Annotated in this window: 50 protein-coding genes, 2 pseudogenes and 1 riboswitch (1 of these 53 running past the window's edge); of the genes and pseudogenes, 31 read left to right on the top strand and 21 right to left on the bottom strand. The window is 59.0% G+C overall.

The window, feature by feature from the left end:
• Together ACYZT0_RS27880 and ACYZT0_RS27875 are read left to right on the top strand one after the other, a co-directional pair.
• Window positions 1-771: the 3' portion of a gamma-butyrobetaine dioxygenase gene (locus ACYZT0_RS27880; protein WP_462043896.1), read on the top strand. The gene continues 393 nt to the left of window position 1, outside the view; the window shows 771 of its 1164 coding nt (coding positions 394-1164); its start codon lies beyond the left edge, outside the window; it ends in the stop codon at window positions 769-771.
• 258 nt (window positions 772-1029) lie between these two features.
• Entirely contained in the window at window positions 1030-1293 is a 264-nt protein-coding gene (locus ACYZT0_RS27875; RefSeq protein WP_462043895.1) for a hypothetical protein, read from the top strand.
• A 101-nt stretch (window positions 1294-1394) separates the two neighbouring features.
• Here ACYZT0_RS27875 and gbdR read toward each other — a convergent pair whose 3' ends face one another.
• Both gbdR and ACYZT0_RS27865 read right to left on the bottom strand, forming a co-directional pair.
• Entirely contained in the window at window positions 1395-2498 is a 1104-nt protein-coding gene (gene gbdR / locus ACYZT0_RS27870) for a choline metabolism transcriptional regulator GbdR (protein WP_462043894.1), read from the bottom strand.
• Between the two features lie 543 nt (window positions 2499-3041).
• Window positions 3042-4418 (bottom strand): L-serine ammonia-lyase, encoded by a 1377-nt coding sequence (locus ACYZT0_RS27865; RefSeq protein ID WP_462043893.1) that lies wholly within the window; start codon window positions 4416-4418, stop codon window positions 3042-3044.
• 435 nt (window positions 4419-4853) lie between these two features.
• Here ACYZT0_RS27865 and ACYZT0_RS27860 point away from each other — a divergent pair, with 435 nt between their 5' ends.
• The 3 genes from ACYZT0_RS27860 (at window position 4854) to choV (ending at window position 7888) form a co-directional block, all read left to right on the top strand.
• A complete protein-coding gene (locus ACYZT0_RS27860; RefSeq protein WP_462043892.1) occupies window positions 4854-5801 on the top strand; it encodes a choline ABC transporter substrate-binding protein in 948 nt (315 codons plus the stop codon).
• A gap of 66 nt (window positions 5802-5867) precedes the next feature.
• Window positions 5868-6713 (top strand): choline ABC transporter permease subunit, encoded by an 846-nt coding sequence (gene choW, locus ACYZT0_RS27855; RefSeq protein WP_129440472.1) that lies wholly within the window; start codon window positions 5868-5870, stop codon window positions 6711-6713.
• Window positions 6710-7888 carry a choline ABC transporter ATP-binding protein gene (gene choV, locus ACYZT0_RS27850; RefSeq protein WP_462043891.1) on the top strand — a complete coding sequence of 393 codons (1179 nt, stop codon included), beginning with the start codon at window positions 6710-6712 and terminating at the stop codon, window positions 7886-7888. The genes choW and choV overlap by 4 nt, the downstream gene beginning before the upstream one ends.
• A gap of 216 nt (window positions 7889-8104) precedes the next feature.
• Here choV and ACYZT0_RS27845 read toward each other — a convergent pair whose 3' ends face one another.
• Entirely contained in the window at window positions 8105-10054 is a 1950-nt protein-coding gene (locus ACYZT0_RS27845; protein ID WP_462046648.1) for a BCCT family transporter, read from the bottom strand.
• A gap of 379 nt (window positions 10055-10433) precedes the next feature.
• Here ACYZT0_RS27845 and betI point away from each other — a divergent pair, with 379 nt between their 5' ends.
• The 9 genes from betI (at window position 10434) to yccS (ending at window position 24325) form a co-directional block, all read left to right on the top strand.
• Window positions 10434-11027, top strand: a complete 594-nt coding sequence (gene betI / locus ACYZT0_RS27840; protein ID WP_462043890.1) for a transcriptional regulator BetI — start codon at window positions 10434-10436, stop codon at window positions 11025-11027.
• 110 nt (window positions 11028-11137) lie between these two features.
• Entirely contained in the window at window positions 11138-12610 is a 1473-nt protein-coding gene (gene betB, locus ACYZT0_RS27835) for a betaine-aldehyde dehydrogenase (RefSeq protein ID WP_462043889.1), read from the top strand.
• A 234-nt stretch (window positions 12611-12844) separates the two neighbouring features.
• On the top strand, window positions 12845-14548 hold the full coding sequence (betA, locus tag ACYZT0_RS27830; protein WP_462043888.1) for a choline dehydrogenase: 1704 nt from the start codon (window positions 12845-12847) through the stop codon (window positions 14546-14548).
• Between the two features lie 256 nt (window positions 14549-14804).
• Window positions 14805-16247 (top strand): TldD/PmbA family protein, encoded by a 1443-nt coding sequence (locus tag ACYZT0_RS27825; protein ID WP_462043887.1) that lies wholly within the window; start codon window positions 14805-14807, stop codon window positions 16245-16247.
• The gene (locus tag ACYZT0_RS27820; RefSeq protein WP_462043886.1) at window positions 16247-17584 is read left to right on the top strand and encodes a TldD/PmbA family protein; all 1338 of its coding nucleotides are present in this window, start codon (window positions 16247-16249) and stop codon (window positions 17582-17584) included. The genes ACYZT0_RS27825 and ACYZT0_RS27820 overlap by 1 nt, the downstream gene beginning before the upstream one ends.
• A gap of 144 nt (window positions 17585-17728) precedes the next feature.
• Window positions 17729-19156, top strand: a complete 1428-nt coding sequence (gene mdtD / locus ACYZT0_RS27815; RefSeq protein WP_462043885.1) for a multidrug transporter subunit MdtD — start codon at window positions 17729-17731, stop codon at window positions 19154-19156.
• A 105-nt stretch (window positions 19157-19261) separates the two neighbouring features.
• Window positions 19262-20599: an ATP-dependent RNA helicase DbpA gene (gene dbpA, locus ACYZT0_RS27810; RefSeq protein ID WP_462046647.1), complete on the top strand. Its 1338-nt coding sequence runs from the start codon at window positions 19262-19264 to the stop codon at window positions 20597-20599.
• A gap of 132 nt (window positions 20600-20731) precedes the next feature.
• Window positions 20732-21910, top strand: coding sequence for a BaiN/RdsA family NAD(P)/FAD-dependent oxidoreductase (locus tag ACYZT0_RS27805; RefSeq protein WP_462043884.1), 1179 nt, complete (start codon window positions 20732-20734; stop codon window positions 21908-21910).
• A gap of 231 nt (window positions 21911-22141) precedes the next feature.
• On the top strand, window positions 22142-24325 hold the full coding sequence (gene yccS, locus ACYZT0_RS27800; RefSeq protein ID WP_462043883.1) for a YccS family putative transporter: 2184 nt from the start codon (window positions 22142-22144) through the stop codon (window positions 24323-24325).
• A 15-nt stretch (window positions 24326-24340) separates the two neighbouring features.
• Here the strand turns inward: yccS and ACYZT0_RS27795 are convergent, their stop codons facing one another.
• A complete protein-coding gene (locus tag ACYZT0_RS27795; protein ID WP_462043882.1) occupies window positions 24341-25078 on the bottom strand; it encodes a substrate-binding periplasmic protein in 738 nt (245 codons plus the stop codon).
• Window positions 25079-25335: 257 nt separating this feature from the next.
• Between ACYZT0_RS27795 and ACYZT0_RS27790 the strand changes: the two genes are divergently transcribed.
• On the top strand, window positions 25336-25791 hold the full coding sequence (locus ACYZT0_RS27790) for a GNAT family N-acetyltransferase (RefSeq protein ID WP_462043881.1): 456 nt from the start codon (window positions 25336-25338) through the stop codon (window positions 25789-25791).
• A 39-nt stretch (window positions 25792-25830) separates the two neighbouring features.
• On the opposite strand, the gene ACYZT0_RS27785 is transcribed toward ACYZT0_RS27790, so the two are convergent.
• From ACYZT0_RS27785 to ACYZT0_RS27775, 3 genes are read right to left on the bottom strand one after another with little or no spacing between them, the layout of a single operon-like run.
• Window positions 25831-26127, bottom strand: coding sequence for a winged helix-turn-helix domain-containing protein (locus ACYZT0_RS27785; protein ID WP_462043880.1), 297 nt, complete (start codon window positions 26125-26127; stop codon window positions 25831-25833).
• 31 nt (window positions 26128-26158) lie between these two features.
• Window positions 26159-26650 (bottom strand): M48 metallopeptidase family protein, encoded by a 492-nt coding sequence (locus ACYZT0_RS27780; protein ID WP_462043879.1) that lies wholly within the window; start codon window positions 26648-26650, stop codon window positions 26159-26161.
• Between the two features lie 45 nt (window positions 26651-26695).
• Window positions 26696-28819 carry a putative bifunctional diguanylate cyclase/phosphodiesterase gene (locus tag ACYZT0_RS27775; protein WP_462043878.1) on the bottom strand — a complete coding sequence of 708 codons (2124 nt, stop codon included), beginning with the start codon at window positions 28817-28819 and terminating at the stop codon, window positions 26696-26698.
• Between the two features lie 321 nt (window positions 28820-29140).
• Here ACYZT0_RS27775 and ACYZT0_RS27770 point away from each other — a divergent pair, with 321 nt between their 5' ends.
• Complete coding sequence (locus tag ACYZT0_RS27770; protein WP_462043877.1) at window positions 29141-29809, top strand: polysaccharide lyase family 7 protein; 669 nt, start codon at window positions 29141-29143, stop codon at window positions 29807-29809.
• Between the two features lie 656 nt (window positions 29810-30465).
• Window positions 30466-30753 carry a fructose-bisphosphate aldolase gene (locus tag ACYZT0_RS27765; RefSeq protein WP_462043876.1) on the top strand — a complete coding sequence of 96 codons (288 nt, stop codon included), beginning with the start codon at window positions 30466-30468 and terminating at the stop codon, window positions 30751-30753.
• A gap of 231 nt (window positions 30754-30984) precedes the next feature.
• Here the strand turns inward: ACYZT0_RS27765 and ACYZT0_RS27760 are convergent, their stop codons facing one another.
• Together ACYZT0_RS27760 and ACYZT0_RS27755 are read right to left on the bottom strand one after the other, a co-directional pair.
• Window positions 30985-31200, bottom strand: a complete 216-nt coding sequence (locus ACYZT0_RS27760; RefSeq protein ID WP_462043875.1) for a chitin-binding domain-containing protein — start codon at window positions 31198-31200, stop codon at window positions 30985-30987.
• A 336-nt stretch (window positions 31201-31536) separates the two neighbouring features.
• Window positions 31537-31908 (bottom strand): annotated as a pseudogene (locus tag ACYZT0_RS27755) (class II fructose-bisphosphate aldolase); the annotation flags it as partial.
• Window positions 31909-32006: 98 nt separating this feature from the next.
• On the opposite strand from ACYZT0_RS27755, the gene ACYZT0_RS27750 reads away from it, so the two are divergent.
• On the top strand, window positions 32007-32258 hold the full coding sequence (locus ACYZT0_RS27750) for a helix-turn-helix domain-containing protein (RefSeq protein ID WP_449645621.1): 252 nt from the start codon (window positions 32007-32009) through the stop codon (window positions 32256-32258).
• Window positions 32255-33454, top strand: coding sequence for a type II toxin-antitoxin system HipA family toxin (locus ACYZT0_RS27745; RefSeq protein WP_462043874.1), 1200 nt, complete (start codon window positions 32255-32257; stop codon window positions 33452-33454). Before ACYZT0_RS27750 ends, ACYZT0_RS27745 begins: the two co-directional genes overlap by 4 nt.
• 79 nt (window positions 33455-33533) lie before the next feature.
• On the opposite strand, the gene fba is transcribed toward ACYZT0_RS27745, so the two are convergent.
• The 6 genes from fba to tkt all read right to left on the bottom strand — a co-directional run bounded on the left by fba (window position 33534) and on the right by tkt (window position 39916).
• Complete coding sequence (fba, locus tag ACYZT0_RS27740; protein ID WP_046045276.1) at window positions 33534-34598, bottom strand: class II fructose-bisphosphate aldolase; 1065 nt, start codon at window positions 34596-34598, stop codon at window positions 33534-33536.
• Between the two features lie 228 nt (window positions 34599-34826).
• Window positions 34827-35159 (bottom strand): MliC family protein, encoded by a 333-nt coding sequence (locus ACYZT0_RS27735; RefSeq protein WP_462043873.1) that lies wholly within the window; start codon window positions 35157-35159, stop codon window positions 34827-34829.
• A 56-nt stretch (window positions 35160-35215) separates the two neighbouring features.
• Window positions 35216-35437 carry a hypothetical protein gene (locus ACYZT0_RS27730; protein WP_462043872.1) on the bottom strand — a complete coding sequence of 74 codons (222 nt, stop codon included), beginning with the start codon at window positions 35435-35437 and terminating at the stop codon, window positions 35216-35218.
• Between the two features lie 34 nt (window positions 35438-35471).
• Window positions 35472-36635: a phosphoglycerate kinase gene (locus ACYZT0_RS27725; protein ID WP_462043871.1), complete on the bottom strand. Its 1164-nt coding sequence runs from the start codon at window positions 36633-36635 to the stop codon at window positions 35472-35474.
• Window positions 36636-36660: 25 nt separating this feature from the next.
• Window positions 36661-37719, bottom strand: a complete 1059-nt coding sequence (epd, locus tag ACYZT0_RS27720; protein ID WP_462043870.1) for an erythrose-4-phosphate dehydrogenase — start codon at window positions 37717-37719, stop codon at window positions 36661-36663.
• A gap of 199 nt (window positions 37720-37918) precedes the next feature.
• On the bottom strand, window positions 37919-39916 hold the full coding sequence (tkt, locus tag ACYZT0_RS27715) for a transketolase (RefSeq protein WP_462043869.1): 1998 nt from the start codon (window positions 39914-39916) through the stop codon (window positions 37919-37921).
• A 273-nt stretch (window positions 39917-40189) separates the two neighbouring features.
• Here tkt and ACYZT0_RS27710 point away from each other — a divergent pair, with 273 nt between their 5' ends.
• The 4 genes from ACYZT0_RS27710 (at window position 40190) to ACYZT0_RS27695 (ending at window position 44725) form a co-directional block, all read left to right on the top strand.
• The gene (locus ACYZT0_RS27710; RefSeq protein WP_462043868.1) at window positions 40190-41185 is read left to right on the top strand and encodes an ArsR/SmtB family transcription factor; all 996 of its coding nucleotides are present in this window, start codon (window positions 40190-40192) and stop codon (window positions 41183-41185) included.
• Window positions 41186-41203: 18 nt separating this feature from the next.
• Window positions 41204-42394 (top strand): methionine adenosyltransferase, encoded by a 1191-nt coding sequence (metK, locus tag ACYZT0_RS27705; protein ID WP_046045269.1) that lies wholly within the window; start codon window positions 41204-41206, stop codon window positions 42392-42394.
• 159 nt (window positions 42395-42553) lie between these two features.
• Window positions 42554-44233, top strand: coding sequence for an NAD-dependent DNA ligase LigB (gene ligB / locus ACYZT0_RS27700; RefSeq protein ID WP_462043866.1), 1680 nt, complete (start codon window positions 42554-42556; stop codon window positions 44231-44233).
• Between the two features lie 96 nt (window positions 44234-44329).
• The gene (locus ACYZT0_RS27695; RefSeq protein ID WP_282380644.1) at window positions 44330-44725 is read left to right on the top strand and encodes a DUF1090 domain-containing protein; all 396 of its coding nucleotides are present in this window, start codon (window positions 44330-44332) and stop codon (window positions 44723-44725) included.
• A gap of 63 nt (window positions 44726-44788) precedes the next feature.
• Here the strand turns inward: ACYZT0_RS27695 and ACYZT0_RS27690 are convergent, their stop codons facing one another.
• Entirely contained in the window at window positions 44789-45238 is a 450-nt protein-coding gene (locus ACYZT0_RS27690) for a c-type cytochrome (RefSeq protein ID WP_462043865.1), read from the bottom strand.
• A gap of 128 nt (window positions 45239-45366) precedes the next feature.
• Here ACYZT0_RS27690 and mltA point away from each other — a divergent pair, with 128 nt between their 5' ends.
• The gene (mltA, locus tag ACYZT0_RS27685; RefSeq protein ID WP_462043864.1) at window positions 45367-46539 is read left to right on the top strand and encodes a murein transglycosylase A; all 1173 of its coding nucleotides are present in this window, start codon (window positions 45367-45369) and stop codon (window positions 46537-46539) included.
• Window positions 46540-46584: 45 nt separating this feature from the next.
• Here the strand turns inward: mltA and ACYZT0_RS27680 are convergent, their stop codons facing one another.
• Together ACYZT0_RS27680 and ACYZT0_RS27675 are read right to left on the bottom strand one after the other, a co-directional pair.
• Window positions 46585-46968: an MAPEG family protein gene (locus ACYZT0_RS27680; protein ID WP_129440417.1), complete on the bottom strand. Its 384-nt coding sequence runs from the start codon at window positions 46966-46968 to the stop codon at window positions 46585-46587.
• A 51-nt stretch (window positions 46969-47019) separates the two neighbouring features.
• Window positions 47020-47853 carry an EamA family transporter gene (locus ACYZT0_RS27675; protein ID WP_462043863.1) on the bottom strand — a complete coding sequence of 278 codons (834 nt, stop codon included), beginning with the start codon at window positions 47851-47853 and terminating at the stop codon, window positions 47020-47022.
• 286 nt (window positions 47854-48139) lie between these two features.
• Between ACYZT0_RS27675 and ACYZT0_RS27670 the strand changes: the two genes are divergently transcribed.
• Entirely contained in the window at window positions 48140-49309 is a 1170-nt protein-coding gene (locus ACYZT0_RS27670; protein WP_462043862.1) for an MFS transporter, read from the top strand.
• Window positions 49309-49667: pseudogene (locus ACYZT0_RS27665) on the top strand (cation:proton antiporter domain-containing protein); the annotation flags it as partial. The gene ACYZT0_RS27670 and the pseudogene ACYZT0_RS27665, both read left to right, overlap by 1 nt.
• A 7-nt stretch (window positions 49668-49674) precedes the next feature.
• Here the strand turns inward: ACYZT0_RS27665 and ACYZT0_RS27660 are convergent.
• Complete coding sequence (locus tag ACYZT0_RS27660; protein WP_462043861.1) at window positions 49675-50535, bottom strand: LysR family transcriptional regulator; 861 nt, start codon at window positions 50533-50535, stop codon at window positions 49675-49677.
• 91 nt (window positions 50536-50626) lie between these two features.
• Here ACYZT0_RS27660 and ACYZT0_RS27655 point away from each other — a divergent pair, with 91 nt between their 5' ends.
• Window positions 50627-51040 (top strand): VOC family protein, encoded by a 414-nt coding sequence (locus ACYZT0_RS27655; protein WP_462043860.1) that lies wholly within the window; start codon window positions 50627-50629, stop codon window positions 51038-51040.
• A gap of 36 nt (window positions 51041-51076) precedes the next feature.
• Complete coding sequence (locus ACYZT0_RS27650; protein WP_462043859.1) at window positions 51077-52366, top strand: cation:dicarboxylate symporter family transporter; 1290 nt, start codon at window positions 51077-51079, stop codon at window positions 52364-52366.
• 2 nt (window positions 52367-52368) lie between these two features.
• Here the strand turns inward: ACYZT0_RS27650 and ACYZT0_RS27645 are convergent, their stop codons facing one another.
• Both ACYZT0_RS27645 and ACYZT0_RS27640 read right to left on the bottom strand, forming a co-directional pair.
• On the bottom strand, window positions 52369-53250 hold the full coding sequence (locus tag ACYZT0_RS27645) for a formate/nitrite transporter family protein (protein WP_462043858.1): 882 nt from the start codon (window positions 53248-53250) through the stop codon (window positions 52369-52371).
• Window positions 53251-53438: 188 nt separating this feature from the next.
• Window positions 53439-53843, bottom strand: coding sequence for an acyl-CoA thioesterase (locus ACYZT0_RS27640; RefSeq protein ID WP_461975067.1), 405 nt, complete (start codon window positions 53841-53843; stop codon window positions 53439-53441).
• 198 nt (window positions 53844-54041) lie between these two features.
• Window positions 54042-54144, top strand: a riboswitch (S-adenosyl-L-homocysteine riboswitch).
• Window positions 54145-54167: 23 nt separating this feature from the next.
• Here ACYZT0_RS27640 and ACYZT0_RS27635 point away from each other — a divergent pair.
• The 3 genes from ACYZT0_RS27635 to ACYZT0_RS27625 all read left to right on the top strand — a co-directional run bounded on the left by ACYZT0_RS27635 (window position 54168) and on the right by ACYZT0_RS27625 (window position 57601).
• Window positions 54168-55577: an adenosylhomocysteinase gene (locus ACYZT0_RS27635; protein WP_461966856.1), complete on the top strand. Its 1410-nt coding sequence runs from the start codon at window positions 54168-54170 to the stop codon at window positions 55575-55577.
• 191 nt (window positions 55578-55768) lie between these two features.
• Window positions 55769-56614 (top strand): methylenetetrahydrofolate reductase [NAD(P)H], encoded by an 846-nt coding sequence (metF, locus tag ACYZT0_RS27630; RefSeq protein ID WP_462043857.1) that lies wholly within the window; start codon window positions 55769-55771, stop codon window positions 56612-56614.
• 171 nt (window positions 56615-56785) lie between these two features.
• On the top strand, window positions 56786-57601 hold the full coding sequence (locus ACYZT0_RS27625) for a substrate-binding periplasmic protein (protein ID WP_462043856.1): 816 nt from the start codon (window positions 56786-56788) through the stop codon (window positions 57599-57601).
• Window positions 57602-57671 lie beyond the last annotated feature (70 nt).

Genomic DNA, 57671 nt, shown 5'->3' with positions numbered 1-57671 from the left:
AAGCTGCCGGTGTTCGATTACCAGGCGTTGATGAGCGACAACGATGCCCTGTTGCAATGGCTGCTGGCCGTGCGCGATATCGGTCTGACCCAGGTCCGCGATGTGCCCACGGAGCCAGGCTCGTTGAAGCTGATCGCCCAGCGGATTTCCATCATCCGCGAGAGCAATTTTGGCGTGCTGTTCAACGTGCAATCCAAGGTCGATGCCGACAGCAATGCCTACACCGCTTTCAACCTGCCGCTGCATAGCGATTTGCCGACCCGGGAGTTGCAACCGGGACTGCAGTTTCTGCATTGCCTGGTCAATGAAGCCGACGGTGGGGAGAGTATTTTCGTCGACGGTTTTGCCATTGCCGAAGCCTTGCGCCAGGAAGATCCCGAGGCGTTTAAAAGCCTTTGCGAAATCCCTGTGGAGTTCCGTAATAAAGACCGCCACAGCGACTACCGTTGTCTCGCGCCAATCATCGCTCTGGATGCCTTCGGGCAGGTTTCGGAAGTCCGCATGGCGAACTTTCTGCGCGGCCCGTTTGATGCGTCGGTCGAGCAGATGCCCACTCTCTATCATGCTTACCGCCGCTTCATTGCGATGACCCGCGAAACGCGATTCCGGGTGATGACGCGGCTAAATCCCGGTGAAATGTGGTGTTTCGACAACCGTCGCACCCTCCACGCCCGCAACGCCTTCGACCCCACCACCGGCGCCCGGCATTTCCAGGGTTGCTATGTTGACCGGGATGAGTTGTTGTCGCGCATCCTCGTCCTGCAGCGTTAAACCCCACAAAAAAAAGCCCCGATCAAGCCGTGACAGGATCGGGGCAGAGGTGGGTACTGTTGAGGAGCTGTTGCGCGAGGGTGACCAAACCTTCGTGAAGCCAGCTGACCCCAGTGTGCCCACTCCCATCCGCAGCAAGTTAGCCGAAAACGACCTGTTCATAGGTATTGCGGCCATTGCGACAAATCGTCCTTGCCGCCACACCGTGCCCCCATGAGAATCGAGCCACGACACCGTTCCCTGAAGAAGGATTGCGTCATGATGCACGCCGATTTGATAGACCAGGAAGACCTGTTAGGCCAGCTGAAATCGTTGGGTTTTCAAGTACCAAGCGGCGCCACTGCCGAGCAGGCTTGCGAGTGTGCGGTACGAGGCTTGAACGATGAACGGGCAATGACGCTGCGGACCATGGTCAAGCAGATGTACACCAGCAGCGCGACCATCCTGCCGGCCGTGCGCCAGGCCATTGATAAGCAACTGCTGCCGGCATTGGCGCAGTATCAGCAAAGTCGTAGCGCCTGATAGATCCAATCGCGAGCAAGCTCGCTCCCACAGGGATATGCGATCCCATGTGGGAGCGACGGTGCGGCGATCCGACTTGCTTGCGATGAGGGCGCCGCGGTCTAGAGCCTTACACTGGCGAACGTCGACTCATTGCGCGCCTGACTCAACGCCGACAACGGCCCGGACAACGGCGCCAGCACCAACGCTTGTGGCAGCGGCATCATCGCCACTTGTTGCGTGGTGTTGGAACCTACACGTTCGTCACGTGGCGGAATGCCGAAATATTCGCGGTAGCACTTGGAGAAGTGTGGTGTGGAAACGAAACCACACACCGACGCCACTTCAATGATCGACATCGGCGTTTGCTTGAGCAGTTGCCGAGCACGGATCAAGCGCAGTTTCAGGTAATAACGCGACGGCGAGCAGTGCAGGTATTTCTGGAACAGCCGCTCCAGCTGACGACGCGACACGGCGACGTAGACCGCCAGCTCGTCGAGGTCGATCGGCTCTTCCAGGTTGGCCTCCATCAGCGCGACGATTTCCTGCAACTTCGGCTGGTTGGTGCCGAGCATGTGCTTGAGCGGCACACGCTGATGATCCTGCTCGTTGCGGATGCGCTCGTAGACGAACATTTCCGAGATCGCGGCCGACAGTTCTCGACCGTGATCGCGGCTGATCAGGTGCAGCATCATGTCCAGCGGCGCGGTGCCGCCAGAACTGGTGAAACGGTTACGGTCGAGGGTGAACAGACGCGTACTCATGGCCACTCGCGGGAACGCTTCCTGCATCGAGGCCAGGCATTCCCAGTGCACGCTGCAATCGAAACCATCCAGCAGGCCGGCGCACGCCAGGGCCCAGCTGCCGGTGCAGACCGCACCGAGACGGCGCGACTGACGCGCCTGGCTTTGCAGCCACGAAACGTGTTCCCGGGTAACAGTGCGCTGGATGCCGATACCGCCGCAGACAATGATGGTGTCCATGGCAGGTGCTTTGTGCATGGAGCAGTCGGGGGTGATCTGCAGACCGTCACTGGCCCAGACCTGACCACCGTCGACTGTGATCGTGGTCCAGCGATACAGCTCACGACCGGACAATTGGTTGGCCATGCGCAGGGGTTCTACTGCGGAGGCCAGAGAAATAAGCGTGAAATTGTCCAGCAGCAAAAAGCCGATGGATTGAGGCGCACGGTTCTGGGGTTGGGCCCCGGAGTTGAACGTCGTCATCGCGGTATCTCCTCACACAAAGCGGGTGATGGCCTCAGGCGGAGGCTCTTGTTATTGCCATCGTTCTCGCGTGGGAGACGGGCTTTGTAATGACAGAGCAAATGCCATGCCTAAAGTTGAATGGCCGTTCAATAACTCCTGAAAACGACGTCGGGATGTGTCTATATAAGCCGCGCGCTGAAGGGGGGATATAAGTGCCATTATCGGCAGCAGGCGCTCGGCCTCGTTGGGCGTGAGCAAATCGGTAGCACTTGTGGGAACAGGGCTACGGCGACCTGATGGAGAGTGTCACCACAAGCACAGGTGACAGGCGGTAATGGCCAACTTGGATCCTGACCTGGGTGAAGTCGCTTATCTGTAAGCGACGCGCCAAAACGTGGCGCGTTTCGATTCGGGTGTTCACTTAGTGCGCAGTTTTGATTGGTCAGACGCCTTCGCGGGCAAGCCTCGCTCCTACAAGGGCGAGGCTTGCCAATATTTCGTGATCGACTTCAATTCTGTAGGAGCGAGGCTTGCCCGCGAAGCAGGCGCCTCGGTTCTGAATCAACACTCAACCGCGCTAACCGCCAACCCACCGCGCGATGTCTCTTTATATTTGTCATGCATATCAGCGCCGGTATCACGCATCGTGCGGATCACCCGATCCAGCGAGATAAAGTGCTGACCATCGCCACGCAGCGCCATCTGCGCCGCGTTGATCGCTTTCACCGCGGCAATCGCGTTGCGCTCGATGCACGGCACTTGCACCAGCCCGCCCACCGGGTCGCAGGTCAGACCGAGGTTGTGTTCCAGACCAATTTCCGCCGCGTTGCACAGCTGCTCCGGGGTGGCGCCGAGGATCTCCGCCAACCCGGCCGCCGCCATGGCGCAGGCAGAACCGACTTCGCCCTGGCAACCGACTTCGGCACCGGAAATCGAAGCGTTCTTCTTGCACAGAATCCCTACCGCCGCCGCACTGAGGAAATAGTCGACCACGTTGGCGTCGGTCACCACCTCACTGAACTTCATAAAGTAGTGCAACACCGCCGGAATGATCCCCGCCGCGCCATTGGTCGGCGCCGTGACCATGCGCCCTCCAGCGGCGTTTTCTTCGTTGACCGCCAGGGCGAACAGGTTGACCCACTCCATGGCGCTCAACGTTGAGCCGATTACGTTAGGTTTCCCCAGCTCTTGCAGGCTGCGATGCAACTTGGCCGCACGACGACGCACATTAAGTCCGCCGGGCAGGATGCCTTCGTGCTTGAGGCCTTGTTCGACGCAATCCTGCATGGCGCGCCAGAGTGTCATCAGGCCGGCACGGATTTCCTCTTCGCTGCGCCAGACCTTCTCGTTGGCCATCATCAATTCGGCGACGCGCAAGTTGTGTTTCTGGCACAAGCTGAGCAGTTCGACGGCGCTGGAGAAATCGTACGGCAACACCGTGCGATCCAGATCCACTACGCCGCTGGAGGCTTGTGCTTCATCGACGACAAAACCGCCGCCGATTGAATAGTAGGTGTCGCGATGCAGCTCACCGTCATCGCCTTCAGCGATCAGGGTCATGGCGTTGGGATGGAACGGCAGGTTTTCGTCGATCAGGCGCATGTCCCGGGCCCAGATGAACGGGACCGACAAGCGACCGTCGAGCAACAGCGTGTGAGTTTCGCGCAGGGTTTCGATGCGGATGCCGATTTGCGACGGATCGATCGCGTCCGGCCACTCGCCCATCAGGCCCATGATCACCGCGTTGTCGCTGCCGTGACCGATGCCGGTGGCCGACAACGAACCATAAAGCTGAACTTCGACGCGACGCACTTGTTCCAAAAGACCCTGCTCACGCAAACCTTGCACGAACAACGCGGCGGCCCGCATAGGTCCCACGGTGTGCGAACTGGAAGGGCCAATGCCGATTTTGAACAGGTCGAAAACACTGATAGCCATTACTGCCAAACTCCTGGATGTCCCAACTCCAGACGCAAAAGCGCCCAGTGACGGAGCTGCTACGCTGAAGCTGCAATCCGCCGAGATGGCCGCATCATCAGGCTTTTGCCATGTCGTTCGACGTCTCACACCGACGCACTCATGCTCACTAACGCCGCGGGCCTTTGACGCTGCGTTTTCGCCGTTTTTTTGCGGATCAGAGGGGCAAAGAGGGCTGAAAAAAGCTGTAAACGACGTCACCGACACTGGATGCGACCATCCCTGTACTGGTTACGACGCCCCCTGTAGGCGTCAGATTTTCACTGGTACATGATCGTATCGACTCGATTGCAAGGCGCCGTGGTAGAGCTGTCTCCAAAACGCCATCCAACCGCAACCTATAAGTGCGGTGGTCCAGTCGGAACACTGCCAAAAAAAACACCAAGGAGTCCATCCATGAAAGGTTCCCCGTCGTTGTTGTTGGCCGCCATGCTGAGTCTGCCGTTTCTGGCTCAAGCCGCCGAACCGGCTCAATGCAGCACCGTAAACTTCTCCGATGTCGGCTGGACTGACATTACCGTCACCACCGCCACCACCAGCGTCGTCCTCGATGCCCTCGGCTACAAGACCAAAACCACGATGATTTCCGTACCGGTGACCTACAAGTCCCTGGCCGACGGCAAGAACATGGACGTATTCCTGGGTAACTGGATGCCGACCATGGAAAACGACATCAAGGCCTACCGCGATGCCGGCACCGTGGACACCCTGCGCGCCAACCTGGAAAACGCAAAATACACACTTGCCGTCCCGGAAGAGTTGTATAACAAAGGTCTGAAAGATTTCGCCGACATCGCCAAGTTCAAGAAAGAACTCGACGGCAAGATCTACGGCATTGAACCAGGCAACGACGGCAACCGCCTGATCCAGAGCATGATCGACAAGAACGCCTTCGGCTTGAAAGACGCCGGCTTCAAGGTGGTCGAGTCCAGCGAGGCAGGCATGCTCTCGCAAGTCGATCGCGCCCAGCGCCGCAACACCGCCGTGGTGTTCCTGGGCTGGGAACCACACCCGATGAACACGCGTTTCAAGATGAAGTACCTGACCGGCGGCGACGAGTATTTCGGCCCGAACTTCGGCCAGGCAACCATCTACACCAACACCCGCAAGGGCTATGCACAGGAATGCAGCAACGTGGGTCAGCTGCTGAAAAACCTGCAGTTCACTCTAAACATGGAAAGCTCCCTGATGGGCAACGTCCTGGACGACAAAATGAAGCCTGATGCGGCCGCCAAGGCCTGGCTGAAAAAGAATCCACAGGTCCTCGATACCTGGCTCGCTGGCGTGACCACCATTGACGGTAAACCAGGCCTGGAGGCCGTGAAAGCCAAGCTCGCGCAGTAATCGCTTACGCCGGGGAAGCTAGCTTCCCCGGGCTGTTTATTTCCTTGCATGCGGACGTTCACTACCATGCTGATTGATCAGAAAATACCTTTAGGCCAGTACATCGCGGGCTTCGTTGAATGGTTGACGCAACACGGCGCCAGCACCTTCGACGCAATCGCCGTGTCACTGGAAACGATGATCCACGGCGTGACTTTTGCGCTGACCTGGTTCAACCCGCTGGCATTGATCGGCCTCATCGCGCTACTGGCACACTTTATTCAACGGAAATGGGGCCTGACCGTTTTTGTCATCGCCTCCTTCCTGCTGATCCTCAATCTGGGGTACTGGCAGGAAACCATGGAAACCCTCGCCCAGGTGTTGTTCGCCACCCTGGTCTGCGTGGTCATCGGCGTGCCGCTGGGCATCGTCGCCGCGCACAAACCGATGTTCTACACACTGATGCGTCCGGTGCTCGATCTGATGCAGACCGTGCCGACCTTCGTGTACCTCATTCCTACCCTGACCCTCTTCGGTCTGGGTGTGGTCCCGGGCCTGATTTCTACGGTGGTGTTCGCGATTGCCGCACCTATCCGCCTGACTTACCTGGGTATTCGCGATGTTCCGCAGGAACTGATGGACGCCGGCAAAGCCTTCGGCTGCTCGCGCCGTCAACTGCTTTCACGGATTGAACTGCCCCACGCCATGCCAAGCATCGCGGCCGGTATCACCCAGTGCATCATGCTGTCGCTGTCGATGGTGGTGATCGCGGCACTGGTGGGCGCCGACGGCCTGGGCAAACCCGTGGTCAACGCACTGAACACTGCTGATATCGCCCTGGGCTTCGAAGCGGGCCTGGCGATCGTACTGCTGGCGATCATGCTCGACCGTATCTGCAAACAACCCGAAGCCAAAGTAGGGGGTGACGCATGAGCATTATTCGCTTCGAAGACGTCGACGTAATCTTCTCCAAAGACCCGCGCGAGGCCTTGAAACTCCTCGATCAGGGCATGACCCGCGACCAGATCCTGAAAAAGACCGGGCAGATTGTCGGCGTCGAAAAGGCCAGCCTGGATGTCGAAAAGGGTGAAATCTGCGTACTGATGGGCCTGTCCGGCTCCGGCAAGTCCAGCTTGCTGCGCTGCATCAACGGCCTCAACACCGTCAGCCGCGGCAAATTGTTCGTCGAGCACGAAGGCAAGCAGATCGACATCGCTTCCTGCACCCCGGCGGAACTGAAAATGATGCGCACCAAGCGCATTGCGATGGTGTTCCAGAAGTTCGCCCTGATGCCTTGGCTGACCGTTCGCGAGAACATCAGCTTCGGTCTGGAAATGCAGGGTCGACCTGAGAAGGAACGGAAAAAACTGGTCGATGAAAAACTTGAGCTGGTGGGCCTGACCCAGTGGCGCAACAAGAAGCCCGACGAGCTCTCCGGTGGTATGCAGCAACGTGTGGGCCTTGCCCGCGCGCTGGCGATGGACGCCGACATTCTGCTGATGGACGAACCGTTCTCGGCCCTCGACCCGCTGATCCGTCAGGGCCTGCAAGACGAACTGCTGGAGTTGCAAAGCAAGCTGAACAAAACCATCGTGTTCGTGAGCCACGACCTCGATGAAGCACTGAAGCTGGGCAGCCGTATCGCGATCATGAAGGACGGTCGGATCGTCCAGTACAGCAAGCCGGAAGAGATCGTCCTCAACCCTGCGGACGACTACGTGCGGACCTTCGTCGCCCATACCAACCCGCTGAACGTGTTGTGCGGTCGCAGCCTGATGCGCACCCTGGACAACTGCAAACGCATCAACGGTTCGGTATGCCTCGATCCGGGCGGCGACTCCTGGCTGGACCTGGCCGAAGGCAACACCATCAAAGGCGCACGCCAGAACGGCGCGAGCCTGGACCTGCAGAACTGGATTCCCGGGCAAGCGGTTGAAGGCTTGGGTCGTCGACCAACGCTGGTGGATTCGAACATCGGCATGCGTGACGCGCTGCAGATTCGATATCAGACGGGTAATAAACTTGTGCTGCACCACAACAACGAGGTTGTCGGGATTCTGGGTGACAGCGAGCTGTACCACGCGTTGCTTGGCAAGAATCTGGGGTAAGGCAGCAGACACAAAAACGCCGCGAGAGGATCGCGGCGTTTTTGTTTACGGGGTAGATGTTGATTGCCCCATCTGGCCCCTTCGCGGGCAAGCCTCGCTCCTACAAGTTTTGTCGGTCACATAATTGTGATTCGACTCAAAACATGTAGGAGCAAGGCTTGCCCGCGAAGAAGACGACGCGGTGCTTCAGACAGAAACACCGCGCCCAATCACAACTCAGCTATAGACCCGGCCAAGGAGCTGCCGATGGCTTTCAAACTGATCGAGCACGTCACGGGTGATTTGATCCGAAGAGAAGCCCATCAAGTCGTAATCCTGGCTGCCGTTGTGCAAGTACACCTCGGCGCGGTAGTAACGTGCACGCGGTTCATCAGCACTCTCAGCCGAAACCGTGTCGCTCGCCGCTGCCAGATAGCCATCCAGGCTCACTTCATAGACAAAAGGGTTGCCCTCTTCCATCTCGATCCGCAGGCCCATGCAACGCTTGGCCTTGCCCAGCAACGTTTGCACATCCAGGCCTTGAGTACGCAGTTGCACCGCAGCCTCTTCCAGCGCAGGGCTGACTTGCTTGTCCATGAAACGCTGAACAATCGACTGATTCGGCTGCAAGTCCAGCTGAGTCAAACGCTCGCTGAAACCACGACGACCGCGCGCTGCGAGCTCCGCTTGCTCCTGTTCGATCTGCACGTCCTGGCGCATGGCCTTGTGCAAGCCGAACATGAAGAACACCAGCACCACCGAGAACGGCAGACCGGCCAGTACCACCATGGTTTGCATGGCTTCGAAGTTACCGGCAAACAGCAGGCCGATGGTCACCAGGGTAATCACCGCCGACCAGAAGATCCGCAGCCAGTGCGGCGCATCTTCGTCAACGTTGCCGCCCTTGCAGGAAAGGTTGGCCATCATCACCGCGCCGGAATCCGCCGGGGTCAGGAACAACACGAAACCGACGAAGATCGACACGCCGATCACCACTTTCGACGCCGGGTAATGTTCCAGCAACTGGTAAATCGCCATGGACGGCTGTTCCAGCGCCGTCTTCCCGAGTTCCACCGCCCCATGGTTCATCACCAGGTCCAGGGCCGAGTTACCGAAGATCGACAGCCACGCCAGAGTGAAACCCAGCGGGATCAGCAGCACGCCGGCCACCAGTTCGCGCACCGTGCGACCACGGGAAATACGCGCGATGAACATGCCGACGAATGGGGCCCAGGAAATCCACCAGGCCCAGTAGAACAGGGTCCACAGGCCCAACCAGCGGTCGGATTTCTCACTGTCGCCTTCGTATACATAGAGGTCGAAAGTTTTCAGCACCACGCTGTTCAGGTAGTCGCCGACGTTTTGCACGAAGCCGTTGAGCAGGTGCAGCGTCGGGCCGAACAGCAGCACGAAAATCAGCAGACCGCTGAACAGCACAATGTTCAGGTTGGACAGACGGCGAATACCGTTTTCCACGCCGGACACGGCAGCGATGGTCGCCACGGTGCTCATCACGATGATCACGATCAGCAGGTTGGTGTTGTTGTGCTCCATGCCGAACAGGTTTTCCAGGCCCGACGACACTTGCAACGAACCAATCCCCAGGTTCGTCACCAGCCCCAGCAGGGTCACGAACATGCCGAAGCCGTCCACCGCATGCCCGGCCGCGCCTTTAACCCAACGCTCGCCAACCAGCGGATACAGCGCCGAACGCAATGCCAGCGGCTGGTTATGACGGTAAGCAAAGTAAGCAACGGCCAAGCCGACCAATGCGTAGATCGCCCAGCCGTGCAGGCCCCAATGCAGGAACGTCAGCTGTACAGCCTGACGTGCGGCAAGGTTGCTGCCGGCCACGCCTTCCGGCGGATTGAAGTAGTGGTCCAGCGGCTCGGAAGCACCGAAGTACAACAGCGAGATGCCGATACCCGACGAGAACAGCATCCCCGCCCAGGCGCCGTAGCTGAAGTCCGGGGTGTCGTCCTTACTGCCCAGCTTGAGTTTGCCGTAGGACGAAAACGCCAGGCCGAGCACGAAGACCAGGTAAGCGGCGATCACCACCATGTAGTACCAGCCGAAGCTGCGGGACAACCAGGCCTGGGCAATACCAAGCAATCTGCCGGCCTCTTGCGGGGCGATGATCAGAATGGCGGTCAACAGCAGGATCAACGCGGTAGAGGTGTAAAACACCCAACCGTTGACCGTCACCTTCTCGGGTGGGGTCTTTATAAGAGAGGCAGAACTCATGGCACAGATGCTCCAGGCAGTGCGAGAGAAGAACACAAGGCAACGCAGTACCCGACTAATCGGCTAGTTGGCAGCCGACCGGCGGGTGATATAAAGACAGCCCGAAAAAAGCCCGAAGCCTTGAAGCGCCAGTGCGCTGGGGGTTCGAGCGTTTTCAGATGTCGTTTTTCCGCCGACTACGCGTAGGAAAAACCTGTAGGTAGCGACGAATTGTCGCAGATCTTATTCTTTGTTGATTGAACGTTCAATAAAAACAAAATAGACTGGCCTTCAATCCGATAGACGTTTCACGTCCACCGGAAGGCCTAAGGAGATGTGCAAGATGCCCAAGGTCGGTATGCAACCCATCCGCCGCCAGCAGTTGATCGAAGCCACTTTGCAGGCGGTAGATCAGGTCGGAATGGGGGACGCCAGCATTGCGCTGATCGCCCGTTTGGCCGGTGTCTCGAACGGCATCATCAGTCACTATTTTCAGGACAAGAACGGCCTGATCGCTGCCACGGCGCAGTACCTGATGAGCGTCCTCAGCGAGAACGTCACCGCGCGCCGTCAGGCGCTGGCAGATGACAGCCCACGGGCACATCTGCAGGTGATCATCGAAGGCAACTTCGACGCCAGCCAGGTCAATGGTCCGGCAATGAAAACCTGGCTGGCCTTCTGGGCCACCAGCATGCACCACCCGTCATTGCACAGGTTGCAGCGGATTAACGATCACCGCCTGTATTCCAACCTGTGCTGCCAGTTCCGCCGTGTGTTGCCGCTCGATCAAGCGCGCAGCGCCGCCCGCGGCCTGGCGGCCCTCATTGACGGCTTGTGGTTGCGCGGCGCGCTGTCGGGAGATGCTTTCGACACCGAGCAGGCGCACCAGATCGCTTACGAATACATGGATTTCCAATTGGCCAAGCAGGTGAGTTAGAGCACACATAAAACGCTCAACTCCTGAACTGCTGCTGATCGGTGTTGCCACAACCTTATGGCATCACCCCAGTGGCCTACGCCAACCACTTATGCACTTGCGAGGACACTATGGCCCGTTTCGAACTGCAAAAACTCTACATCGATGGCGGTTACTCCGACGCCAGCGGCGACGCCACCTTCGAAGCCATCAACCCGGCTAACGGTGAAGTCCTCGCAACCGTACAGCGTGCGACCAAGGACGACGTTGAGCGCGCTGTGGTCAGCGCCGAAAAGGGCCAGAAAATCTGGGCCGCGATGACCGCCATGGAGCGTTCGCGCATCCTGCGTCGTGCCGTGGACATCCTGCGCGAGCGCAACGATGAACTGGCCGCCCTGGAAACCCTGGACACCGGCAAATCGTACTCTGAAACCCGTTACGTCGACATCGTTACCGGCGCCGACGTGCTGGAGTACTACGCAGGTCTGGTACCCGCCATCGAAGGCGAGCAAATCCCGCTGCGCACCACGTCTTTCGTTTACACCCGACGTGAGCCGCTGGGTGTTGTGGCCGGTATCGGCGCGTGGAACTACCCGATCCAGATCGCCCTGTGGAAATCCGCACCAGCCCTTGCGGCCGGTAACGCGATGATCTTCAAGCCAAGCGAAGTCACGTCCCTGACGACCCTGAAACTGGCCGAGATCTACACCGAAGCCGGCGTTCCGGCTGGCGTGTTCAACGTGCTGACCGGCAGCGGCCGTGAAGTCGGCACCTGGTTGACCGAGCACCCACGCATCGAAAAAATCTCCTTCACTGGCGGCACCGACACTGGCAAGAAAGTCATGGCCAGCGCTTCCGCTTCGTCGCTGAAGGACGTGACCATGGAACTGGGCGGCAAATCCCCGCTGATCATTTTCGACGACGCCGACCTCGATCGCGCCGCCGACACCGCGATGATGGCCAACTTCTACAGCTCCGGCCAGGTCTGCACCAACGGCACTCGCGTGTTCGTACCGACTCATCTGAAAGCCGCTTTCGAAGCCAAGATCGCTGAGCGCGTTGCGCGCATCCGTATCGGCAACCCGGAAGACGAAAACACCAACTTCGGCCCGCTGGTCAGCTTCGCCCACATGGAAAGCGTGTTGGGTTACATCGCCAAAGGTAAGGAAGAAGGCGCTCGCGTCCTGTGCGGCGGTACTCGCCTGACCGACGGCGACTTCGCCAAAGGCGCATTCGTGGCACCGACCGTGTTCACCGACTGCACCGACGAGATGACCATCGTTCGCGAAGAAATCTTCGGCCCGGTGATGAGCATCCTGACCTACGACACCGAAGAAGAAGTGATCCGTCGTGCCAACGACACCGACTTCGGCCTGGCGGCTGGCATCGTCACCAAAGACCTGAACCGCGCTCACCGCGTGATTCATCAACTGGAAGCCGGTATCTGCTGGATCAACGCCTGGGGCGAGTCCGACGCCAAGATGCCGGTCGGCGGCTACAAGCAGTCGGGCGTGGGCCGTGAGAATGGCATCAGCTCGCTGAACAACTTCACACGCATCAAATCGGTACAGGTCGAACTGGGCGATTACGCCTCGGTTTTCTGATCTGACGCGGAACCTGAGGCTGGGGCCTTTTGTGGCGAGGGAGCTTGCTCCCGCTGGTCTGCGAAGCGGCCCCAACTTCAGGCTCCGCGCTCATTCAGACAGAACACGGTCGCTGATTTGCGACTGCTGCGCAGCCGAGCGGGACGATGCGGCGATCCGACAAGCTCCCTCGCCACAATTAAGTGGTGAATCGGCGACCGCGACCTGAACCAACTTCAAAGAGGGTGCATTTCAATGTCCCAAGAATTCGATTACATCATCATCGGTGCCGGCTCGGCCGGTAACACCCTGGCGACCCGTCTGACTGAAGACGAAGGCGTCACCGTCCTGCTGCTCGAAGCAGGCGGCCCGGACTACCGTTTGGACTTCCGCACGCAAATGCCGGCCGCCCTGGCGTTCCCGCTGCAAGGCCGTCGCTACAACTGGGGGTACGAAACCGATCCAGAGCCACACATGGACGGTCGCCGGATGGAATGCGGTCGCGGCAAGGGCCTGGGTGGTTCTTCGCTGATCAACGGCATGTGCTACATCCGCGGCAACGCGATGGACTACGACAACTGGTCGAAACTGCCAGGTCTGGAAGACTGGGACTACCTGAACTGCCTGCCGTACTTCCGCAAGGCTGAAACTCGGGACATCGGCGCGAACGACTACCACGGTGGCGACGGTCCGGTCAGCGTGACCACGCCGAAAGCCGGCAACAACCCGCTGTTCCACGCGATGGTTGAAGCCGGCGTGCAAGCCGGTTATCCGCGTACCGAAGACCTCAACGGTTATCAGCAGGAAGGTTTCGGCCCGATGGACCGCACCGTGACGCCGAACGGCCGTCGCGCCAGCACCGCTCGCGGTTACCTGGACATCGCCAAGAAGCGCTCGACCCTGACCATCGTCACCCACGCCCTGACCGACAAGATTCTGTTCGAAGGCAAGCGTGCAGTCGGCGTGCGTTACTTGATCGGCTCCGCTGAAGAGCGCGTTGAAGCCCGCGCCCGCAAAGAAGTGCTGCTGTGCTCCGGCGCCATCGCTTCGCCGCAGATTCTGCAACGTTCCGGCGTCGGCCCTGCCGAACTGCTGAACAAGCTCGATATCCCGGTGGTTCACGACCTGCCAGGGGTCGGCGAAAACCTGCAGGATCACCTCGAGTTGTACCTGCAATACGCGTGCACCCAACCGGTCTCGCTGTACCCGTCGCTGCTTTGGTATAACCAGCCGGCCATCGGTGCCGAGTGGCTGTTCAATGGCACCGGCATCGGCGCCAGCAACCAGTTTGAAGCCGGCGGTTTCATCCGTACTCGCGAAGAATTCGATTGGCCGAACATTCAGTACCACTTCCTGCCAGTCGCGATTAACTACAACGGCAGCAACGGTGTGAAAGAGCACGGTTTCCAGGCGCACATGGGTTCCATGCGTTCGCCGAGCCGTGGTCGCATTCAGGCCAAGTCCAAGAATCCGCGCGAGTACCCGAGCATCCTGTTCAACTACATGGCCACCGAGCAGGACTGGCAGGAATTCCGTGATGGCATCCGCCTGACCCGTGAAATCATGCAACAGCCTGCACTGGACGCTTTCCGTGGCCGCGAGATCAGCCCGGGCATCGACGTGCAAACCGATGAGCAGCTGGACAAGTTCATCCGCGAACACGCCGAAACCGCGTTCCACCCGTCTTGCTCGTGCAAGATGGGCACCGACGAAATGGCGGTGGTTGATGCCGAAGGTCGTGTGCATGGCATGCAAGCCCTGCGCGTGGTCGACGCCTCGATCATGCCGATCATCACCACCGGCAACCTGAACGCGCCAACGATCATGATCGCCGAGAAAATCGCCGACAAGATCCGTGGTCGCAAGCCTTTGCCGCGCAGCAAGGCCGCCTACTTCGTGGCCGGTGATGCACCGGTGCGTGGCAAGCCGCTGCGGGATGTGAGCCCTACGGCTCAGTAAGACGTAATACCGAGGTGCGCCCTTCGCGGGCAAGCCTCGCTCCTACATGGGATCGTGTTTCCTTGTAGGAGCGAGGTTTGCCCGCGAAGGGGTCCTCCCAACCAACACACAACCTCCTGATACACCCTGGTAATCCTTTCCTACACCGCTCCGCCCTTGATCCTACCCCCCGCACAGGCCTAATCTAGCGCCACGCAAACGTTTCACCCCCTCGCAACATCGATACACCGCCACTCCATACCAAGGAGGTTCCCGAATGTTCGATTTCCACCCCCAGCTCAAGCAGCGCTTCGCTGCCTTGCGCACGGGCGCTGAATTCTTTTCGCTGCGTTATGTGCGCGAGTCCGGTCAATACCTGTCGGTGCGCAAGAATGTCGCCGAACCTCCGAGCCTGAGCCGTGACGAAGGCGCGATGCTGACCGTTCGAGTCAACGGCGTCGAAGCCTACGCCGCGACCAACGACCTGTCCCAATCAGGCCTGCAAGCCGCCCTGGAACGTGCCGAGCAACAAGCCCGTCGACTCAAGCCCCACGCCTTGCTCGACCTGCGCGAGCAAGCCGTCTCCAGCGACCGCGCCGACTACTTTTCACCGAACCTGGACCAGCCCTTCCCGTCCCTGAGCGATTGCTACCAACTGCTCGGTGCCGAATCCGCCGCCGTGCCCAAGGACGAGCGACTGGTGAACTGGCAGGTGAGCATCGGCATCACCCACGTCGAGCAGATCTATCTCAACAGCGCCGGCGCCGAACTGCGTCAGGCCCAGCGTTTCGTCTACCCAAGCCTGGAAGTCACCGCCTACGACGGTAGCGACAGCCAGACCCGCACCCTCGGCCGCGAGAACTTTGGCCAACAGGGCGGTTTTGATGTGATCAGCCGCTGCGGCCTGGTCGGTGCCGGCCCGAAAATCGCCGATCAGGCGCTGCAATTGCTGCTGGCACCGAACACCCCGCAAGGCCCGCGCGACCTGCTGTTGATGCCGGACCAAATGATGTTGCAGATCCACGAATCCATCGGCCACCCGTTGGAGCTGGACCGCATCCTGGGCGATGAACGCAATTACGCCGGCACCAGTTTCGTCAAGGCAGAAGACTTCGGCCGCCTGCAATACGGCTCCAAACTGCTCAACGTGACCTTCGACCCGGACATCCCCGAGCAACTCGCCAGTTACGGCCATGACGACGACGGCACGGCCGCCAGCAAGCAATTCCTGATCAAAGAAGGTTTGCTGCTGCGTCCCCTGGGCGGTGCGCTGTCGCAATTCCGTGCCGGCATGGACGGCGTCGCCAACAGCCGCGCCTGCGGCTGGAACCGCCCGCCAATCGACCGCATGGCCAACCTGAACATCGAGCCCGGCGATCAACCGCTGGAGCAACTTATCGGCAACATCGAGCACGGCATCATGATGTCGACCAACCGCTCGTGGTCTATCGACGATGCGCGCAACAAATTCCAGTTCGGCTGCGAATGGGCTCAGTTGATCGAAAACGGCGAACTCAAAGGCGTGGTGAAAAACCCGAACTACCGGGCAATTTCCGCGCAGTTTTGGAAAAGCCTCAGCGCCGTCGGCGACGCTAGTACCTTGAAGGTGTTGGGCACGCCGAATTGCGGCAAGGGCGAACCGAATCAGGTGATCCGCGTCGGCCATGCGTCGCCGGCCTGTGTGTTCAGCAATGTGGATGTGTTTGGGGGAGATGCCTGATGAGTACTTCAAACAATCAGGCCGAGTCGTTCAAGGCTTTGGTCAACTGGCTGCGCGACGCGATTCGCGAGCCGGAGCAATTCACCCTCAGCTACGCGTCCGAGTCGTCGGCCTTCGTGCGCTTCAACCACGCCAAGGTCCGTCAGGCCGGGCAGGTGCAGCAGGCGAGCGTCGGTTTCAAACTGATCAACGAGGGTCGCCACGCCGACCTGAACATCACCCTTTCCGGTGATGCCGAAGTCGATGTTCTGCGTCTGGCTGAAGGGCTGCAACAGTTACGCGAAACCTTGCCGCTGCTGCCGCAGGATCCGTACCTGCTGCTCAACCACAATGGTTGGCAGAGCAAGAACGTGCAGGAACATCCACTGCCTGACACCGAGCAAGTGGTTGCCGAAATCACCCAGGCCGCCGAAGGGCTGGACCTGGTGGGTTTCTATGCTGCCGGCCCGATCAGCCGCGGTTTCGCCAGTTCTTCGGGTGCGTTCGGTTGGCACCAGGCCAATAGCTTCAATTTCGACTTCAGCCTGTTTCATGACAACGGCCAGGCGGTGAAAGCCAGCTACGCCGGGCACGAGTGGAGCAGCGAAGGGTTTACCAGGCGCTTTGCGCTGGCGCGCGAGCAGTTGGCGTTTCTCGGCAGACCGCAACACACCCTGGCGCCGGGTCAATACCGCGCCTACCTGGCGCCGGCAGCCCTGGGGGAAATCATGGACATGCTGGGCTGGGGTGGTTTTTCAGCACAGTCGATTGCCAGCAAAAACAGTCCGCTGCAGAAGCTTTACGCGGGCGACAGTTCGTTCAGCCCGTTGGTGTCCATCGATGAAAAGGTCAGCGGTTCGTTGAGCCCGGCATTCTCCGGCGAAGGTTATCCGCGCAGCGATCTTGGGTTGATCGTCAACGGCAAGGCCGGCGCGCAGATGGTCAGTTCGCGCAGTGCGGCCGAGTACGGTCTGACCGCCAACGGCGCCAGTGGTGGTGAAATGCCGAGCGCAGTGAACATGGCGGCCGGTACGTTGCCTGACGCAGAGATTCTCAAGCAATTGGGCACTGGCTTGTACATCAGCAACTTGTGGTACCTGAACTACTCGGATCAGCCGGCGGCACGCCTGACCGGCATGACGCGGTTTGCGACCTTCTGGGTCGAGAACGGCGAGATTCAGGCGCCGGTGAGTACCATGCGGTTTGATGACAGCGCTTATAACTTGCTGGGTTCGCAGCTCGAAGCGTTGACCGAGGAACGTGAGTTGATGTTGTCGGCGAGCACCTACAGCCAGCGCGCCACGGCCTCGGCGTTGTTGCCGGGCGCGTTGATCAACCGGTTGACCTTGACCCTCTGACACCGATCGTTCCCACGCTCCGCGTGGGAATGCATCAATGGACGCTCCGCGTCCGCTTCGGCAGGGACGCGGAGCGTCCCGGGCTGCATTCCCACGCGGAGCGTGGGAACGATCATCGTCGTCGTTTAAATCAAATGAGGTCCCATGCCCAACCGCCCGCCTCTCGACGCTGTCACCGCCCGCTGGGTTCCGTGGGTTGTCGCCATCGCTTTCTTCATGCAATCCCTCGACGGCACCATTCTCAACACCGCCCTGCCCGCCATGGCCCGCGACCTGGCCGAAGACCCGTTGCGCATGCAGGGCGTGATCATCGCCTACATGCTCACCGTCGCCTTGCTGATCCCTGCCTCAGGCTGGATCGCCGACCGTTTCGGCACCAAGAAAATCTTTTTCGGCGCGATTCTGCTATTCAGCCTCGGCTCGTTGCTCTGCGCATTGTCGAGCACCCTGAGCATGCTGATTGGCGCGCGGGTGATCCAGGGCCTGGGCGGTGCGCTGATGCTGCCGGTCGGGAGATTGGTGGTGCTACGCGCCTACCCGCGCTCGGATTTGGTGCGGATCATGGGCTTCATCACCATTCCCGGATTGCTCGGCCCGTTGATCGGCCCGACCATGGGCGGCTGGATGGTGGAATACCTGACCTGGCACTGGATCTTCCTGATCAACCTGCCGGTGGGCGCCCTCGGGTGTTACGCGGTGTGGAAATTCATCCCCGATCTGCGTGGCAGCGAACGCACCCGTTTCGACAGCCTGGGCTTTCTGTTGTTTGGTGCCGCAATGGTGCTGATCACCATCGCCATGGAAGGGCTCGGCGAACTGCACCTGCCGCACTTGCGCGTGATGTTGCTGCTGTTCGGCGGCATGGCGTGTCTGGCGGCGTACTGGTTGCGGGCCGGGCAGATCGACAATCCGCTGTTCGCGCCGTCTCTGTTCAAGACCCGGACGTTTGCAGTGGGCATCCTCGGCAACCTGTTCGCCCGACTGGGCAGCGGCGCCCTGCCGTTTCTCGTGCCGTTGCTGCTGCAAGTGGCGCTGGGTTATTCACCGTCCCAGGCCGGGATGAGCATGCTGCCGCTGGCGGCCGCAGCGATGGTCGCCAAGTCGGTGGCGCGGCCGCTGATCGAACGTTTGGGCTATCGCGTCGTGCTCACGGGCAACACGTTGGCGCTGGGGCTGATGCTGGCAAGCATGGGGCTGGTCAGCGAGCAAACACCGTACTGGCTGCTGTTGGTGATGCTATCGATACTGGGGGCGATCAACTCCTTACAGTTCACCGCGATGAACACCGTGACCCTGATCGACCTCGACGATGCCAGCGCCAGCAGCGGCAACAGCCTGCTGTCGGTGGTCGCACAATTGTCCCTGAGCCTCGGCGTTGCCTGCGCCGGTGCGCTACTCGGTGGTTTCACTGCCGAAGTCGGAAACGATGGCGTGGACACGGTTTTGGGCGCGTTCCAATTGACGTTTGTGACGGTCGGAATCATGGCGATGCTGGCCGCGACGATCTTCTCCCAGCTCTCAAAGGAAGACGGACGGCGCGTCAAACGTCCGGAAGAGCACATAGAGCCTTAGGGCGAATGGCCGCGGGACTGATACACTGCGCGACATTTTGTTTTGCAGGCCAGTCCCGTGACCACCATCGCCACCGCTTTTAATACTTTGCCGCTGTCCGCCGCCATGCTGGCTAACCTCGACTCCCTCGGTTATGCCCAGATGACGCCGATCCAGGCGCAAAGCTTGCCGGTGATCCTCAAGGGGATGGACCTGATCGCCCAGGCCAAGACCGGCAGCGGCAAGACCGCCGCCTTCGGTATCGGCCTGTTGAACCCGATCAATCCGCGCTTCTTCGGTTGCCAGGCGCTGGTCATTTGCCCGACGCGTGAGCTGGCCGACCAGGTCGCCAAGGAAATCCGTCGCCTGGCCCGCGCCGAAGACAACATCAAGGTCCTGACCCTGTGCGGCGGCGTGTCGTTCGGCCCCCAGATCGGTTCCCTGGAGCACGGCGCGCACATCATCGTCGGCACCCCGGGCCGCATCCAGCAGCATTTGCGCAAAGGTTCGCTGGTGCTGCATGGCCTGAACACGCTGATCCTCGACGAAGCCGACCGCATGCTCGACATGGGTTTCTACGACTCCATCGAAGAAATCATTGCCCAGACCCCGGAGCGTCGCCAGACCTTGCTGTTCTCCGCCACGTATCCGGTGGGCATCAAGCAACTGGCGTCGAAATTCATGCGCACCCCTCAGATCGTGAAGGCCGAGGCGTTCCACGACGATACGCAGATCGAGCAGCGTTTCTACGAAATCTCCCCGGAAGAGCGCATGGACGCCGTGGTCAAAGTCCTCGCGCATCACCGTCCGGCCTCCTGCGTCGCGTTCTGCTTCACCAAGCAGCAGGTTCAGGAAACCGTCGATCACCTGACCTCCAAAGGCATTTCCGCCGTCGGCCTGCACGGCGATCTGGAACAGCGTGACCGTGACCAGGTGCTGGCCATGTTCGCCAACCGCAGCACTTCGGTGCTGGTTGCTACCGACGTCGCCGCGCGCGGACTGGACATCGATGCGCTGGACATGGTGATCAACGTCGAGCTGGCCCGTGATTCGGAAATCCACATCCACCGTGTTGGCCGTACGGGCCGCGCCGGTGAGAAAGGCATTGCGATCAGCCTGGTCGCACCGTCCGAAGCGCACCGCGCCCAGGCCATCGAGCAACTGCAGAAGTCGCCGTTGAGCTGGGATCAGCTGGACAACCTCAAGTCCCAGGGCGGCGCACCGCTGCTGCCGGTGATGAGCACGCTGGTCATCGGCGCGGGCCGTAAAGACAAGGTGCGTCCGGGTGACATTCTCGGCGCACTGACCGGTGATGCCGGTATTCCAGGCGCTCAGGTGGGCAAGATCGCGATTTTCGACTTCCAGGCGTATGTGGCTGTTGAACGCGGGATCGCCAAGCAAGCCTTGCAGCGCCTGAACGACGGCAAGATCAAAGGCCGTTCGTTGCGCGTTCGTATCCTCTGACACTGATCGTTCCCACGCTCTGCGTGGGAATGCATCCCGTGACGCTCTGCGTCACATAACGGCGGACGCAGAGCGTCCATGGCGGCATTCCCACGCAGAGCGTGGGAACGATCATTGTGTGAGGACACCGTTTTGCGCTCTACCGAAGTCGTGATCATAGGCGCTGGCGCCGCAGGTTTGATGTGTGCGCTGACCGCCGCCGGGCGCGGGCGCAAGGTGATGTTGCTCGACCATGCGAACAAGGCCGGCAAGAAAATCCTGATGTCGGGCGGTGGCCGCTGCAATTTCACCAACATGTACGCCGAACCGAACAATTTCCTCTCGCAGAACGAGCACTTCTGTAAATCCGCGCTGGCGCGGTACACCCAGTGGGATTTCATCGGCATGGTCGCCAAACACGGCGTGCCCTACCACGAGAAAAAACTCGGCCAGTTGTTCTGCGATAACAAATCCAGCGACATCCTCGAGATGCTGCTCAACGAGTGCGATCAGGTCGGCGTCAGCCTGCACCTGGACACCTCGATCCAGCACATCGAAAAAATGGAAAGCGGCTACCTGCTGCAAACCACCCTTGACCAGATCACCTGCGAATCGTTAGTGATCGCCACGGGCGGCTTGTCGATTCCGACGCTGGGTGCGACCGGTTTCGGTTATCAAGTGGCCAGGCAGTTCGGCCACGACTTGCTGCCGACCCGCGCAGGGCTGGTGCCGTTCACCATCACCGATCAGCTCAAGGAGCTTTGCACCGAGCTGTCCGGTACATCGGTGGATTGCCTGGTGAGCTGCAATGACCAGAGTTTCCGCGAGAACATCCTGTTCACTCATCGCGGCCTCAGTGGTCCGGCGATTTTGCAGATCTCGTCGTTCTGGGAGTCCGGCGATACGGTAGAGATCAACCTGCTGCCGGATCACGACGTACCGACCTGGCTACAACAGCAACAAGCCGAACGCCCGAACAGCGAGCTGAAAACCCTGCTGGGGGAAATCTTCACCAAGAAAATGGCCAACCTGCTGGCGGACAACTGGTTCGTGTCCAAACCGATGAAGCAGTACACCCACGCGGAAATTGCCGACATCGCCGAAAAACTGGCGAGCTGGAAAGTCGTGCCCGCCGGCACCGAAGGCTACCGCACCGCCGAAGTGACGCTGGGCGGCGTCGATACGCGGGAAGTCTCGTCCAAGACCATGGAATCGCTGAAAAGCCCCGGCCTGTATTTCATTGGTGAAGTACTCGACGTCACCGGACACCTGGGCGGCTTCAACTTCCAGTGGGCCTGGGCCTCGGGTTACGCCGCCGCGCAGTTCGTCTGATCGACCGCGTTATCGTTCTTCGCGGGCAAGCCTCGCTCCTACAGTTATGTGTCGTACGCGATATTGCGTATGACCGGAACCTGTAGGAGCGAGGCTTGCCCGCGAAGGCGGCCTCACAGGCAACATAGAAAGTAAGGAACAGATTTTGCTGTCAGATGTGATCGGCGCCATTGCGTCGACGTCATTACTGGCTCAATTTAGCGTCATTGCCTCGGAAGGCCTTCGCACTTCATGCCATCGACCCCGTTTAATCAGTCTCTGCGTCGCCTCTGGGCGCTGGATAAATTCAGCTACAGCGTGCGGGTGTTCATCGCCCTGACCGGCAGCATGGCGCTGTGTTGGTATAAGGATGAAATGGGGCTGCTGATCCCGCTGTTCCTCGGGATCATCGCCAGCGCCTTGGCCGAGACCGACGACAGTTGGCAGGGCCGCCTTAACGCACTGGCCGTGACGCTGGTGTGTTTCAGCGTCGCCGCCTTCTCCGTCGAACTGCTCTTCCCCTACCCCATCATTTTTATCATCGCCCTGGCGCTGGCCAGCTTCGGCCTGACCATGCTCGGTGCCCTCGGCGAACGCTATGGCGCGATTGCCTCGGCGACGTTGATTCTGTCGGTCTACACCATGATCGGCGTGGATCAGCGCGGCGGCGCCGTTATCGATTTCTGGCACGAGCCGGTGCTACTGGTGGCCGGCGCGGCCTGGTACGGTTTGCTCTCGGTGCTGTGGCAGGCGCTGTTTTCCAATCAGCCCGTGCAGCAAAGCCTGGCGCGGTTGTTCCGCGAACTGGGTTATTACCTGAAGCTGAAATCGTCGCTGTTCGAGCCGATTCGCCAGATGGACGTGGAAGCGCGGCGACTGGAACTGGCGCAGCAAAACGGTCGTGTCGTGGCAGCACTGAACGCCGCCAAGGAGATCATCCTGCATCGGGTGGGCGACGGTCGACCGGGCTCGAAACTCAGCCGATACCTGAAGCTCTACTTCCTCGCTCAGGACATCCACGAGCGCGCCAGCTCCTCGCACTACCCTTACAACGCCCTGGCCGATGCCTTCTTTCATAGCGACGTGATGTTCCGCTGTCAGCGCCTGCTGCGTCAGCAAGGCAAGGCATGCCGTGCGCTGGCCGAATCCATCCAGATGCGCCAGCCGTTCATCTATGACGCCAGCTTCGCCGAAACCCTGAGCGATCTGCACGCCTCCCTCGAACACCTGCGCATTCAGAGCAACCCGGCCTGGCGCGGGTTGTTGCGCTCGTTGCGCGCACTGGCGGCCAACCTTGGCACACTGGATCGTTTGCTCAGCGACGCCAGCAATCCCGACGCTTTGGCCGACGCCACCGATAGCAGCCTGCTCGACCGTTCGCCACGCAGCCTCAAGGATGTCTGGATCCGCTTGCGCACCCAGTTGACGCCGACCTCGTTACTGTTCCGTCACGCCCTGCGTTTGCCCCTGGCCTTGAGCATCGGCTACGCAATGGTGCATTTGATCCACCCGTCCCAGGGTTACTGGATCATCCTCACCACGCTGTTTGTCTGCCAACCGAACTACGGCGCCACCCGCCGCAAACTCGGTCAGCGGATCATCGGCACCGCCATTGGCCTGACGGTGGCCTGGGCGCTGTTCGATCTGTTTCCGAATCCCTTGGTCCAGTCGTGCTTCGCGATCGCCGCCGGGGTGGTGTTCTTTATCAATCGCACCACCCGCTACACCTTGGCCACAGCCGCGATCACCTTGATGGTGCTGTTCTGCTTCAACCAGGTCGGGGATGGTTACGGGCTGTTCCTGCCGCGGCTGTTCGATACCTTGCTCGGCAGCCTGATCGCCGGGCTGGCGGTATTCCTGTTCCTGCCGGACTGGCAGGGCCGACGCCTGAATAAAGTGCTGGCCAACACCCTGACCTGCAACAGCATTTACCTACGTCAGATCATGCAGCAATACGCCGCCGGCAAAAGCGATGACCTGGCTTATCGCCTGGCCCGACGCAATGCCCATAACGCCGATGCCGCGCTGTCGACGACGCTCGCCAACATGCTGATGGAACCTGGGCATTTCCGTAAGGAAGCGGATGTCGGTTTTCGCTTCCTGGTGCTGTCGCACACCTTACTGAGCTATTTATCCGGACTGGGCGCACACCGGGAAACCCAGCTACCGCCGGATGTACACGAGCATTTGATCGACGGTGCCGGCGTGAAACTGGCCGCCAGCATCGATGAAATTGCCCAAGGCCTGGCCAGCAAACTACCGATTGCGATTCAAAGCGATGAGGAAGAGGCACTGGCCGATACGCTTGAGCAGATGCCGGACGAAATTGATGAAGGGCAACGATTGGTGCAGACGCAGTTGGCGTTGATCTACCGACAGCTTGGGCCATTGCGGACGTTGGCAACGCACCTCATCAAGGAAACGAGTGAGGATTGAGATCGGGCCCGCCACTTACATTCCGTGCTGCTTCATCAACCGCTGATAACTGCCATCCACTTTCATCGCCGCGATCTCGCGGTCGAATCCGGCGACGATCTGTTCATGCCTGGGGTTCTTCAGGCTGACCAGGATGTGCAGGCTGTTCTCGCTCAGTGGCTTGGGCAAAAACTCCACGGCATTGCGCACCTTGGAGGATTCCTGGGCCAGGTAGTAACGCGCGACGTATTCGTCCTCCAGCGTCAGTTTGACCCGGTCCGCGGCGACCATGCGCACAGCCATGGAGAAGTTGTGCACCGGGACTTTCTGCAGCGACACGTCGCTATCAAACTCTGGCGAATAGGCATAACCGCGCACCATCGCTATCGGGTAGGTATGCAGTTGTTGCAGGTTGTTGTATTCGATCGGTGTGTCTTTGCGCTTGAGAAAGCGCACACGATTGAGCAAGTATTCGCCGGAAAACTGGCCAAGTTTCGTACGATCGTCGGTGTACCAGGCGTTGACCAACACGTCGTATCGACCCTCGCCCACCCCCAGTAACGCCCGCGCCCAAGGCACTTGTTCAAAATCACTGGCATAACCGGCCCGGGCCAGCGCAGTGCTGACGATATCCGTGGCCAACCCACCGTTGACCAGCGTGGCATCGGTAAAGGGTGGCCAGGCATCGGCCACCAATCGCAGCTTTTCCGCTGCCGCGCCTTGAGTCAGCAACAGCAACCCAATCAAAGCAAAGGCTCGATGCAATCGCAGCATGCTCGAAAATCCTTAACGGGCGGGACGCCCGACATGTTTCAGCTAAAACTCCAAGGCTCCCTGCTCTGCCAAACCCAAGAACTAACATTAGCTCATCGAAGCCACTGCACAGCGCTTCATCTCAGATTACACAAAGAAGACAACGCCACGCGAAATGAATGATGGCTTTTTGGCCTTTGTCACAAACTCCTCTGCCATAAAGACATCTTTCGTCTGGGCGCTTAGTATCGGAACAACGTTGTTCAAGGAATGTGAAAATGACAATCGATTGGGTCTGCAAACACCACAGCGATCTAGGCAAAGAACAGCTGTACGCCATTCTGCAGCTGCGTGCAGAAGTGTTTGTCGTTGAGCAGAAATGCGTTTATCAAGACGTCGACGGCCAGGATCTGGAAGGTGACACCTGCCATTTAATGGCTTGGGACGGGGATCGGCTGGTGGCGTACCTGCGATTGCTCGACCCGGAGTTACAGGGCGGTGACGTGGTGATCGGGCGGGTGATCATTGCCCCTCAAGCGCGCGGCGTCGGGCTTGGGCATGAGCTGATGGAGCAGGCGTTGAAGCAGGCTGAGAAGCACTGGCCTGAAATGCCGATTTATCTCTCGGCCCAGGCGCATTTGCAGGGGTACTACGGGCGGTACGGGTTTGTGGTGGCGGGTGAGGAATTTCTGGAGGATGACATTCCGCATATCGGGATGCGCCGTCCGCAATGATCGTTCCCACGCTGCGTGGGAACGATCGGGGTCGGTCATTCAGGGATACTCAAGCACCGCTTTAATCTGCCGCAAATTACGCTCGATCCACCCCCGATCAATCGCCCCCCACTCGCGAATCCGATAGCGCCCGGCATGATTGCGTGCGCCTTCTTCCTGCTCGAACTCGCAAACAATATCCAGATCCGCCAACGCCAAGAGGGTGTCCTGGGCTGTGCGCCGGGGCATGCCGGTCACCTCGATCAGCGCCGGAACGCTGCTGGCCAGCCCGCTATCAATCAGGTACGCCACGTACAACCGGCGATAGAAGCTGCTCTTGGTCTTGCTTACATCCATCTAAACACTCCCGGCTGCGCTATTTTGATCTCTATTGCATATCTCGCCACGTCAGGTACACCCGCACATCGAACTCCACCTGGTGATACCCCGGCAACATGTGTTCGCACAGTTTGTAGAACGCCTTGTTGTGATCCGACTCCTTGAAGTGCGCCAGTTCATGCACCACGATCATTTTCAGAAACTCGGCAGGCGCATCCTTGAATAACGAAGCAACACGAATCTCTTTCTTGGCTTTGAGCTTGCCGCCCTGCACCCGGGATATCGCGGTGTGCAGGCCGAGGGCGCGGTGGGTCAGGTCCAGGCGGTTGTCGAACAACACTTTGTCGATGGCCGGGGCGTTACGCAGGTATTCCTGCTTGAGGTCCAGCGTATAGGTGTACAACACCTTGTCGCTCTGTACCCGGTGTTTTTCCGGGTAACGCTGGCTCAGGTAGTCGCCCAGCTGACCTTCGGCGATCAGCTGGCGCACTTGATCCTGCAACGCTGCGGGATAGGCCTGGAGGTATTTCAACGCGGTCATTGGGGCGGCAACACAAGTCACGAAAAGGTCGCCAGTGTAGCGAATTCAGCCGGTCAGCGTGCTCCAGTCGAACGGCTGCGCAAAGTCGCCGACGTCCTCGGCCATCCTCGGCCGCGTGACCAGAAACCCTTGTACGTACTCGCAACCATTGGCTTGCAGCCACTGATATTGCGCAACGGTTTCCACCCCTTCGGCGATCACCAGCATCCCGTACTGCTTGCACAGGTCGATCACATTGCGCACCAGCGCCGCATCGCGTGAGGACTCCGGTAACCGGGCGATCAAATGCCGATCGAGCTTGAGCGTGTCCAACTCCAGATCACGCAGATGAGACAGCGAACACGGCCCGGAACCGAAGTCATCCAAGGCCACTCGCACCCCCAGGTTACGCAGCAGGCGCAACTGTTTGCGAGTTTCCTCGGGGTTTTGCATCAAGCCCTCTTCAGTGACCTCGACTTCCAGATGACGCGCCTGCAAACCATGGCGTTCCAGTACCTGGCGCAACTCGGTGACCAGATTGGGCATGCCAAACTGCGTACTGCTCAAACTGACGCCCAGCACCAGATCCTCAGCAAACAAAGTTTCCCAGGCTTTTCGCTGGCTCGCCACTTGTTGATAGATCCAACTGGCCAGGCGACTGATCAGCCGCGCCTCCTCCAGCACCGGTAAAAACAGCCCCGGCGGTACATCACCTACGCTCGGGTGCTGCCAGCGCAGCAACGCCTCGAAACCGCGAATCTGCCCACTGGCAATGGCCACCTGAGGTTGATACACCAAATTGAAATCACGGTTCTCGATCGCCGCGCGCACACTTTCTTCAAGCATCAGCCGCGAGCGTGCGCGGCCGTTCATCTCGTGATCGTAGAAACGATATTGCTGACGGCCGGCGCGCTTGGCTTCGTACATGGCGATGTCGGATGCGCGCAGCAAGCCGTCGAGATTGGCACCGCAATCCGGGTACGTCGCAATGCCGATGCTGGCGCCCAACGCGATATCCAGACCATCAATCTGCTGACAGATCGACACCCGCTCAATGAGTTTCTCTGCGATCTTCGCCGCTTGCTCGGGGAATTCCAGATCCAGCAAAGCAGTGAACTCATCACCGCCCATGCGCGCGAGAATGTCGAAGGGCCGCAGACTGGCCTTCAACTGCTCGGACACCCAACGCAGCACCCGGTCGCCGGCATCGTGGCCGAGGGAATCATTGACCCGCTTGAAGCCGTCGAGGTCCAGGTACAGCAACACCCAGGTGCTGTCGGAGCGTTCGCCACGCAGCAGCAGGTTTTCCGCCGTCTGATAAAAACCGCGGCGATTGAGCAGCCCGGTCAATGGGTCAGTGACCGCCTGGAACTCTAGTTGCTGATGCAGATGGCGCACCACCGACATGTCCAGCACCGTCACCACCATCGCATGTTGTTCGCTGGGCAACGGTGCGCAAGACAGCGCCACGGGCACCTGCTGGCCGGGCGCGGTACGCAGCAGTGCGTCATGCAGACGCAAGGTTTCGCCTCGTTTGTAACCGGCGAACAGCTCGGAGTCGGCCCAGATTGGGATGTGCGGCTTTTGCAGGAAATCCAGGAACTCTTTGCCTTGCAGGTCTTGCAGCGTGGCATTGAGCAGTCGCGACATCGCCGGATTGGCAAAGCGGATCAGACCGTCCTCACCGACCACCAGGATGCCTTCGGCGGCGTTGTCCAGCACCGAGGCACTAAACGCGCGTGCGACCTCCAGATCGTGGCTCAGGCGCTGCAACGCACGGCGATTGCGCTGATGCTCGAGCAGCGCCTGGACTTTGGGCTTGAGAATTTGCGGGTCGAACGGTTTGAACAGGTAATCCACCGCGCCGCTGGCATAGCCCTTGATCACGGCGTCCTGGGACTGTTCGTTGGCGGTAAGAAAAATAATCGGTGTAAGACGGGTTCGCTGACTGCCACGCATCAGGCGTGCCACTTCAAAACCGTCCATGCCCGGCATCTGCACATCCAGCAGCACCAGGTCGACATCGTGTTCGAGTAACAGACTGAGCGCCTCAAAGCCCGAGGCGGCGGTCATGACCTGCCAATCCTGGCGCTGCAACAACGCTCGCATGCTGATCAGGTTTTCAGGGTAATCATCGACGATTAAAAGGATTGAGCTGCCTTCAGCTGGCGGGGGTTGCGCGCATTCCATGCTGCTTCTCTTATGCGGGACGTCAGGCCGGTTTCTCGTGAAAACCGGACAAATACCAAGCCTTCACTCTAGACCGGGATCCGCGAAAGCAGAAGGTGTCAGTGCGCCATCATTTAACCAAAGAGTTCATTTACCGACTAACGGTCGGCGCTACAGGCCCCTAAAACCAGGGGAGATGGCCTTTTAACAGGATTTTGACGTCATCCGTTTGTCATTTACTCATTAACAAATTGAACTTCTGCGATTATAAAGATTGCCCCCCGAGGCGCGTGCCAGAGCTTCTGGTACGCCCGTGCTGTAAAATCTGTGGAAGCTTTGTCTATGATCGATCTCGCAACCTGGAACCTCAGCGTTCCTGTCGGCAACCCGCCGTACACCGTTGAAACAAGCAAACTGGTGGACGGCTTCAAGGATAAATACTTCCACTCCGACACCGGCACGTTGTTTTTCTGGTCCCCGGTCACCGGCTCGAAAACTGAAAATGCAAAGTATCCCCGCACCGAACTTCGCGAAACCTACAGCAACGGCACCCTGCGCAACTGGCTCTACCCGGACGCCGACAATACCCTGCGTGCCACCTTGGCGGTGAACCAGGTTCCGAGTTCGGGCAAGATCGTCATAGGCCAGATCCATGCCTATCAAAGCCAGAAACCTTTGGTGAAGCTCGAGTATCAGTACAAGACCGACACAAAGACCGGCAATATCGTCGCCAAGGTGCGTATGCACCCTGATGACGGTGACGGACGGGTGATCACCATTGCTACTGGTGTGAAGCTGGATCGGGAGTTTTCCTACCTCATCCACCTCAGCCCTAGGGGGGCATTGGGCATTAGCGCTGCGGGTTACCAATGGGACACCGACATTAGCAAGACCTGGAGCGTCAAGCCGCTGTACTTCAAGGCCGGGGTTTATGTGCAGGACCACACGGGGTACACCAGTGAAGGCGGGAAAGTGACGTTCAGCAAGCTGGATATTGATCACGATAGGTAGACCCTTAAGCGCGACTCAATCCCTGTAGCAGCTGCCGAGCCTGCGAGGCTGCGTCCGGCTGCGAAGCAGTCGTAAAACCGGCGACTGCGTTTTTTCAGGAAGCCTGTGTTTGCCAGATTGCGACCGCTTCGCGATCGAACGCAGCCTCGCAGGCTCGGCAGCTGCTACAAAATCCTAGCGTCCGCAAAACTTGTAGGACCACTCCCACCGTGGCGAGGGGGCTTGCTCCCGCTGGGCGGCGAAGCAGCCCCAAACCCTGCCACCCTATTTCCTCAGACACACCGCAGTGCCCGGTTTTACGACGGCTGCGTCGCCGAACGGGGCGATGCGGCGTTCCGACAAGCCCCTTCGCCAACAGTGCGCGGTCCTACACCCCGGTTGCAGCCGCCAAAGTCGCCGCTTATAGTTCGCCCCGTCGCCGGCAACAGTCGGCGATAGGGTTTCGCAGCCCTTAAGATACGTGTAACCGAGCATCATAAAAGCAACGACGTTCGCATCAGCGCTCGTAGTCCGTTTTATGGTGGCTGTGTGTGGGAGACCTTCGGGTCTGCCGGGTTCCTCGTATCCTCGGTCTGCGAACCCGCACACAGCTACCACCCAACTCGTTTCGTAGCGAACGGAAGTAGCTCTTCTTTTAGACTCGAGGAGTTTTACTTATGCCAATGAATAACCCGCCCCGCCGCTTCACCCCCATGTCCCAATTCGCCACCGACTACCCCGTCCTGCTCATCGACAGCGACGCCCCGCTACGCGAACTCCATAACTGCGTCAGCGAACGCCTCAACGCCGTCCTCAAATACCTGCACCTGATGGCCTGCACCAGCCTGCCGGACTATGCCGAGAACGACATCAACACCGTCACCAACATCGCTCGGATTATGGTCCAGGATATTGCTGATGTGTTTGGGGTGATTGAGCAGCGTGGGTTTGATACGCAGAAATAGTAGTAATCAAGTAATAAAAACCCGCATTACTGCGGGTTTTTTATTTATAGCCAAACTGCCCACTTCATGAACGTAGCCAATGGGTTCGGAGCTACCATTCTATTCAAACAAATGTCTTCGCATTATTCTTCTACTTGAATATTCTATGGCACAGCCCCTCGCGCACCACCCGACTTAACGGTATCGCCCGGGATTTAATCAGTGGGTACTTCAGACCCTCCTTACAGATTTTCAGTCCGAAAAACTTATCTCCGGCCGGAACCCGCCATCTCCATCTACAACATAACTAACGGTCATCACCCTGCCGTCTGCCAATTTAACCGTATATTTACCCTCTTCACCTTTAGCTATAGCCCCTCCAACTGGTAGTGCTTCGGAAGCATTATCACCAAGGGCTGATTTGTCAATATTGGGAGTTCCCATAATAGACCTCGCAAAGTAGCGCATGGATATTCATAAATACAAACGGGACAGATCTATTTAATCCGCCTCACTCCACCCTCCTCAAGTTACGCATCAAACAATAGGCATCGACCAGCATTAAATCACCTGTAATAAATGACAGTTTTTAATACATATTTGTGATAACCGATATAACTTAAAAGAACTAACACTGGAAATAGCTTCATCGAATAAATAGATCTGTCCTCTCCTTCGGGATCATGGTTCAGGATGTGAGCGATATGTTTCGGGTGATTGAGCAGCGTGAGTTTGACGAGAAATCGAACCGCTAAAATGTCACCCATATCGGACTTTTCTGCCTCAAGCCTTAAAAAATGTCCGTTATAGGTGACATTTGATTCGCCGAGCATTAGCTGCACCGCGTAAAAAACGCCGACCACAAAAAACCCGCCTCTCGGCATCACGCATCGCAGTAACAGTCGCGCCGAAGAACTTACGCGGATCAAACTCGCTTGGGTTGGTCGCCATCAGCGACGCATCGCACCGGTGGAGGCCAAACGCAGGTCGGTGTCGAGTTGACTTTGCGCACGCCGTGCTTGATGCCTTCGACGATTTCTTCAACCGGTACGCCGTAGGTTTCTTTGATGTCGCCGCCGTACGGGTTGATGATCGCCAGCCACTCTCGTGGAACTCACTAAGAACCGTGCATCACCAGGTGGGCGTTCGGATGCGTTTGTGGATTCTTGACGGTCTATGATCCCCGTGTCGTCGCTAGTCGTGGACTTAAATACGACGTAGATAAAATGTTGTGCATACGCTACATTCAGCTATGAATGTTACGGTAGCGGAACATGGATTATTTTCTGTTGATCAGCCGTCTTGGCAACCAATTACGGGAAAAACGTATAAATCGCGGTCTGACGCAAGCACAGCTTGCCGACCTCGCGGGACTGACACGATACAAAGTCATCGCAGTAGAGAAAGGTACTCTGTCTGTCGGCATGATCGCCTATGCGCGTGTCCTTGGCGCTCTGGACTGTGAGCTTGCTGTCGTTCCAGCTGCTATGCCGACCCTTGAAGAGCTTGGGGATTTATTCGAATGAAGATGACCTCTCTCAAAGTCAGCACGCCTGAGGGGCGTAGCGGCAGGCTTTTCAGCGATGCCGAAGACTTCACCTTCCGTTATCACGATGATGCATCGCCAGAAATGGCTATCAGCTTGTCGATGCCAGTAAGGCATGACGAGTTTCGTCGGCGCGAACTCCACCCCGTTTTTCAAATGAACCTGCCGGAAGGCTATGTATTGGAGCAACTGCGAAATCGATTAGCCAAGACCGTGAATGTCGATCCGATGCTTTTGCTGGCGCTTTCCGGCAGCACTTCGCCCATCGGCAGGGTGCAAGTGCGGTCTGAAACGGTTGACGCCTTGCTGGAGGAGCAACAATTTCCGGGGGAGAAACTCGAAGAGATTCTGACATGGGACGGTACGGAAGATATCTTCGCCGACATTCTTGATCGCTACATCCTGCGTGCCGGCATTTCCGGCGTTCAACCCAAAGTGTTGGTTCCGGAACGCCAGGAAACCGGATTGCCACGGGTGACATCGAAAACCTCGGACCTGATTATCAAAAGTGGCCGAGACGAATTTCCCGGTCTGGCAATCAACGAGTTCCTTTGCATGTCCATTGCGAAGGAGGCCGGTATTCCCGTTCCGCCGTTTTACCTTTCCGATAATGCCAAGCTGTTTGTCATGCGTCGCTTTGATCGCGACGACCAGCTCAACCCAATTGGATTTGAAGACATGGCGGTGTTGATGGGGCTATCGGCTAACCAGAAGTACAGCAAAAGCTATGCGGCAATCGCCAAGGCTATCCGTGTGTTCTGCCCGACTAAACATTTACGCACCTCCCTTGATCAACTCTTTGATAGCGTTGCCCTGAGCTGTATTGTCGGGAATGGCGACGCTCATTTGAAAAACTTCGGATTGCTCTATTCCGAGCCTACGCAACGCGATGCACGCCTGGCGCCGGCCTACGACATCGTCAACACCACGGCCTATATTCCGGAAGATGTTTTGGCTTTGGATCTGGCGGGCAACAAGTCAATGTTTGCCTCGCGGCAAGGACTGCTGGAGTTTGCGCACACCTGTGAGATCGAGCGACCCCAGGAGCGCATTCAGCAATTGCTTGCCTCGGTTGAAGCAGTACTTGAACGCTATCCTGAGTATCGGGAACAGGCGCCTCATGTGGTCAGTGCCATTGAGCAAGCGGCAGCGCCATTTTCTCTGACTTTTGGGTAGTTATTGCGCGCAAAAATCCCTGCCCAGAAAAAACCCGCCTCTCGGCGGGTTTTTCACAACACTGGTCAAATTCTAAGGCTTAGTTAACCTTAGCGTTCAACTCACCCTTCAAATAACGCTGATACATCGCTTCCAACGAGATCGGCTTGATCTTCGAAGCATTACCGGCAGTGCCGAACGCTTCGTAGCGAGCGATACACACATCACGCATCGCAGTAACAGTAGCGCCAAAGAACTTACGCGGATCAAACTCGCTCGGGTTGGTCGCCATCAGGCGACGCATCGCACCGGTGGAGGCCAGGCGCAGGTCGGTGTCGATGTTGACCTTACGCACGCCGTGTTTGATGCCTTCGACGATTTCTTCAACCGGTACGCCGTAGGTTTCTTTGATGTCGCCGCCGTACTGGTTGATGATCGCCAGCCAGTCTTGCGGAACCGAAGACGAACCGTGCATCACCAGGTGGGTGTTCGGGATGCGTTTGTGGATCTCTTTGATGCGGTCGATGGCCAGCACGTCGCCGGTAGGCGGCTTGGTGAACTTGTACGCGCCATGGCTGGTGCCGATGGCGATGGCCAGGGCGTCGACTTGGGTGCGTTTGACGAAGTCAGCGGCTTCTTCCGGGTCGGTCAGCATTTGGCTGTGATCCAGAACGCCTTCGGCGCCGATGCCGTCTTCTTCACCGGCCATGCCGGTTTCCAGCGAACCCAGGCAGCCCAGCTCGCCTTCTACCGATACACCGCAGGCGTGAGCCAGGGCAACAGTTTGTTGGGTAACGCGGATGTTGTAGTCGTAGTCGGTCGGCGTTTTGCCGTCTTCGCCCAAGGAACCGTCCATCATCACCGAGCTGAAGCCCAGTTGAATGGAGCGCTGGCAGACGTCAGGGCTGGTGCCGTGGTCCTGGTGCATGCACACCGGGATGTGCGGGAATTCTTCGATTGCCGCCAGGATCAGGTGACGCAGGAACGGTGCGCCGGCGTATTTGCGAGCACCGGCCGAAGCCTGGACGATCACCGGGGAGTCAGTCTTGTCAGCGGCTTCCATGATGGCGCGCATCTGCTCAAGGTTGTTGACGTTGAAGGCTGGAACGCCGTAGCCGAACTCGGCTGCGTGGTCCAGCATCTGGCGCATGCTGATAAGTGCCATTGTGTGTGTATCTCCCGGTTGAGGGTCGTTAATCGTGCCAGCCTGCCGTAGCGGCGGCGGCTATTCAAGTTATTGCAGATCGGGGGTCAGCCCGCCTGCCAATTCGGTCGATCTCCTGTAGGAGCGAAGCTTGCTCGCGAAAGCGGTTTCACTGACAACACATGTGTTGAATGTGATGACCTCTTCGCGAGCAAGCTTCGCTCCTACAGGTTTGGCGCAAGCCTTCAATTACTCGGCTTTACAACCGCGGCCGATCAAATCATTGGTGGCGACCCAGTACACCAGGCCTTCCTCACCTTTTATGTGAAACGCCAGCATGTCGTTGCTGTACAGCGAACCTTCGGCGCCCGGCTCATGCTTCAAGCGGTAGACCTGATCGGCACCGCCCAGGCGAACGTCGACTTCCTTGCGGCTTTCGTCGCTGTAGCGCCAGAGCACTTTGGCCTCACTATCGCAGGTCCAGGTGGTCCAGCTGTCCGTCGATTCAGCAGGCTTGAACAGGTTCAAATTGGCGCAACCTGCCAGCAGAGCCAGCGCCGTAACGGCGATAAAACCTTTCATCCATGTTCCTCGACTGACGACGCACGCCGTCAGTCCTGAGTAAAGTGTCAGACCCGTCAAGGGCAACCATGTTCCTTGGCCGGGGTCTGTGTCTCGTATTTGTCCAGGCCATCAGGCCCGGAACGCTTGTTGATCACCGGGTTGGTTTCGGCCTGCCAGTCGGCCTGGTAGCAGCCCTTGTCCTGTTCAGGCGTCTCGGGTACCTTCGGGGCTTTCGGGTTACTCCCGCAAGCCGCCAGCGTACCCGCGACAATCAACAGCGCTAAGGTTTTGACCATGTGAACACTCCTTTTCCTGGTCAAATGGGCGGCCTCAGGCCTTGGCCCGGCTTTCCAGAACTTCAACGGCAGGCAGAACCTTGCCTTCGACGAATTCGAGGAACGCGCCACCGCCGGTAGAAATGTAGGAGATCTGATCGGCAACGCCATATTTATCGATCGCTGCCAGGGTGTCGCCGCCGCCAGCGATGGAGAACGCCGAGCTTTGTGCGATGGCCTGGGCCAGGACTTTGGTGCCGTTACCGAACTGGTCGAATTCGAACACACCGACCGGGCCGTTCCACAGGATGGTCTTGGACGACTTCAGCAGCTCGGCGAAATTCGCCGCGGTCTGTGGGCCGATGTCCAGAATCATGTCATCGGCGGCCACATCAGCGATCAGCTTGACAGTAGCGGTCGCGCTTTCAGCGAACTCCTTGGCAACGACGACATCGACCGGCAGCGGCACGCTGACCTTGGCGGCGATGGCGCGCGCGGTGTCCAGCAGATCCGGCTCGTACAGGGACTTGCCGACCGGGTGACCGGCAGCGGCCAGGAAGGTATTGGCAATGCCGCCGCCAACGATCAGCTGGTTGCAGATCTGGCTCAAGCTATTGAGTACGTCGAGTTTGGTCGAAACCTTGGACCCGGCAACGATGGCAGCCATCGGTTGAGCCGGGGCACCGAGGGCTTTGCCCAGTGCGTCCAGCTCGGCGGCCAGCAACGGGCCAGCCGCCGCGACTTTGGCGAACTTGGCCACGCCATGGGTCGAACCCTCGGCGCGGTGAGCGGTGCCAAAGGCGTCCATCACGAACACGTCGCACAGGGCGGCGTATTGCTTGGCCAGTTCGTCAGCGTTCTTTTTCTCGCCCTTGTTGAAGCGCACGTTTTCGAACAGCACGATGTCGCCGGCCTGCACGTCAACGCCGTCCAGGTAATCGGCCACCAGCGGCACTTCGCGGCCCAGGGCCTTGCTCAGGTAGTCAGCGACTGGCTTGAGGCTGTTCTCGGCCGAGAACTCGCCTTCGGTCGGACGGCCAAGGTGCGAGCAGATCATCACGGCCGCGCCTTTTTCCAGGGCCAGCTTGATGGTCGGCAGCGAGGCCAGGATTCGCGCATCGCTGGTGACAACACCGTCCTTGACTGGGACGTTGAGGTCTTCGCGGATCAGTACGCGCTTACCTTGCAGATCGAGGTCGGTCATCTTCAACACGGTCATGGGTCGCAATTCCTGAATAGCTATTTTAGAGAGCCGGATTTTTTGATGTCGCTGCTTGCAGATAGTGTTCTGCAACGTCCAGCATTCGGTTGGCAAAACCCCATTCGTTGTCGAACCAGGCCAGAATGTTCACCAGCCGTGGGCCGGAAACTCGGGTCTGACTGGCATCGACGATGGCCGAATGTGGGTCATGATTAAAATCACAACTGGCGTGAGGCAACTCGGTGTAGGCCAGAAGGCCTTTGAGCGGGCCAGTGGTGGCGGCCTCGCGCAAAATCCGGTTGACCTCAGTGGCGTCGGTGTCGCTCACGGTTTGCATCGTAATGTCGAGGCAAGACACGTTAACCGTCGGCACTCGCACGGCTTTGGCCTGAATTCTCCCGGCAAGTTCCGGCAGCAGCCGTTCGATGCCACGCGCCAGACCAGTGGACACCGGAATCACCGACTGAAACGCCGAACGGGTGCGACGCAAATCTTCGTGATGATAGGCGTCGATCACTGGCTGATCGTTCATCGCCGAGTGAATGGTAGTGATCGACACGTATTCCAGACCAATGGCCTGATCCAGCAGGCGCAACAGCGGCACGCCGCAGTTGGTGGTACAGGACGCGTTGGACACCAGCAACTCATCACCCGTCAGGCAATCCTGGTTCACGCCGTAGACGATGGTGGCGTCGACATCCGCCTCGCTGGCCATCGGCTGGGAAAACAGCACGCGCGGTGCGCCGGCGTCGAGGAAGCGCTGGCCGTCCTCGCGAGTGTGGTAAGCGCCGGAGCACTCCAGCACCAGATCGACGCCCAACGACGCCCAATCGATGCCTTCGGGGGTGGCACTGCGCAGGACCTTCACGCAGTCGCCATTAATATGCAGACAATCGCCATCGACCTTCACTTCACCGGGAAAGCGCCCGTGAGTGGAGTCGAAGCGTGTCAGGTACTCGATGCTGGCCATGTCAGCCAGATCGTTGATCGCAACAATTTCAAACCCGGCCGCCGCCCCTCGCTCGAACAACGCACGCAAGACGCAACGACCAATCCGGCCGTAGCCGTTGAGTGCAACTTTGTAAGGACGCGGTTGAGGCATGGGGTTCTCGATGAAGCTTGGGAATGTGTCGCCAGGTCTGCCGCCTTCGCGGGCGAGCCTCGCTCCTACAGGTCTTCGGCTGATTTGGGAATTGGGGTTATCCCAATCCCGCAAAACAACGCAACCCCTTGTAGGAGCGAGCGGTGCGGCGATCCGACTTGCTCGCGAAGACGGCGGTCCAGACAAAACAACGTCTGGATCAGTCTTCCAGCAGCTCTTCAGCCTGACCCAGGATGTTTTCCAGGGTGAAGCCGAACTCTTCGAACAAGGCTGGCGCAGGCGCCGACTCGCCGTAGGTGGTCATGCCGATGACGCGGCCTTCCAGGCCCACGTACTTGTACCAGTAGTCCGCGTGGGCGGCTTCGATGGCGATACGGGCGCTGACCTGCAATGGCAGAACTGCTTGCTTGTAACCGGCGTCCTGAGCATCGAACACGCTGGTGCAAGGCATCGAAACCACACGCACCTTGCGACCTTGTTCGGTCAGCTTGTCGTAGGCCTGAACAGCCAGACCCACTTCGGAACCGGTGGAGATCAGGATCAGCTCAGGCTCGCCTTCGCAGTCCTTCAACACGTAACCGCCACGCGCGATCTCTTCGATCTGAATCGCATTGCGGGTTTGGTGCTGCAGGTTCTGACGCGAGAAGATCAGCGCCGAAGGGCCGTCCTTGCGTTCCAGCGCCAGTTTCCAGCACACAGCCGATTCAACGGCATCGGCTGGGCGCCAGGTGTCGAGGTTCGGTGTGCTGCGCAAGCTGGTCAGTTGCTCGATCGGCTGGTGAGTCGGGCCGTCTTCGCCCAGACCGATGGAGTCGTGGGTGTAGACGAAAACGACACGCTTCTTCATCAGCGAGGCCATGCGCACTGCGTTGCGGGCGTATTCCATGAACATCAGGAAAGTCGCGCCGTAAGGCACCAGACCGCCGTGCAGAGACACGCCGTTCATGATCGCGCTCATGCCGAATTCGCGAACGCCGTAGTACATATAGTTGCCGCTGGCGTCTTCAGCCGAAACACCTTTACAACCTTTCCACAGGGTCAGGTTGGAACCGGCCAGGTCAGCAGAGCCGCCCAGCAGTTCAGGCAGCAGCGGGCCGTAGGCATTCAATGCGTTCTGGCTGGCTTTACGGCTGGCGATGGTTTCGCCCTTGGCGGCGACTTCAGCAATATAAGCAGAGGCTTTTTCGGCGAAGTCTTCCGGCAGGTCGCCGCTCAGACGACGAACCAACTCGTTGGCCAGCTCAGGGAAGGCTGCAGAGTAGGCAGCGAAACGCTGATCCCACTCGGCTTCGGCCGCGCGACCGGTTTCCTTCGCGTCCCACTCGGCGTAGATGTTGGCCGGGATTTCGAACGGACCGTAGTTCCAGTTCAGTGCCTTTCGGGTCAAGGCGATTTCCGCGTCACCCAGTGGAGCGCCGTGGCAGTCTTCCTTGCCTTGCTTGTTCGGCGAACCGAAACCGATGGTGGTCTTGCAGCAGATCAGCGTCGGCAGCTCGCTTTTGCGCGCGGTTTCTATCGCGATCTTGATTTCTTCAGGGTCGTGACCGTCGACGTTGCGGATGACCTGCCAGTTGTAGGCTTCGAAACGCTTAGGTGTGTCATCGGTGAACCAGCCTTCGACTTCGCCGTCGATGGAGATGCCGTTGTCATCATAGAAGGCGATCAGTTTGCCCAGGCCCAAAGTACCGGCCAGGGAGCCGACTTCGTGGGAAATGCCTTCCATCATGCAGCCATCACCCAGGAACACGTAGGTGTGGTGGTCGACGACGTTGTGGCCCGGACGGTTGAACTGCGCCGCCAGTACTTTTTCTGCCAGGGCAAAACCAACGGCGTTGGCCAGGCCTTGGCCCAGTGGACCGGTGGTAGTTTCAACGCCCGGGGTGTAGCCGAGTTCCGGGTGGCCCGGGGTGCGGCTGTGCAGCTGGCGGAAATTCTTCAGGTCATCGATCGACAGATCGTAGCCGGTCAGGTGCAGCAGCGAGTAGATCAACATCGAGCCGTGACCGTTGGACAGCACGAAGCGGTCACGGTCGGCGAACGATGGATTGCTCGGGTTGTGCTTCAGGTAGTCACGCCAAAGTACTTCGGCGATATCCGCCATACCCATAGGGGCACCGGGATGGCCGCTGTTGGCTTTTTGCACGGCATCCATGCTGAGGGCACGAATGGCGTTGGCACGCTCACGACGGCTGGGCATCGCTGTTCTCCTGCGGGTTCTGAATCGAGAGTGAATAAAACGAAACGGAAAAAAGGCGAGCATTTTCCCTCACCGGGCCGCCTCGGGGCAATGACAGATAGTCATCTGAAGGCGTTTTTCCGGTGGATAAAGTCGCATTCGCCTGGTGAAACCTTTCCGCTGACGATTTGTAGAGTGACCCTTTCCCCGAGAAGTGCCATCTATCGAGCAATATCAAAACTTTTTGATATTGCTCTTGCGGTGATTTCTGACCGTCACTAGACTGCTGGCCTTATGAATTTACGCGCACCTTCCATTCGACCTGACGATTGCGATGAGCTGGCGGCCCTGTGCAAGGCCGGCGGCGATCCTCTTCGTCTGAATGTATTGCGCGCGCTGGCCAACGATTCGTTCGGCGTGCTGGAACTGGCGCAGATCTTCGGCATCGGTCAGTCCGGCATGAGTCACCACCTCAAGGTATTGTCCCAGGCCGACCTGGTGGCGACTCGCCGTGAAGGCAACGCGATTTTCTACCGTCGCGCCCTGCCCCACACCGACCTGCTGGGTGGCAAGCTGCACGCTGCGCTACTGGACGAAGTGGACAACCTGACCCTGCCTGCCGAGGTGCAGTCGCGGATCGGTCAGGTCCATGGGCAACGAGCGGCGGCCAGCCAGGACTTTTTCTCACGGGTCGCGGAGAAGTTTCGCGCCCAGCAAGACTTGATCGCCGGCCTGCCGCAATACCGCGAAAGCGTGGTGGCATTGCTCGACAAGCTGAGTTTCAGTGAAGGCGCCACGGCCATCGAAGTCGGCCCTGGAGACGGTGAGTTTCTGCCGGAACTGGCGCGCCGCTTCACCCAGGTCACGGCGCTGGACAACAGCCCGGCGATGCTCGAACTGGCGAGCCAGGTTTGCGAACGTGAAAGGCTGGCTAACGTCAGCCTGCAATTGGCCGATGCATTGAACGGTGTAAACCTCAAGGCTGACTGCGTTGTACTGAACATGGTGCTGCACCATTTCGCCGCGCCGGCCGAAGCGCTCAAGCGCATGGCCGACTTGCTGCAACCAGGCGGTAGCCTGCTCGTGACAGAGTTATGTAGCCACAACCAGAGTTGGGCCAGGGAGGCCTGCGGTGATCTCTGGTTGGGGTTTGAACAGGACGATTTGGCCCGTTGGGCCACCGCTGCGGGACTCGTTCCCGGGGAAAGCCTCTATGTAGGCTTACGTAATGGTTTCCAGATCCAGGTCCGCCATTTTCAGCGACCGGCTGGCGACACTCACCATCGGTAAATTCAGGAAAAAATCGAGATGAGCGAATACTCCCTCTTCACCTCCGAGTCCGTGTCCGAAGGGCATCCGGACAAAATCGCCGACCAGATTTCCGATGCGGTGCTGGACGCCATCATTGCTGAAGACAAATTCGCCCGTGTAGCGGTCGAGACGCTGGTAAAAACCGGCGTGGCAATCATCGCGGGTGAAGTCACCACGTCGGCCTGGGTCGATCTGGAAGAGATCGTGCGTAACGTCATTCTGGACATCGGCTACAACAGCTCCGATGTCGGCTTCGACGGTGCCACTTGCGGCGTGATGAACATCATCGGCAAGCAGTCTCCTGACATCAACCAAGGCGTTGACCGTGCCAAGCCTGAAGATCAAGGCGCTGGCGACCAGGGCCTGATGTTCGGTTATGCCAGCAACGAAACCGATGTGCTGATGCCAGCGCCGATCACCTTCTCGCACCAGTTGGTTCAGCGTCAGGCCGAAGCCCGTAAATCCGGCCTGCTGCCTTGGCTGCGCCCGGACGCCAAGTCGCAAGTGACTTGCCGTTACGAAGGCGGCAAGGTTGTCGGTATCGACGCCGTTGTACTGTCGACCCAACACAACCCTGACGTGTCGTACAAAGACCTGCGCGAAGGCGTGATGGAGCTGATCGTCAAGCACGTACTGCCTGCCGAACTGCTGAGCAAAGACACCCAGTTCCACATCAACCCGACCGGCCAGTTCATCATCGGCGGCCCGGTGGGCGACTGCGGTCTGACCGGTCGCAAGATCATCGTCGACAGCTACGGCGGCATGGCCCGTCACGGCGGCGGCGCATTCTCCGGTAAAGATCCATCGAAGGTTGACCGTTCGGCCGCCTACGCGGGTCGTTACGTGGCCAAAAACATCGTGGCGGCCGGTCTGGCCGAGCGTTGCGAGATCCAGGTTTCCTACGCGATCGGTGTTGCTCAGCCGACTTCGATCTCGTTGAACACCTTCGGCACCGGCAAAATCAGCGACGACAAAATCGTCAAACTGGTTCGCGAAGTGTTCGACCTGCGTCCATACGCAATCACCACCATGCTCGACCTGCTGCACCCGATGTACCAGGAAACCGCTGCGTATGGCCACTTCGGTCGCACCCCGGCCACCAAGACTGTGGGCGAAGACACTTTCACCACCTTCACCTGGGAAAAGACCGACCGCGCGGATTCCTTGCGCGCTGCTGCCGGCCTGTAATACTTCCTTGGCGATACCAAAAGCCCCGCACGGTTCGCCGTGCGGGGCTTTTTATTGTCCGCTGTCCGGATGCCGACACACGCTGAAAAACAGCAGGCCTTCTCATCCTGAAAATCCGTCCTAGCCTTCAAGCATTCCACTTGAGCAAGGACGCTCACGATGCTGCTCAACCTGCGCGTGTTTTTCGGTTTTCTACTGACAACTTTCTGCCTGACCACCCACGCTGCCGAGTGCCCCGACTGGCCACCGACACGCGCACTGGACGAAGTCACGTCACTGCAAAAACAAATCGACCTCTGGGATGACAGCTATCACCGGGAAGGCCGCTCATTGGTCGCCGACGAACTCTACGATCAGTCCCGTGTGCGACTGACCGAATGGCGCACCTGTTTTGCCCTGGGCCAATCCGCGGAACCGTTACGCACCGCGGGCGGCACGATTGCTCACCCCATCGCCCACACCGGTCTGGAAAAACTCCACGATGGTCGCGCCGTCGAAGCCTGGCTAAAAGGTCGGAGCGATGTCTGGATTCAGCCAAAAGTCGACGGCGTGGCGGTGACGCTGATCTACCGCAAAGGCCTGCTGACTCAGGCAATCAGTCGCGGTGACGGGATAAATGGCCAGGACTGGACGGCTTCGGCGCGCCAGATCGCCGCCATCCCCCAACTATTGCCACAACCGCGGGACCTGCTGCTGCAAGGTGAACTCTATTGGCGCCTGACCGATCACGTACAGTCCCAGGCCGGCAGCCTCAATGCACGCGCTACCGTGGCCGGTTTGATGGCCCGTAAAAAATTGAGCACTGAGCAAGCCGCCGGGATCGGTCTGTTTGTCTGGGACTGGCCCCAAGGCCCGGCCAGTTTGCCCGCCCGCGTCGCGGCCCTGGATGAGTTGGGTTTCCCGAGCTCCGCACTTTACAGTCACTCGATCAAGGTATTCGCCGACGCCGAACGCTGGCGAGATCACTGGTATCGCACGCCCCTGCCCTTCACCAGTGATGGCATTGTCCTGCGCCAGGGTCAGCGTCCGCCCGCCGAGCGCTGGCAGGCCAAACCGCCTTATTGGAGCGTCGCCTGGAAATACCCTTTTGCTCAGGCGCTGGCGGAGGTGCGCAAGGTCCACTTCAACATTGGACGCACCGGACGGATCACGCCGGTCCTGGAACTGACACCGGTAATGCTTGATGACCGGCAGATCAAGCGAGTCAGTGTGAGCTCACTGCAACGCTGGGAAACGCTGGATATCCGGCCTGGAGACCAGGTCGCCATCAGCCTGGCAGGCCTGACCATTCCAAGGCTCGACGGTGTCATGCTGCGCAGTACCGAACGCGCTGAATTGAGCGTACCGCTGGCAGAGGACTTTCATCATTTGAGTTGCTGGCAGCCAACACCGGGATGCGAAAGCCAATTCCTCGCCCGATTGAACTGGCTCAGCAGCAAGCAGGGACTGGCTTTGCCACATGTTGGCCCTGGCACTTGGGAGAAACTTTTCGAAACAGGCCGCCTGAACAGCCTGCTGGATTGGTTAACCCTCGATGCTCAAGAGCTTGCTAACATTGACGGCTTCGGCGAACGCAGCAGTGCTCGTCTTGTGAACAGCTTCAACAGTGCCCGGCAACGCCCATTCGCTCGCTGGCTCAAGGCCTTGGGTTTGCCACCGACCGGCCAGGCACGCCTCGCCAATTCATGGCAGGAACTGGCACAACGAAGCATCGAACAATGGCAGGCAGAACCTGGCATCGGCTCGGGACGCGCAGCGCAATTGAGCGCATTTTTCCGCGACCCGCAGGTCCTGGCCTTGAGTGAAACATTACGTGTTGCCGGGATTGATGGTTTTTAACGACTAGCGATGCCCACCACCGGAACCCAAAGGCGCCGCCGGGCTCAAACACCCCATCGCCACATAGACCCGATTGCCTTTTCACATGGAGCTTTTATGAAACTTCTTTCACCGCTCGCCCTGTTGACCCTTTGCAGCGTGATGGCCACTCCACTGATGGCCGCTGAAGAAGCTCCGGGGCTGACCGGCTGCGCCGCGAAGAAGCAGGGCATCATCAACCAGATTGAACTGGCCAAGTCTCACGGCAATGCTGATCAGCAGGCAGGCCTTGAAACTGCCCTGAGCGAAGTCACTGCTCATTGCACCGACGCGTCGCTGAAGAAAGAACGGGAGAACAAAGTGCTCGACGCCAAACACGAAGTCAGCAAGCGTCAGGCTGATCTCGACAAGGCAATGAAGAAAGGCGACGCCGAGAAGATCAACAAGCGCAAAGACAAACTCGCCGAGTCCCGCAAGGAATTGCAGGACGCACTCGATGAGTTGGATAAGTGATCGTTCCCACGCTCTGCGTGGGAATGCAACCATGGACGCTCCGCGTCCACCTCTGATCTGAGATCAATGATCCCGAAACTCTTTATGGCACGCACTGCAGGCATCTTCGACTTTCTGCACTGCCGGGACCAGGTTACTGGCCTTGTAAGGCTGAACCTTGCTGGCAATCACCAATTCACCGGTGGCGGCTTCAAGGGTGCGGACCATTTCCTTGAAGCGTTCCTGCTGCTGCCACACATTGTCTTTGGCGCTGGTGTGATCTTCTTCGCGCACCTGCGGAAAATGTTTCCAGGGCTCATGAGACAACGCGTCGAGTTTCACGGCGCCATCAGCGAATTTCGGACCGTCAAATGGAATGCGACCACGCAACATGCCGCCCAGGTCTTCGCCGGTCTTGAGCATTTGCTTGAAGATTGCCTTGCGCTGACCCAGCGGCGAGTTGGGGTCGACACCACCGCAGGCGGACAGCGTCAGGCAGGCCAGCAATACAACAGAAAGTCTTTTAAGAGTCATGGTGGCCTCAGGTCACGGGAAACGGCGGCCAGTATCCTCGCGTCATCGGCAAAGACCAATAGCCCTATTATCAATACGGGTTGTTTGAGCGCATGGAGCACTCAGGCAACCGGCAAAGGAATTACTCCATGAACAGCCGTTTCAAGGCATGGCGTCACAACCTCGCTTGGACCCTTCCGATGGTGGCCGTGCTTGCGGGCTGCACCGGTGGCGACAACAACAAACCAAAAACCCACGCCCTGGCCACCTACTCCAGCGCCACGTGGGAAGCACTTCCGACGGTGTCCGACAACGACCTGATCGCCGGCTTCGGCTCGTGGCGCAGCGCCTGCACCCGACTCAAAGCCGACCCGGTCTGGGGCTCGACATGTGCGGCTGCCGACAACGTACCGCAAACCGCCAACGACATTCGTGGCTTCCTCAAGCAGAACCTCGACGTCTACGGCCTGCGCGCCGCCAATGACAATCCCAACGGCTTGATCACCGGTTACTACGAGCCGGTCTACCCCGGCAGTCTGACCCAGACCGAAGCGGCTCACATCCCGGTGTACGGCGTACCCGAGGACATGATCATCGTCTCCCTGGACAGCATTTACCCGGAACTCAAAGGCAAACGCCTGCGTGGACGACTCGAAGGTCGCGTGCTCAAGCCTTACGACGATGCGGCAACGATTGAAACCAAAGGGGTCAAGGCACCGGTTGTTGCCTGGCTGACCGACCCGATGAATCTTCAATTTCTGCAAATTCAGGGCTCGGGCCGCATTCAACTCGACGACGGCCGTCAACTGCGCATTGCGTATGCCGACCAGAACGGTCACCCCTATCGACCCATCGGCCGCTGGCTGGTCGATCAGGGCGAGCTGAAAAAAGAAGAGGTGACCATGGGCGCCATCAGCAATTGGGCCAAGGCCAACCCGACGCGCATTCCGGAACTGTTGGCCAGCAACCCCAGCTACGTGTTCTTCACCCGTAACCCGGACAGCAACGAAGGGCCTCGCGGCTCGCTGAACGTACCGCTGACCGCGGGCTATAGCGCGGCGGTGGATCGCAAAGTGATTCCGCTGGGCAGTCTGTTGTGGTTATCAACTACTAAACCCGACGGTACCGCACTGGTACGCCCGGTAGCCGCTCAAGACACCGGCGGCGCAATTGCCGGCGAAGTCCGTGCGGACCTGTTCTGGGGCACGGGCGATGCGGCCGGGCAATTGGCCGGCGACATGAAACAGCAGGGGCAGATCTGGATGCTCTGGCCTAAAGGCGCGGCACTGCCTCAAGTGCCTCAGGTGACCGACAAGCTTTAAAGTCAAAAGATCGCTGGCTTCGCCGGCGATCTTTTGAGCTTGCTCTTAAACAGAAACCACAAAGAAACTGACGATCAACCCCATCCCCACCAACCACATCAGCGACCGCAAAATCGCCCAGTCCGCCAAGTAGCAAATGATGTACAGCAGCCGGCTGGTGATGAACAACACCGACAGCACATTGATCGTCACCAGTTCGGCATTGCCGGCCAGGTGAGCGACGATCACCGCCGCCGCGAACGCCGGAGTCACTTCAAAACTGTTCAGGTGCGCCGCATACGCGCGTCGGCCAAAACCATTCAGTGACTCGAGAAAATCACGGGGGTCATGGTTGTCTTTCGGCCTGAACCCGCCACTGACCCTGGCGATGCCCGTGCAAATATAGGGCAGGAAAATCGCGATCAAAATGCACCACAGAGCAACCGTCATAAAGCAGTCCTTTCTTCAAGTTTTAGAGAGTCGAGTTCCATCAAGGGGCGGTCAAAACTTCATCACCAGCATGCCGATCAGCACCAGCCCACAGGCTAAGAGCCGAGGCCTGCCGAAAGGTTCTTTCAGGTAACGCATGCCGAACAGCACCACCAGAATCACGCTGATCTCGCGCAATGCCGCTGCTTCGGCAATCGAGCCCAGCTGCATGGCCCACAGCACCAGAGCGTAGCTGAACAACACACAAAACCCGACCGCCAGCCCCAGTCGCCACTGCTCACGCCAGAACAACATGAAGGCCGGTCGCTTGCGCACCAGAGCCAGTAACGGGAACGGCCAGGCGCTGAGCAACGTGACCCACACCAGATAATCCAGCGGATGCGACCAGCGTCGCAACGCCTGGCCGTCGATGAAGGTGTAGCAGCCGATGCACAGACCGATCAACGCCACCACCGGCAGCATCGACCACGGTAAACGCGCACCGCCCCCGCCCTGCCAGAGCAGGCAAAGCATGCCTAACGGGATCAGCAGAATCCCGAAGATCTGCTGATTCGTCAGCACTTCCCCGGCAAAAATCAGCGTCAGTGCCAGCACCACCAGCGGCGACAAGCCACGCATCAGCGGGTAGACCAACCCGAGGTCGCCGACCCGGTACGCCTGAATCAGCAGATAGCGATAGAGCAACTCGAACGCCGCCGACGCCAGAATCCACGGCCATATTTCCATGGGCGGCACGTTCACGAACGGCAGCATCACCGCGACAAACAACATCGCCACGCTGTCCATGCAGGCCACCACCAACAACCGTTCCGCACTGAATTTGATCAGGGTATTCCACGCCGCGTGCAACAGCGCCGCTACTAACACCAGTGCTGTTGCAAGCACGGCACACTCCTTTTTGTTGCCCAACCCGCCCTTGTAGGAGCGCGTCTTGCCGGCGAAGGCGTACTTGAGATCGCCATCGCCGGAAAGCCGTACTCCTACAGGGAGCGGGTCAGATAATTGATTCGCCATATGTCTGCAGCTGTTTATACTGCAAGCGACCACGCCGCACTCAGTTGCGCACAGACTAATTCCAATAATTTCTGCTTCCGCCTGCTCTCATCGAGAACGGGCGTCGGCATGCGTATGCCTGATCAGAGCGTCAAGACTACCGACAGAGACCTTGCGCATGCCACTCGCCTTGCTTGCCCTCGCTGTTGCCGCATTCGGCATCGGCACCACTGAATTCGTCATCATGGGCTTGCTGCCCGATGTCGCCCGCGATCTCGCCGTGAGCATTCCCCACGCTGGCCTGCTGATCACCGGCTACGCACTGGGCGTGGTGTTCGGTGCGCCGATCCTCGCGGTCGGCACCGCCAACATGCCACGCAAAGCCACGTTACTGGGCATGACGCTGATGTTCATCCTCGGCAACATCCTCTGCGCCCTGGCACCGAACTACGCCACGCTGATGGCCGCGCGGGTGATTACGGCCCTGTGCCATGGTGCTTTCTTCGGCATCGGGTCGGTGGTCGCCGCCAGTTTGGTGGCACCGAACAAACGCGCCCAGGCGATTGCGCTGATGTTCACCGGCTTGACGTTGGCCAACGTGCTGGGCGTGCCATTGGGCACCGCACTCGGACAATACGCTGGCTGGCGGTCGACGTTCTGGGCGGTGTCGGTGATCGGCGTGATTGCCGCGATCGCGCAGTGGGTCTGGTTACCGAAGGACATCGCCATGGACAAGGCCAACCTGGCCAGCGAGTTCAAAGTGCTGGGCAAAGTGAATGTGTTGCTGGCGTTGGGCATGAGCGTGCTGGCGTCAACCAGCCTGTTCAGCGTCTTCACTTACATTGCCCCCATCCTGCAAGACATCACCGGCGTCAGCCCGCATGGCGTGACCATCATGTTGTTGTTGTTTGGCGTAGGCCTGACGGCGGGCAGCATGCTTGGCGGCCGCCTGGCAGACAGTCGCTTGCTGCCTTCGCTGGTGGGCATGGCGCTGGCCGTAGTCGTCGTGTTGGCGGCATTCAGCCAGACCAGTCACTCGGTGATTCCAGCGGCGATTACACTGGTGCTGTGGGGGATCTTTGCATTTGCCCTGTGCCCGATTTTGCAACTTTTGATCATCGATCAGGCCCATGAAGCGCCGAATTTGGGTTCAACGTTAAACCAGAGCGCGTTCAACCTCGGCAACGCCGCCGGTGCGTGGATAGGTGGGCTGGTTGTCGCCAGTGGCGCCGACTTGGCGGACTTGCCGTGGACTGGCGCGCTGGTCAGTGGTTTGACCGTACTGACGGCGGTTTTCTACATCTATCTGCAACGTCGTGGGGCGGGTGTGGTCAATGTGCCTGGCTGATGGGTCGGGTGGTCCTGTTCGCCCTGATCGGCATGGAGTTGTTGCTGCTGCCGTTCAACTGGTGCACGTGCTGGCGGCGAGTTTGCTGGCAGTGGCGATTCTGCTTTCGCGACTGCTTACCGTGGCTCCGGCGATTGTCTTGCTACGTCGTTGGCGCACAGTGCCGCGCGGCACGATCCGTGTGTTGACCTGGGGCGGTTTGCGCGGCGGCGTATCGGTAGCCTTGGCGCTGGCCCTGCCGCTCGGTTCCGAGCGAGACTTGCTGCTAAGCATCACTTATATCGTGGTGCTCTCGTCGATTCTGGTGCAGGGTTTGACCATCGGCCGGGTGGTACGAGGCGTGACAAGCCAGCCTTGAGGTTCCGCTACTGGCTGCACAGCAGCCCGAGCAGATGCCGCATCGCCAGCGGGCGGTGCGGTGTCGAGCCATGCATCACGACCAGTTCCCGCGAATAGCGCTGCCCACCACCCACCGCCGAAACGCATAGCCCTTCCAGCGCCATCCCTGCCCACTGAGGCACCAGCGATACCCCCATTCCCTGGGCGACCAGCATGACGATGGTCTCCAGCGCATCCAGCTCGCACAAGACATTCGGCTCGATCGCCTGCTCATCAAGGTAGCGCTGGGCAATCTGCCCACCCCATGACCGGGCGTCATAACGAATGAACGGACGCTCGCGCACCAGCGCTTCAAGCCGCTGCCCGGCATGCGTGGCCGGGGCAATAAGAATCAGCGGCTCATGCTTTAGCACTATCAACGCCAGAGCTTTTGGCGGTTGAAACGGCGGCCTGACCAGAATTGCCGCGTCCAGCTCACCCGTCAGCACTTTCTCGTAAAGGCTTCTTGAGTCGCCCGGTGTGATCTTCAGCTTTAACTCTGGCGCCGATAACGCCATGCGTTCGATCAACTTCGGTAAGACCCCGGTCAACGCCGTCGATATAGCGCCGATCTTCACTTCACCGGCAAGCCCGTCGTGATTGAGATCGTTCTGCAGCTCCTGCGCCTGCTGAACAATTGCCCGGATTTTCGGCATCAGCAGCAGGCACTGATCCGACGGACGCGCCGCATGCGCCGTACGTAGCAGCAACGTGCAACCCAGCGTTCGCTCGAGTGCCTGGATACGCTGACTGATTGCCGCCGCAGTGCGGTTTTCCCGCCGCGCGGCCGCCGCTATTGAACCGGTCTCCACCACCGCGACCAGGCTTTTAAGGAATCGGACGTCCATAAGTTTTCCTTTTGCTCAGAGCAAGACAAAGCCGTTTTACCCCGTCACACGGCCTATTTACCTTGAGTGCTCCTTCACTCGGAGACATCACATGAACAGACCCTTTCACGCTGCATACCATGTTTGCGACCTGGAACAGGCGCGGATTTTTTATCGAGATGTGTTGGGCTGCACAGAAGGCCGCAGCACGCAGACGTGGGTCGATTTCGATTTTTTTGGCAATCAGCTCTCACTGCACCTGGGCAAACCCTTTGCCACCACTCGAACCGGCCACGTCGGCGAGCACAAGGTGTTGATGCCACACATTGGCGTGGTGTTGCCGCTGGAGGAATGGCTGGAGCTGGCCGAACGTCTCGGTCGCCGAGGCACGCAATTCGAAATTCCGCCAGTGATCCGCTTTGCCGGCGAACCCGGCGAGCAGCGCACGATGTTCTTCCTTGACCCCAGCGGCAACCCGATCGAAGTCAAGGGCTTCAGGGATTCCACCGGCCTGTTCGCACATTGATTCACCCCAACAAACACAACAAAAAAGGGGCACACCATGACCGCAAAAAAATCAGCCAGCCTGGTCGCTCGCATCATGATCGGGCTTGCAGCCGGGGTGATCGTCGGCATCCTTCTCAACCAGTTTCCCGAACATAAAATCTGGTTCATCGACAACCTGCTGCAACCGGCGGGTGACTTGTTCATCAAGTTGATGAAGATGATCGTGGTGCCACTGGTCTTCGCGTGCATGACGGTAGGCATTGCCGGGGCAAGCAGTACAAAGGCACTGGGGCGGGTGGGGATCAAGACGTTCGTTTATTTCTTCACGATCACCAGCATTGCCATTGTATTCGGGTTGATCGTCGGCAATGTGTTCCAGCCCGGCGCCGGCGCGGACTTCAGCAGCACCCTGCAATCGCCGGTGACCGGTCTGGCCTCCGGTGGCGAAACGCAGAACCTTGGCCGAACCCTGGTCAACATCGTGCCGGACAATATCGTACTGGCCATGTCACAAGGCAAACTGCTCTCAGTGCTGTTTTTCGCCATCCTGTTCGGCTGCGCCCTGTCGATGCTCCCCGCGCAGCAGAAGGCGCCTCTGGTCGCCGTCATGCAGGGGATCTCCGACACCATGTTCAAGGTCACACATCTGGTCATGCACTATTCGCCGATCGGGATCTTCGGTCTGATCGGGGTCACCGTTGCCAGCTTCGGCCTCAGCGCCCTGTTGCCGCTGGCCAAACTGATCGGCATTACCTACGTGGCTGTGCTGCTGTTTGCTCTGTGTGTGCTGGGAGCGGTGGCGCGCATGGCGGGCATCGGCTTCTTCCACCTTGTGCGGGAAATCCGCAGTGAACTGCTTATGGCCTACAGCAGCGCCGCTTCGGCCACGGTGATGCCGCAACTGATCGAGAAAATGGAGCGTTATGGCGCTCCGCGCTCGATCACCAGCATGGTCATTCCATTGGGATACTCATTCAACCTGGATGGCGCATCACTCTTCGCTGCGCTGGGTACGCTGTTCATTGCTCAGGCTTATGGCATCGACCTGAGCCTGGCCGATCAGGCGATGCTGGTGCTGATCATGGTCCTGACGTCAAAGGGTGCGGCAGGGGTGCCAGGCTTTATGTTTATCATCCTGACCGCCACCCTGACAGCAGCCGGATTGCCGGTGGAGGGCGTGGCGATCATCGCCGGCGTCTACCGCCTGATGGACATGCCGGTCACAGCGCTCAATGTGCTGGGTAATGCGCTGGCGCCGCTGGTCATCGCGCGGTGGGAGGGCCAGCTCAAGGCACCTGAAAGCGAACCCGCCCAAGCGTCGGCCAGCCCGCCGTTCAAGGCCTGAAACTATTCATCCGTGCTGTCAGAGTGTACTGCGTGGGGCGTGCCGGATCGGGGCGGCCCGCTCTCGCTGCGAATCTGCGCATGGCTGATCAGCGCGAAGATGAAGCTGCCGCCGATGATGTTCCCCGCCAGCGTCGGCCCGGCGAACACCAGCCAGAAATCCTTCCACGGCAACTCGCCGGCAAACACCAAGTACGAGACCTCGGCGGAACCGACCACGATGTGGGTGAAATCCCCCAGCGCCATGAGGTACGTGATGAGGATGATGATCCACATCTTGGCGCTCTCCATGGAGGGGATCATCCAGACCATGGTCGCGATCATCCAGCCCGACACAATGCCTTTGGCGAACATCTGGCTGGCACTGTTCTCCATGATCTTGCGCCCGATATCGAGGAAAGCGAGATCGGTCTTGCTGTCGAAAATCGGCAGATTCAGCATCACATACGCCACCAGCAACGTGCCGCAAAGGTTGCCCACCAGCACCACCAACCACAGGCGTAGCAACCGACCGAAATTGTTCAGTGTGGGCTTGGTCATGATGGGCAGCACCGCCGTCAACGTGTTCTCGGTGAACAATTGCTGACGGGCGAGAATGACCGCAAGAAACCCCGCGCAGTAACCAAAACTGGCGATCACCTTGAAGCCTTCGCCGTCCGGCAGACGGGAGTTGAGCAGCCCCATGGCCATCAGCGACAGGCCCATGGTCAGGCCGGCGGCCAGCGCCGACCACCACAAGGCGGCGACGCTGCGCTCAAGCTCCTGATCGCCCTGGGTGCGGATGATTTCGTGTAGCACCGCCGCCCGTGGCGGCTGGCTCTTGTCGACGTCGTGCTGCTCTTCAGGCGAGAGGTTCGGGGTCTTGCCGTCTTTTTGCGCGTCCATATAGCTCCGGAACCAGTGGGGTGTCATGTAGGTACGACACGCGCGGTTCGGAGCTGTTCACTGACCCTCAGCAGATCGTTCCCACGCTCTGCGTGGGAATGCCTCAATGGACACTCTGCGTCCGATCTTGGGACGCGGAGCGTCCCGGGCTGCATTCCCACGCAGAGCGTGGGAACGATCAGTGCGCGTTATTCGTGAATGCCATCATCCTTGAACTGGTCTTGGACGTACTTGATCTCCGTCCGGCCGTGCGGTGCAGGCAAGCCGTCTTCACCCAAATTGACGAAGACAATCTTCTCCACCGTCAGGATGCTTTTGCGGGTGATCTTGTTACGCACTTCGCACTTGAGGGTGATTGAGGTGCGACCGAACTCGGTGGCGGTGATGCCCAGTTCGATGATGTCGCCCTGGCGCGAGGCGCTGACGAAGTTGATCTCTGAAATGTACTTGGTCACCACACGCTGATTGCCCAACTGGACGATGGCGTAGATCGCCGCTTCTTCGTCGAGCCAGCGCAACAGGCTGCCGCCGAACAGCGTGCCGTTGGGGTTGAGGTCTTCGGGTTTTACCCATTTGCGGGTGTGGAAATTCATGTTCACTCCTGAGCGTCTTGCCGAATGATGGTGGGCATCATGGCAGAGCACTACTTTAAGCTCTATCAAGCATCAACTATGGTCTCGATTACCGTTCAGACATTGACCAACAGAAACGCTTTGGAAGTATCGCTCACACGGCTATAATCGCCACCGTTTCAAAACGGTCATCTTCGGTTGATACCGTTTTCCCGCCACCTGTCCGAGGGGCGCTGCAGCAGGTTCGACCTGTCAGGCTCGGATGGGGCGTTGCTTGACCGTTATCGGTCAGACACTAAACGCACAACGGCGCCCATTCGCATACATTACGAATGGAGGCTCATCATGAGCGCTGTTATCACGCCTGCAGATTTTACCGATTACAAAGTGGCCGACATGTCCCTGGCTGCCTGGGGTCGTCGCGAAACCATCATCGCCGAATCCGAAATGCCGGCCCTGATGGGTCTGCGCCGCAAGTACGCCGGTGAGCTGCCGCTCAAAGGCGCCAAGATCCTCGGCTGCATCCACATGACCATTCAGACTGCCGTGCTGATCGAAACCCTGGTTGCCCTGGGTGCCGAAGTGCGTTGGTCGTCCTGCAACATTTTCTCGACTCAAGACCAGGCCGCTGCTGCTATCGCTGCTGCCGGCATCGCGGTTTACGCCTGGAAAGGCGAAACCGAACAAGAGTACGAGTGGTGCCTTGAGCAAACCATCCTCAAAGATGGCGCGCCTTGGGATGCCAACATGATCCTCGACGACGGCGGCGACCTGACCGAGCTGCTGCACAAGAAATACCCGGCGATCCTGGACCGCGTCCACGGCGTCACCGAAGAGACCACCACGGGCGTTCACCGCCTGCTGGACATGCTGGCCAAGGGCGAGCTGAAAATCCCGGCCATCAACGTCAACGACTCGGTGACCAAGAGCAAGAACGACAACAAATACGGCTGCCGTCACAGCCTGAACGACGCCATCAAGCGCGGCACCGACCACTTGTTGTCCGGCAAGCAAGCGCTGGTCATCGGTTACGGTGATGTGGGCAAGGGTTCGGCCCAGTCCCTGCGTCAGGAAGGCATGATCGTTAAAGTTTCCGAAGTCGACCCGATCTGCGCCATGCAAGCCTGCATGGACGGTTATGAGCTGGTTTCGCCGTTCATCGACGGTATCAACAACGGTACTGAAGCAAGCATCGACAAAGCGCTGCTGGGCAAGATCGACCTGATCGTGACCACCACCGGCAACGTCAATGTTTGCGACGCGAACATGCTCAAAGCTCTGAAGAAGCGCGCTGTTGTCTGCAACATCGGCCACTTCGACAACGAAATCGACACTGCTTTCATGCGCAAGAACTGGGCATGGGAAGAAGTGAAGCCACAGGTTCACAAGATTCACCGTACCGGTCCCGGCGCATTTGACGCTCAGAACGACGACTACCTGATCCTGCTGGCCGAAGGCCGTCTGGTTAACCTGGGTAACGCCACTGGCCACCCAAGCCGCATCATGGACGGTTCGTTCGCCAACCAGGTTCTGGCGCAAATCTTCCTGTTCGGCCAGAAGTACGCCGACCTGTCGCCAGCCCAGAAAGCCGAGCGTCTGACCGTTGAAGTACTGCCGAAGAAACTCGACGAAGAAGTGGCCCTGGAAATGGTCCGCGGTTTCGGCGGCGTCGTGACTCAACTGACCAAGACTCAGGCCGACTACATCGGCGTGACCGTCGAAGGTCCGTTCAAGCCACACGCTTACCGCTACTGATTTGACCTGCTGTCCGCTTCCCATGGGAGCGGACTTGTGCAGAATCCACGCTCCACTGTAGGAGCGAAGCTTGCTCGCGAACGCATCACCGCGCTGTTCCTGAAGCACCGCGTCGTTGCTTTCGCGAGCAAGCTTCGCTCCTACAGTAAGCGTGGCAACTGCAAGGCTTACGTGCTTCCAAGGATATGACCATGTCCCAAGACCGTCGCTACAGCTTTGAGTTCTTCCCTACGAAGACCGATGCTGGGCATGAAAAACTGCTCGCCACTGCCCGTCAGCTGGCCACGTACAACCCCGATTTCTTCTCCTGCACCTATGGCGCTGGCGGTTCGACGCGTGATCGCACGCTCAACACCGTGTTGCAGCTCGAAAGCGAAGTCAAAGTCGCTGCTGCACCGCATTTGTCCTGCGTTGGCGACAGCAAGGACGACCTGCGCGGCCTGCTGGCTCAATACAAGGCTGCCGGCATCAAGCGTATCGTTGCTCTGCGCGGTGACCTCCCTTCAGGCATGGGCATGGCCAGTGGCGAAATGCGCCACGCCAATGACCTGGTTGAATTCATTCGTGAAGAAACCGGCGATCATTTCCACATCGAAGTCGCCGCTTACCCGGAAATGCATCCGCAAGCGCGCAATTTCGAAGACGATCTGACCAACTTCGTGCGCAAGGTCAACGCTGGCGCCGACAGTGCGATCACCCAGTACTTCTTCAACGCCGACAGCTACTTCTACTTCGTCGAGCGTGTACGGGCGATGGGCGTGAACATCCCGATCGTTCCGGGGATCATGCCGATCACCAACTACAGCAAGCTGGCGCGCTTCTCCGATGCTTGCGGTGCGGAAATCCCGCGCTGGATCCGCAAGCAGCTGGAAGCCTACGGCGACGACACCCAGAGCATTCAAGGCTTTGGTGAGCAAGTCATCACCGAGATGTGCGAACGCCTGCTCCAGGGTGGCGCTCCAGGGTTGCACTTCTACACGCTGAACCAGGCCGAACCGAGCCTGGCGGTGTGGAACAATCTGAAGTTGCCGCGTTAAGAAACAAGCAAAAACAAAAAGCAAAGGCAAGATCAAAAGATCGCAGCCTTCGGCAGCTCCTACGCGCCTGTGGGCGCTGCCGAAGCCTGCGATTTTTTGCTTTTTACACCCGAAGCAGAGCTTCTGAATCCCGTTCTGGCTCTTTCCGGTTTCTCGTCGTAATCTCAAGCCATGCCTTTGATCACGCAGTTACTGACCGTGTTTCTTTTTACTTGCCTGAGCTTCGCCGCTCGGGGCGAGAAGCTGCGCATTGTCACCGAGCCGTGGGCGCCTTACGTGTATGAGGAGGACGGCAAATCCCTGGGACTGGACTACGAAACCACTGCGATTGTCTTCAAGCGCCTGGAGATCGAGGTCGAGTGGCAGTTCCTGCCGTGGAAACGCTGTCTGTCGATGCTCGAAACAGGCCAGGCGGATGGCGCGCTGGATATTTTTCACAGCGCCGAACGCGACGCTGCCCTGCTCTACCCGACCGAACCGCTCTCGGAAGTCGAATTCGTGATGTTTTACGCCAATGAGCGCCCGCATCCGTTTCACACTCTGGACGATCTGAAAGGCCTGACCATTGGCACCTCACCGGGCTATCTGTACAGCCCGGACTTTCGCGAATCGACGCTGTTCACCCGTGAACCGGCGCCGACCCATGAAGCCAACTTCGGTAAACTGGTGCGCGGGCGGATCGACCTGCTGATCACCGACCGCCGGGTGGGTCAACACCTGCTTGACGAATTGGGCATCCGCGACAAGATTACCGAGAACCCGACCGTCATCAGCCACCAGAGCCAGTTCCTGGCGGTGCGTCGCAACGCGGGTATGGATTTGCTGGTGCAGCGCTTTGGCGCCGAGCTCAAACGCTTCAAGCGCGAGCCTGCGTACGCAGAACTGAGCGCCCGTTATGGTGCCGAACCGGCAGCCGAGGTGAAAACCACCAGAGCCACCGCCGCCAGCGGAAAAACCGTTGAGCAGCAGGAAAGCGGCGCGCAGTGATTGCTCTGTTATACTCCGGCCTTCCCGCCAGGCTCACGCCCGGACGCTCGGACTTGTTCAAGGCATCTCG

It is taken from the genome of Pseudomonas sp. ZS1P83 (assembly GCF_054897825.1).
Note: the sequence above shows the minus strand (reverse complement) of the source record. Positions and strands in the feature narration are given on the sequence as shown.

Excerpts from the sequence above, each read along its gene's own strand:
- ACYZT0_RS27875 (WP_462043895.1), top strand. The coding sequence starts at position 1,030 with ATGATGCACGCCGATTTGATAGACCAGGAAGACCTGTTAGGCCAGCTG.
- gbdR (WP_462043894.1), bottom strand. The coding sequence starts at position 2,498 with ATGACGACGTTCAACTCCGGGGCCCAACCCCAGAACCGTGCGCCTCAA.
- ACYZT0_RS27865 (WP_462043893.1), bottom strand. The coding sequence starts at position 4,418 with ATGGCTATCAGTGTTTTCGACCTGTTCAAAATCGGCATTGGCCCTTCC.
- ACYZT0_RS27860 (WP_462043892.1), top strand. The coding sequence starts at position 4,854 with ATGAAAGGTTCCCCGTCGTTGTTGTTGGCCGCCATGCTGAGTCTGCCG.
- choW (WP_129440472.1), top strand. The coding sequence starts at position 5,868 with ATGCTGATTGATCAGAAAATACCTTTAGGCCAGTACATCGCGGGCTTC.
- choV (WP_462043891.1), top strand. The coding sequence starts at position 6,710 with ATGAGCATTATTCGCTTCGAAGACGTCGACGTAATCTTCTCCAAAGAC.
- betI (WP_462043890.1), top strand. The coding sequence starts at position 10,434 with ATGCCCAAGGTCGGTATGCAACCCATCCGCCGCCAGCAGTTGATCGAA.
- betB (WP_462043889.1), top strand. The coding sequence starts at position 11,138 with ATGGCCCGTTTCGAACTGCAAAAACTCTACATCGATGGCGGTTACTCC.
- betA (WP_462043888.1), top strand. The coding sequence starts at position 12,845 with ATGTCCCAAGAATTCGATTACATCATCATCGGTGCCGGCTCGGCCGGT.
- ACYZT0_RS27825 (WP_462043887.1), top strand. The coding sequence starts at position 14,805 with ATGTTCGATTTCCACCCCCAGCTCAAGCAGCGCTTCGCTGCCTTGCGC.
- ACYZT0_RS27820 (WP_462043886.1), top strand. The coding sequence starts at position 16,247 with ATGAGTACTTCAAACAATCAGGCCGAGTCGTTCAAGGCTTTGGTCAAC.
- mdtD (WP_462043885.1), top strand. The coding sequence starts at position 17,729 with ATGCCCAACCGCCCGCCTCTCGACGCTGTCACCGCCCGCTGGGTTCCG.
- dbpA (WP_462046647.1), top strand. The coding sequence starts at position 19,262 with ATGCTGGCTAACCTCGACTCCCTCGGTTATGCCCAGATGACGCCGATC.
- yccS (WP_462043883.1), top strand. The coding sequence starts at position 22,142 with ATGCCATCGACCCCGTTTAATCAGTCTCTGCGTCGCCTCTGGGCGCTG.
- ACYZT0_RS27795 (WP_462043882.1), bottom strand. The coding sequence starts at position 25,078 with ATGCTGCGATTGCATCGAGCCTTTGCTTTGATTGGGTTGCTGTTGCTG.
- ACYZT0_RS27790 (WP_462043881.1), top strand. The coding sequence starts at position 25,336 with ATGACAATCGATTGGGTCTGCAAACACCACAGCGATCTAGGCAAAGAA.
- ACYZT0_RS27785 (WP_462043880.1), bottom strand. The coding sequence starts at position 26,127 with ATGGATGTAAGCAAGACCAAGAGCAGCTTCTATCGCCGGTTGTACGTG.
- ACYZT0_RS27780 (WP_462043879.1), bottom strand. The coding sequence starts at position 26,650 with ATGACCGCGTTGAAATACCTCCAGGCCTATCCCGCAGCGTTGCAGGAT.
- ACYZT0_RS27775 (WP_462043878.1), bottom strand. The coding sequence starts at position 28,819 with ATGGAATGCGCGCAACCCCCGCCAGCTGAAGGCAGCTCAATCCTTTTA.
- ACYZT0_RS27770 (WP_462043877.1), top strand. The coding sequence starts at position 29,141 with ATGATCGATCTCGCAACCTGGAACCTCAGCGTTCCTGTCGGCAACCCG.
- ACYZT0_RS27765 (WP_462043876.1), top strand. The coding sequence starts at position 30,466 with ATGCCAATGAATAACCCGCCCCGCCGCTTCACCCCCATGTCCCAATTC.
- ACYZT0_RS27760 (WP_462043875.1), bottom strand. The coding sequence starts at position 31,200 with ATGCGCTACTTTGCGAGGTCTATTATGGGAACTCCCAATATTGACAAA.
- ACYZT0_RS27750 (WP_449645621.1), top strand. The coding sequence starts at position 32,007 with ATGGATTATTTTCTGTTGATCAGCCGTCTTGGCAACCAATTACGGGAA.
- ACYZT0_RS27745 (WP_462043874.1), top strand. The coding sequence starts at position 32,255 with ATGAAGATGACCTCTCTCAAAGTCAGCACGCCTGAGGGGCGTAGCGGC.
- fba (WP_046045276.1), bottom strand. The coding sequence starts at position 34,598 with ATGGCACTTATCAGCATGCGCCAGATGCTGGACCACGCAGCCGAGTTC.
- ACYZT0_RS27735 (WP_462043873.1), bottom strand. The coding sequence starts at position 35,159 with ATGAAAGGTTTTATCGCCGTTACGGCGCTGGCTCTGCTGGCAGGTTGC.
- ACYZT0_RS27730 (WP_462043872.1), bottom strand. The coding sequence starts at position 35,437 with ATGGTCAAAACCTTAGCGCTGTTGATTGTCGCGGGTACGCTGGCGGCT.
- ACYZT0_RS27725 (WP_462043871.1), bottom strand. The coding sequence starts at position 36,635 with ATGACCGTGTTGAAGATGACCGACCTCGATCTGCAAGGTAAGCGCGTA.
- epd (WP_462043870.1), bottom strand. The coding sequence starts at position 37,719 with ATGCCTCAACCGCGTCCTTACAAAGTTGCACTCAACGGCTACGGCCGG.
- tkt (WP_462043869.1), bottom strand. The coding sequence starts at position 39,916 with ATGCCCAGCCGTCGTGAGCGTGCCAACGCCATTCGTGCCCTCAGCATG.
- ACYZT0_RS27710 (WP_462043868.1), top strand. The coding sequence starts at position 40,190 with ATGAATTTACGCGCACCTTCCATTCGACCTGACGATTGCGATGAGCTG.
- metK (WP_046045269.1), top strand. The coding sequence starts at position 41,204 with ATGAGCGAATACTCCCTCTTCACCTCCGAGTCCGTGTCCGAAGGGCAT.
- ligB (WP_462043866.1), top strand. The coding sequence starts at position 42,554 with ATGCTGCTCAACCTGCGCGTGTTTTTCGGTTTTCTACTGACAACTTTC.
- ACYZT0_RS27695 (WP_282380644.1), top strand. The coding sequence starts at position 44,330 with ATGAAACTTCTTTCACCGCTCGCCCTGTTGACCCTTTGCAGCGTGATG.
- ACYZT0_RS27690 (WP_462043865.1), bottom strand. The coding sequence starts at position 45,238 with ATGACTCTTAAAAGACTTTCTGTTGTATTGCTGGCCTGCCTGACGCTG.
- mltA (WP_462043864.1), top strand. The coding sequence starts at position 45,367 with ATGAACAGCCGTTTCAAGGCATGGCGTCACAACCTCGCTTGGACCCTT.
- ACYZT0_RS27680 (WP_129440417.1), bottom strand. The coding sequence starts at position 46,968 with ATGACGGTTGCTCTGTGGTGCATTTTGATCGCGATTTTCCTGCCCTAT.
- ACYZT0_RS27670 (WP_462043862.1), top strand. The coding sequence starts at position 48,140 with ATGCCACTCGCCTTGCTTGCCCTCGCTGTTGCCGCATTCGGCATCGGC.
- ACYZT0_RS27660 (WP_462043861.1), bottom strand. The coding sequence starts at position 50,535 with ATGGACGTCCGATTCCTTAAAAGCCTGGTCGCGGTGGTGGAGACCGGT.
- ACYZT0_RS27655 (WP_462043860.1), top strand. The coding sequence starts at position 50,627 with ATGAACAGACCCTTTCACGCTGCATACCATGTTTGCGACCTGGAACAG.
- ACYZT0_RS27650 (WP_462043859.1), top strand. The coding sequence starts at position 51,077 with ATGACCGCAAAAAAATCAGCCAGCCTGGTCGCTCGCATCATGATCGGG.
- ACYZT0_RS27645 (WP_462043858.1), bottom strand. The coding sequence starts at position 53,250 with ATGGACGCGCAAAAAGACGGCAAGACCCCGAACCTCTCGCCTGAAGAG.
- ACYZT0_RS27640 (WP_461975067.1), bottom strand. The coding sequence starts at position 53,843 with ATGAATTTCCACACCCGCAAATGGGTAAAACCCGAAGACCTCAACCCC.
- ACYZT0_RS27635 (WP_461966856.1), top strand. The coding sequence starts at position 54,168 with ATGAGCGCTGTTATCACGCCTGCAGATTTTACCGATTACAAAGTGGCC.
- metF (WP_462043857.1), top strand. The coding sequence starts at position 55,769 with ATGTCCCAAGACCGTCGCTACAGCTTTGAGTTCTTCCCTACGAAGACC.
- ACYZT0_RS27625 (WP_462043856.1), top strand. The coding sequence starts at position 56,786 with ATGCCTTTGATCACGCAGTTACTGACCGTGTTTCTTTTTACTTGCCTG.